Source organism: Patiriisocius hiemis (genome assembly GCF_031846325.1).
Lineage (GTDB): Bacteria > Bacteroidota > Bacteroidia > Flavobacteriales > Flavobacteriaceae > Patiriisocius_A > Patiriisocius_A hiemis.
In genome coordinates this window covers 57,672-115,342 of sequence record NZ_JAVRHZ010000009.1, presented here as the reverse complement: position 1 = coordinate 115,342, position 57,671 = coordinate 57,672, and the positions used below count along the sequence as shown (strand labels likewise).

Genomic DNA, 57,671 nt, shown 5'->3' with positions numbered 1-57,671 from the left:
CTTGTTGCAGCGAATTGAAGCTTATTCAGAAAATAAAATAAGTATTCCTTCAAAACGGCTAGTGGAATTTAAAGAGGCATTAATCTTTGGACTATTAGGTGTTTTAAAACTTAGGGGGGAAGTAAACTGTTTGGCAAGTGTAACAGGTGCGTCAAAAGACCATAGTAGCGGTATAATTTTTAATTGATAGTATGAGGTTTTTAATACTAATTACCCTTATTTTTTCTTCTTGTACTACATTGCAATGGCGAGAAACAGATAAAGAAATTTATGCTACTCATATTGAAAAAGGAATACCTACTAAAATAAGTTATTACCCTGTAGACTCTCTTGACCTAAAAATTAGAGTTCAAGAAATAACACAACCTGATAATTCTATAACACTTTTTTTTATTCATGGTGCACCAAGCTCATTAGCCTCTTGGAATAAATATTTGCAAAACGATTCGCTTAACAAAAAGGTAAATCTAGTTGCTATAGATAGACCGGGATACGGATACTCTAACTTTGGTAATGAGATGCCATCAATTAAGAAGCAATCAAAACTGCTTAGTGACTTAATTACCAGTTATAACTTAAAAAACACCATTGTTATTGGTTCTTCTTACGGAGGACCTATTGCAGCTCAAATTGCAACACAAAATAAAAATGTAAAAGGTGTTATTATGGTTTCACCAGCAATAGACCCTCTTAATGAAAAAGAATTCTGGGTGTCAAGGTTAACTCAATGGTGGATAACGAGATGGATGGTGCCAACTGGGTATAGAGTTGCAGGAGATGAAAAAACTATCCATGCACTTGAATTAACAGCTTTAGAAAAAGGATGGAAGAAAGTAACTATTCCGGTAGTGCATATTCATGGTGATGCAGACAAGATTGTACCATACATTAATATTGAATACACCCCGAAACATTTTAGAAACCACAAGGTCGTCACAATACCTAATACAGGTCATGAAATTGCTTGGGCAAATCCAGAGTTGATACTTCCACATATTTATAACTTAATTGAAGAAATAGAGAAAGATTAAAAGTTGTTATTCTGGGAACCTAACTAGTTTAGGTAATTTTTAACACCTTTAATAGCGGTAAACTTATGTTTCAAGTATTATTTTTGTGAAAATTATGAAGAAGGAAAAACCAGACCAAGTTGTTTTTAATGAAGACTCACAAGAATACGAAGCGAATATTACTCCGTACGCTACAAATGTAGGTGCACCTTCTATACAAAAAGAAGATGTTACTACATGGAAAAACGCTAATATAACTAAGGTAAACCATCAATTTAAGACCCAATTTGATTCCTTAAAAAAGGAATATCAAGTGATGATGGAAAAGTTTGAGTATAATAACCTTATTTATTCTTCTAAGTTTAGTTTTGAACCGGTAGTTGGAGAAACATATCATCTTTATGAATCAGAAAAATCAACTGCTTTTTTATCATTAATTGCTCCAAGAGAATGTAGCTTTATTCATTTAGGCACTTTTAAATTAAATGCAGATAAAATGTGGGAGAAAATTGATTAAAATTTACCTAAAATAAACACAAACCCTTTTTCAATTTTTTATATTTGTTGCAATACTCTCTTGAAAAGAGTTTTAACTTACCAACTACATGAAAGAACTTCTTAAAAAGTACGAAGACAAGGAACCCGAAATAGTTTTTCATTGGAATGATCCAGAAACCGAAGCCGAAGGCTGGACAGTCATAAACTCGCTAAGAGGAGGCGCTGCCGGAGGAGGTACCCGCATGCGTGTAGGGCTTAATGAAAATGAAGTACTTTCACTTGCCAAAACTATGGAGGTGAAGTTTACCGTTTCTGGCCCTGCAATTGGAGGTGCTAAGTCAGGTATTAATTTTGATCCAAGTGACCCAAGAAAAAAAGGTGTGTTAGAACGCTGGTATAAAGCAGTATCTCCATTATTAAAATCTTATTATGGTACTGGAGGAGATTTAAATGTGGATGAGATTCATGAGGTAATCCCAATTACAGAACAAAGTGGAGTATGGCATCCACAAGAAGGTGTTTTTAATGGCCATTTTACTCCTACTGAAGCCGATAAGATAAATCGAATTGGCCAACTACGTCAGGGAGTGATTAAAGTGTTAGAAAACGACACTTATTCTCCAGATGTTTCTAGAAAATATACTGTTGCAGATATGATTACCGGCTATGGAGTAGCCGAAGCAGTCCGTCATTATTATACTATTTATGGAGGTGATGTAAAAGGAAAAAGAGCCGTTGTACAGGGCTTTGGAAATGTAGGAGCAGCTGCAGCCTATTATCTATCTCAAATGGGAGCAAAAGTAGTAGGAATTATAGATAGAGTAGGTGGTATTGTGAATAAAGATGGCTTTTCTTTTGAAGAAATAAAACAACTTTTCCTTCAGAAAGATGGTAATACATTAGTGGCAAACAACATGATTTCCTTTGAGGAAATAAATAAGCAAATTTGGAATTTAGAGTGTGAAATATTTGCACCATGCGCAGCATCAAGACTTATTACTAAGGAACAAATATCTAGTATGATAGATACTGGTCTTGAGGTGATTAGCTGCGGAGCAAACGTGCCTTTTGCAGATAAAGAAATTTTCTTTGGTTCAATAATGGAATTTACAGACGAGCGTGTAAGCTTGATACCAGATTTTATATCAAATTGTGGTATGGCAAGAGTGTTTGCCTACTTTATGGAGCGTAAAGTACAAATGACAGATGAAGCTATCTTTAACGATACTTCTATGACTATTAAAAATGCAATAAAAAATACTTTTGATAATAACAGTACCAAAACAAACATAAGCAAAACAGCTTTTGAGATTGCATTAAAACAATTATTATAATTATAAAACCTTATAACTTCAGATTACACTATGGAATCAATCATTATTTTAGTTTTTGTTATTGGATATCTTTCAATTACCTTAGAACATCCACTACGATTAGATAAAACAGTTCCTGCATTAATAATGGCAGCGCTTATATGGGCACTACTTGCTATAGGTTTTCATGCAGGCTGGTTTGATGTGATTGATACCTACGAAAACTCTTTTAACTTTTTAACCGGAGGAGAGGAGGCCGAACATGGCTTTGAGAACACCTTACTTCACCATTTAGGAAAAACAGCCGAAATACTCATCTTCCTTATCGGAGCAATGACTATAGTAGAGATTATAGATTTGCATAGAGGTTTCGAAATTTTAAAAGGAGCTGTAAAAACAAAAAGTAAAAGAAAGCTATTGTGGATTATAGGGGTTTTAGCTTTTATTCTATCGGCAATTATAGATAACCTAACAGCTACTATTGTATTAGTAACCTTATTGCGTAAGCTTATTGTTAATAGAAATGAACGTCTTTGGTACGCTTCTATGGTTGTAATTGCTGCAAACGCTGGTGGTGCTTGGTCACCTATTGGCGATGTAACAACAACTATGCTGTGGATTGCTAAAAATGTAACAGCTCTAGGATTAATCGAGTATGTAGTAATACCTTCAATAGTATGTTTTGTAATCCCATTTGTTATAGCAATGTATTTGCCTGCTTTTAAGGGTGAAATAATAACACAAGAGCTTCCTGATGATGAAGAGTCTGGACGATTATTAAGTAGTAAAACAATGTTGTTCTTAGGGTTAGGAATGATTGTTTCTGTACCTGTATTTAAAACCATCACGCACCTACCTCCTTATATAGGGATGATGTTAGCATTAGGTGTGGTATGGTTGGTTTCTGAATATATCCATCCAGAAGAGGACTTCAGTAAAGAAAGGAGACATTTGTACTCTGCTCATAAAGCATTATCAAGAATTGAAATCTCAAGTATTTTATTTTTCTTAGGAATTTTAATGGCAGTAGCAGGACTAGAAAGTTTGGTGTATGGTGTGGCCGAAAATGGCGACCCTGTAGGAACCTTGCGTTATCTAGCCGAAGTATTACAAGCCACCATTCCTAATCAAGATGTTGTAGTAATTTTATTAGGTGTATTCTCTGCAATTATAGATAATGTTCCTTTAGTAGCAGCCTCTATGGGTATGTACGATTCACCAACAGATTCTGTTTTGTGGCACTTTATTGCCTATTCTGCTGGAACAGGTGGAAGTATGCTTATTATTGGTTCTGCAGCGGGTGTTGCAGCTATGGGTATGGAGCGTATAGATTTTATCTGGTACTTAAAAAAGATAGCTTGGTTAGCTGCTATAGGCTTCTTAGCTGGAGCAGGTGTGTTTTTACTTATCGAGCGAGTACTATTTGCGCACTAACAACAATTTCTTATAACGATTCTCGTTACTATTAAAAATCAATAACACTATGATAAACCTCTTTATGCAAGATGGTGCACAGGACGTTGATCCTTTATTGGAAGATGAACCTGTAGAAAAAACACTTTCAATTATAGACCTTTTAATGAATGGAGGTCTTGCGGGACAAATTATAATTCTAGTACTTTTTGTACTCCTATTTATTGCTGTCTATATTTATTTTGAAAGACTTTTTGCTGTAAAAGCAGCTTCAAAAATGGATGGTAATTTTATGAACCAGATTAGAGACAATGTCTCTTCTGGTAATGTACAAGCTGCAAAAGCATTATGTATTCAGCAAAATAGCCCAGTTTCTAGGTTAACTGAAAAAGGGATTTCACGTATTGGTAGCCCACTAGAGGATATTAATACAGCTATTGAAAACGCAGGACGACTAGAAGTATATAAACTTGAAAAAAACGTAAGTGTACTAGCAACCATTGCAGGTGCTGCACCAATGATTGGTTTCTTAGGAACAGTAATTGGTATGGTATTAGCATTTCACCAATTAGCCACAAGTAGTGGTCAAGCAGAAATGGGAACGCTTGCAGAAGGTATTTATACAGCTATGACTACAACTGTTGCTGGGCTTATTGTTGGTATTATAGCTTATATGGGGTATAACCATATTGTAGTAAAGACAGATAAAGTGGTACACCAGATGGAAGCTACTGCGGTAGACTTCTTAGATATCTTAAACGAACCAGCTTAATATGAATCTAAGAGGTAGAAATAAAGTAAGCGCAGAGTTTAGTATGAGCTCTATGACAGATATAGTTTTTCTGTTGTTAGTTTTTTTCTTACTTACATCACCTGCAATTACGCCAGATGCTTTAGATTTAATCTTACCGAAGGCAAAAGGCAAAAGCACAAATATTCAAAAAGCATCTGTGAGTATTACTAAAGGCGGTGCCTACTATGTAAATAAAGAGCGTGTAAGTGAGTTTGGTATAGAAAAAGAATTGCAAAATGTACTAGCTGGACAAGAAGAGCCTACTATTATATTAAGAGCAGAAGAAGGTGTTCCTATTGAAGATGCCGTATTGGTAATGGATATAGCAAATAAAAATAATTTTAAAGTAGTACTAGCGGTACGACCTAATTAATAATTTAACTGTTACTGTTTATTTAAAACTAAAGCGTGAGCGTTCTAGATACAAAACATAAAAAAAAGAGTATGGCGATTACGGTAATTCTACATGTAATTATTCTGCTATTGTTGTTTTATTTTGGGTTCACTTATTTAGATCCACCACCAGAAAATGGTATTGCTGTTAATTTTGGTACTACAGATACGGGGCGTGGAAATATTCAACCTACCGAGAAAATACAATCGGCACCCAAACAAAACAATCCAGAACCTGTAAAACAACCTAAATCTGAGATTAAAGAAGAAGTTGTCACTCAAGATACAGAAGATGCTCCTGTGATAAAGAAAGAAGAAACCAAAAAAGAGCAAAAAGAAACTCCTAAAAAAGTAGAGCCAAAAAAACAACCTCCCAAAAAGCCAGACCCAAAGCCAGATAAATCTACAAGTGATGCGTTATCTAGCTTAATTAATGGGCCAAAAAGTGATGGGACAGCTCAAGGTGGAGAAGGTAATGATGATACTCCGGGTGACAAAGGAAACCCTAATGGAGACCCTAATGCGAGTAGTTATTACGGAACAGGAAAAGGGTTAGATGGTGATGGTAATTACCTCTTGGGAGGTCGTAAAGCACTTAATAAGGTTAAATATACTCAAGATTGTAATGAAAGTGGTAAAGTAGTAATAAAGATAACAGTTGATAGAAAAGGAAATGTTATTCAAGCTAGTCTAGGAAGAGGCTCTGAAACTAACCCTTGTTTATTCAATCCAGCAAAGCGAGCAGCACTAGAAACAAAATTTAATCCAGATCCTAATGCTCCAGCAAAACAAATAGGAAAGATTATTTACAATTTTAAACTGTCTGAATAGATTACTTTCTTTAATTTACTTTCACTTTTTATAGTATCTTCACTTTAAAATTTTAAAAAATTAATTACAACAAAACCATAACGTGGCTTTTTGAGCAGTTACCCATGTATCAACGCGTAGGTAAAACTGCGTATAAAGCAGATCTTTCTAATACTATTAAACTTGTTAATTATCTTAAAAACCCAGAAAAAAAGTTTAAAAGTATACACGTTGCTGGTACCAATGGTAAGGGTTCTACAAGCCATATGTTGGCATCTATTTTACAAGAAGCAGGATATAAAGTTGGGTTATATACTTCACCACATTTAAAAGACTTTAGAGAACGAATTAAGATTAATGGTGAAATGATACCTAAAAGAACCGTTTCGTCATTTGTAACAAAGAATCAATCGTTTTTTGAAGCACATAAATTTTCTTTTTTTGAAATGACTGTAGGTCTTGCTTTTGATTATTTTTCAAAAGAAAAAGTGGATATAGCTGTAATTGAAGTAGGCATGGGAGGTCGTTTAGATAGTACCAATGTAATTACTCCAGAAGTTTCAGTAATTACTAATATTGGTTTAGACCATACGCAGTTTTTAGGAGATACTATAGCGCAGATAGCTTCAGAAAAGGCTGGAATTATAAAAAAAGGAATTCCTGTTGTTATAGGAGAATTTCAAAAAGAAACCGAAGATGTGTTCAGAATTATTTCAGAAAAGAAAAATGCGCCTTTGTATTGGGCTTCAGATTTTGATGCACTCCAAATACCTTCAGATTTAAAAGGAGAATATCAAATAAAGAATAACAGAACAGCACAAATGGTTGTTGATGTGCTCCAAGAAAAAGGATACGCTATAGGAATTCAGCATGTCGCAAAAGGACTAGGAAATGTGGTAAATAATACTGGATTGCTAGGACGATGGCAATTATTAAAAGAAACACCAAAAGTAATTTGTGATACTGCGCATAATAAAGAAGGGTTGCAATTGGTAATGAAGCAATTAAAAAAAGAAAAGTATGGCAAACTACATTTTGTATTAGGTGTGGTTAACGATAAAGATATAGACGCTGTTTTATCATTATTTCCAAAGGGTGCTTTATATTACTTCTGTAAACCAGATGTACCTCGGGGTCTTGACGCTTTAGTATTACAAAAACAAGCTAATGTTTTTGGGTTAAAAGGCGATAAGTATTCTTCTGTAACAAAAGCCTACAAGGCTGCTTTAAAAAATGCAAATAGTGATGATCTTGTCTATGTTGGCGGAAGTACTTTTGTTGTAGCAGAAGTTGTCTAATTTTTATAAAACATTTTTACGATAATTGTTTGTGAGAAATAAAAACTAACTTATATTTGCATCCGCTAACAAAGCAAGGGCGCGTAGCTCAGTTGGTTCAGAGCACTTGGTTTACACCCAAGGGGTCAGGGGTTCGAATCCCTTCGCGCCCACAAAAAGACTTCCATTATGGAGGTCTTTTTTTGTTTATGGGTTACCTTTCTTTAATTGTATTTGGGTAAATAATAGTATAAGAAGCGTTGCTTTTTAAGTTTTTTATGATAACTACTTCTCCGTTACTCCATTTAATAATAGCATCTGTTTTCTGGTCTTGCCCTAAACCAAAATGTTGTTCTTTAGGATGGACAGATAGATATCCAGTTGTGCTATGTATTTCCCTCCATAAATTTTTGTGAGTGTCACTATTGAGTATTATGGAGCTTCCAATGGCATCTCTGTTTATTTTTTGTCTTGGATCTCCAATTAATTTTATTTTAATCCAGTTATTGTTGGATTTATTTATGTTTTCAAGAAAAACCGCTTTTTCGTGATAGTTATTTATTAAAATATCTAAGTCTCCATCACTATCAAAATCAAAATAACTAGCGCTTCTAGCATTACTATTTAAATCTAGATTATATTCTTTTGCTTTATTTAATAATTTCCCGTTTTCATTTACAAAGAATACATTTTTTTCACGATTACTCTCTGCATATATAATAGCATTTGATGCTGTGCTTCTCTCAAAATAGAATGGATTTTCAGTAGAATAAACACTAAAATCATTCATTCCATTTAAGCAATATAGATCTTCATCTCCATCGTTATCAAAATCAAAAAAATCTGCATCCCAAGACCAACCAGTAGCAGAGTATCCATCACCTATATTGGTAGAAAGTTCGTAGTTTTTAAGTAAATCATTCTCGGCATTAGAAATAAATAAATCGTTTGCCTCAACAGTCCTTATGTTTACCATTTTCTTAGGGTCAAATTTCATAGTAGTTTCTGCATTTGGGCTCACATATTTTTCGTCTTTTTGCATTACCACAATGTTAGAGATATAAAAATCTGGGTACAAATCTTTATTAAGGTCTGCAATACCAACATTCATTGTGTAGGATGGTTTATCTGTTCCTAATTCGCTTGAAACTTCTTTAAAAACACCTTCCTTAGAATTTAGATAATATTTATTTACACCAAAGTCGTTGCCAACAATTATATCTTGTAATCCATCTTGATTAATATCTGAATGTCCTAAGGCTTGTGTCCAGCCAGAATTTGTTGCAATAGTTCCCGAGAGTTGTACTTCTTCAAAGATAAAATCACCTTTGTTTTTAAAAAGTCTATTAATAGAACCATTTTGACTGTCCCTACTTAAATTGGGTAAATCTCCTTTAATATAGTTTCCGAAATATCCTATGTATATATCTAAAAGCCCATCGTTATTATAATCAAAAGCAGTAGCAGGTCCTCCCACATATCCTTTACCACCAAGATTTGCTTGAATAGTAACATCCTTGAAATTATCCCCATCAATATTTTGAAGTATTTTATGAGAATCGTTTACGTAACTTATAAATATATCTTGAAGACCATCATTATTAAAGTCTGCTATGATAGGTTGTCTAGGTTCGCCGTAAGATTGTAAAGTATCATTCCAAATGTTTAGTATTTCATTATTAGGACTAAGGGTAAAACTTCGTTTTTTATTTCCATAGAATAATTTGTTGCCAAATCCACTTAATAATAAAATATCAATTATGCCGTCGTTATTTATATCTTCACAAGCTACTCCAGACCCTCCAAATGCTGGAGGAATAGCTAATTTTATTTTCCCTTCGTTTGTAGCTACAGTATAACTTCTTATGTGCCTGTTTAGCCAGTCTGATGACTTATGCTCAAAAAGGACATTTGTATTTTTAGTAATATCTCTAAATGAGTTTTTTGTTGTTTTTAATGAAATTGCTGAAGATATTTCTGTAGTTGAGGTTTTTGCTGAAAAGCTTCCATAACTATCAATAAGGCTTTGTATTTCCTTAAACCCTGCAGTTATATCTTCTTTATCTAATTTGCTTTTTTCTAAATGATGTGAATTTTTCCCAGCTAAACGTAAAACTAAGACTCCCATCTGGGCTATACCTTCTACAAGTAGTTCGGCTGCGTTTGGGTCTATACTATTAATGCTCTTTTTTGATAAGTCGTCTAATGAGTATCCTAAAATACGCCAATGAAAACCACTATCTCTAAAGGCATCTAGATCATAAGATTCTATTGTTATTTTTTTTGAAGCGTTATTTGGAAAAAAAGTTACATCTTCAAAATTATTTGTAGTGGCAGGTAAAAGTTTATATAGACTTTTTTCTACATCAGGATTTCTAATAATTAATTGGTTTCTTTTTTTTGCTTCTTTATTAGATTCTTCAATTAATGTTGAAGTAAAGCTTATTAAAGACTCAAGGTAGTAACTTCTTAGTTCATTAGATACTGTATGGTCTGTAGGCCATTTTTGCCTTGCAAAATACACCTGTAGGTTCCTAAGAAATACACTTTCAGTAAGTTTATTGTACTTTTTGTATGAAGCTATTTTTTGGTTTATAATATCTTTAAGCACTTTGTTTTTTTCTGAAACTATTAGCGCTTTTTTAGGTTCTAAAACATACTTTTTGTTTTTAATAGTTTCAATATTTTCCGACTCAGATAATATAAGTACCCAGCTATCTCTTAGTAGGTCTTTTGTGATTTTTGATTGATTTGTTTTTCTGGCTTTTAGGTCAGAAACCTTTAAAACAACCAGCGTAAGAAGGTTTGTAAACTCATTAGCTTTTTTAAGAGCGTCTTTATTAAAGTCTAAGAGGTTATTTTCAGGAATATAAAGCAAATCTTGCTCAACAGATAATAGTGAACGAAAGCCATAAGATACAGAGCTGTATTGTGCAAAATCCTTTTTAGTGATTCTTACATTTCCTGTAGTTAAATGATAGTTGTAATTTCCATATGAGTCTATTGAAAATGAAGCTATTTTGTTTAAAACCTCTGTTAGTTGTGAAGCTTTAATAGAGCTACTTCCTTCTTTTCTGGCAATTTTGGAAGCCTCATTTTTTAAATAAAAAATAAGCTCTTTTTGGATATCTATTTTTGCATTTCTAGCCTCATCAGTAAGAGGAATACCGTACATAAAGTCTTCTAGCCTATTTGCTGTAGCATAACATTTAGGGTCTTTGTCTTTTTCTAAATTGTATATTTCTTGAATAATCGATGTTACTGCCTTGTTTTCTTGTGCTTTAGCATTAAAAATACAAATGCAGATACAAAAAAGGGAAACTGTATTTAATTTAAAAGAAATTAGTTTTTGATACATATTGCTAAAATACCTAAAATATATATGATGTAAATATTAGTATTAATTAACAGGCTGTTGTAGTTTATAAATAGGGTTTTAGGGTTTTAATCGGTTTTAGGGTTTTAATCGGTTTTACAGTCTATTTAAACTAGAAGTCAATTAACATAATCACTATTCCAAAATAATTATGTAGCTTTATAGAACTAATTAAACTAACCAATCATGAAAAAAATTACACTACTCACCCTTTTGGGGTTATTGTCTTTTGTGTTCAATACAAGTGCCCAAAACGTTTTTACACAAATACAACAAAGTAACTCCTATCAAGAAGTTATAGATATGGATATGTCCTCACGTACCATTATATCTACAGTTAATTCGGAAATTCAAGGATCTTTATGTGTTGGAATTGATTGTATAGATTCTGAAAATTATGGCTTTGATACGTTTAGGTTAAAAGAAAATAACTTACGTATTCATTTTGAAGACACAAGTACCTCTGCTGGTTTTCCAAGTAACGACTGGAGAATAACTATTAATGATAGTGGTACTGGTGGAGATTCTTATTTTGGGATAGACGATGCTACTGGTAACGTTCGCCCTTTTAGAATTAATGCTGGTGCCCCCAATAATGCTTTTAAGATTGACGCTCAAGGTGATGTAGGTATTGGTTTATCAGGGAATGCAGATGCTGTTGTAGAGTTGCATGTTGCAGATGGTGACACACCAGCATTACGTCTAGAGCAAAATGGGACCTCTGGATTTACACCTCAATCTTGGGATGTCGCTGGAAACGAAACTAATTTTTTTGTGAGAGATGTTACCAATAGTAGTGCTTTACCTTTTAAAATTATCCCTGGCGCCTCTAATGATGCACTTGTTATAAGAGGTAATGCAATTGGTGTAGGTGGTGCTGGTAATGGAGTTAATGCTAATGCCTCAATAGATTTAAAATCCAGTACTGAAGGGCTTTTGCTTAATAGAATGACCAATGCTCAGCGAACTACTTTTGAAGCAAGTTTAACTGCTACAGAGAAAGGAATTCTTGTATACGATACAGATGACAACCAGCTATATTCTTGGGATGGAACACAATGGCAATCTGGTGGTGCAGATACAGACGATCAAGGCGTAGACGTATTTCAGTTAAACGGTAGTAATGAGCTAGAACTATCTTTAGATAACGATGGTGTTGCTACACAAACCGTAGATTTGTCAAGTTTCTTGGATAATACAGACGACCAAGGAGCAGATATTTTTCAGTTAAATGGTAGCAATGAGTTAGAGTTGTCATTAGAAGATGATGGTGTTGCTACACAGACAGTAGATTTATCAGGTTTCTTGGATAATACAGATGACCAAGGAGCAGATGTTTTTCAGTTAAATGGCAGCAATGAATTAGAGTTGTCATTAGAAGATGATGGAGTTGCTACGCAGACAGTAGATTTATCAAGTCTCTTGGATAATACAGATGACCAACAATTATCTTTAAACACTAATTCATTAGACTTGGAAGATGGTGGAAGTGTTGATTTGTCTGGATACCTTGATAATACAGATGATCAAAATATTTCTGGATCTGGACTTTCTGGAACTACACTTACCATAGGTATTGAAGGTGGAACTTCAGAAACTGTTGATTTATCTTCATTGGATGATTCTGGAACAGACGACCAAACAATAGATGCATTCTTACTTAATGGAAATGATTTAACTTTATCTCTTGAAAATGATAATACACCTGCTAGTACAGTAAACTTGTCTGGATATTTAGATAATACAGATAATCAAAATATTTCTGGTTCCGGACTTACTGGAAATACACTAACTATAGGTATTGAAGGTGGTGCATCAGAAACGGTTGATTTATCACCATTAAATAATTCTGGTTCAGATGACCAACAACTTTCATTACTAGGAAACTCATTAAACCTTGAAGATGGAGGAAGTGTAGATTTAACGGCATACCTAGACAATACAGATAACCAAACACTAGCAAATTTTATTTTAGGGAGTAATATTCTTGGAATTTCAATTGCCGGAGGAAATACTGTACAAGTAAACCTCACACCTTTAATAGACCCTCTTGAAGCAGACTTAGCTGCTGCCGAAGCACAAATCCAAGATTTACAAGACCAATTGGTTAGTGTATTAGAAAGACTAGATGCTATTGAAGAATGTGCTTGCGATGGTACTTTAGGCGTTGCAGATTATACAGTACAACCAGATAAAGCCTTTTTATATCAAAATTTACCAAATCCATTTGATAATACTACTTTGATTAAATACTTTGTGCCGTTGAGCTATTCAAACGCAAACATTGTTATTAGCGCAACTTCAGGAAGAATTCTGGATAATAGGTCTAATTTAAGATTAGGGGAGGGGAGTATCACCGTTAACAAGAATAGGATGCAAGCAGGTGTGTATTTTTATACCTTATTTGTTGATGGAAAGCGAGTAGATACTAAAAGAATGATTGTTGAATAGATAAAATATTGAAAACAAATATGAGCCCCAGTAGATTTATCTACTGGGGCTTTATTTTTATAATAATTCAACAATTCTTTCTAAAGCCATACCTCTTGAAGCTTTAATAAGTATAGTACATTTTTTTAATTGAAGATTAGCTATAAATTCCTTTAAGTCTTCAAAGGTTTTAAATAAATTTACGTGTGCTGCTTCTGTACTAGTTTTAAAGAAGTTGGTCCCAATAAGGTATGTATTTCCTATTTTATTTTTAGAGAGATAATCTGTAACAATTTGGTGCTCTTCTTTAGCAGTATCTCCTAGTTCAAACATATCCCCTAAAAATAAAACCTTATTAATTCCTTCAGATTGTTCAAAGTTTTTAATAGCGGCCATCATGCTTGTAGGATTTGCATTATAGGCGTCTAGAATTATATTATGCCCCTTTTTCTCAATACGCTGTGATCTATTATTGGTTGGAATATAATCTTCAATAGCTTCTTTAATTTTGTTTTCTGAAACTTTAAAAAAAACTCCTATAGCTATTGCAGCAGCTATATTATTAAAATTATAAAGCCCGATAAGGTTACTTGTAATATCTACGTTGTTATATTTAACTTTCACAACATTTGAAGCGTCTAGGAGTTCGATAGTATAGTCGCTATTACCTGAACCAAATGTAACCTTATCCAAATTAGTACTCTCTATGACTTGGCGCTCATCATTAGTATTTATAAAAGCTATTTTATTTTCTTCTTTTAAGTACTTATATAATTCGGTTTTTCCTTTCACAACTCCTTCAAGACTCCCAAATCCTTCTATATGTGCTTTTCCGAAGTTGGTTATATATCCATAATCTGGCAGACTAATCTTACTAAGTAGTTCTATTTCTTTAAGGTGATTTGCGCCCATTTCTACAATACCTATCTCAGTATCTGAGCTCATAGAGAGCAATGTTAATGGCACACCAATATGGTTGTTTAAATTACCTTGTGTAGCTGTAGTGTTATATTTTTTAGATAATACTGCATTTATAAGTTCTTTAGTAGTTGTTTTTCCATTACTACCAGTAAGACTAATGATGGGGATATTAAGTTGTTCACGGTGATGCGTAGCTAAAGACTGTAATGTTTTAAGTACATCTTGTACTAAAATCATAGAATCTTTTAATGTATAAAAGGATTCATCGTCTATAACTGAAAGTAGCGCTCCATTATTAATTGCTTCTTCGGCAAATGAATTTCCATTAAAATTATCACCTTTTAAAGCAAAGAAAATACATCCTTTTGTAACTTTTCTAGTATCTGTGCATATTGGTGCTCCTTGTATAAATTTTGAGTAAATAGATGTTATTTTCATAAAATAAAGCTACAAAAAAAGCCCTGAATTTTCAGGGCTTTATAAAATATCTTATTTGCGTTTCCAAGATTAATTTCTTGGACGTTTTCCTTTTTTAGATTTGCTACCAACACGTGACATTGCACATCTAAATCCAATGTAATCTGTAGCCATATCTTGAGGGAAATATCTTCTTTGTGCTGGATCTAACCAGTAGTCTCTATCTCTCCATGAACCACCTTTGTATACTCTTACTTCGTTATCAATAAGTGTAGTTCTATTTCTAGATTGATCAAATTGTCTATCAAGACCTCCAGTACTATCTGCAGCTACTCTATGTTTTGGAGAGTTATACATTCTTTTAGAATCATCTTCGGTTTCTTCCTCACCAAAGGCATCTCCTCCAAAAGATTGGTAGTATCTAGTAGAGCGCTTGTCTCCATCACGATAATCTCTATTATCACTCTTAGAGAACTGAGTTCTTAGGTATGTTTCATTTTCGTCAACAGGTACTTGTAAAATTTCTCCTGGTAAGTTTCTTGCGATAATCTTACCATTTGCTAAAGTATCATAAACAATAGAGTCTGCTGTTACAACTTTTACCTTACCATCTTCTCCAATTGCATCTTTTGTATAGACGTTACCACGATAGTAGTTAAAGTCATTAAATTCATCATCAACAATTGGTCTGTAAACATCTGCAACCCATTCAGCCACATTACCAGCCATATCGTATAAACCATAGTCATTAGCTTCATATGATTTTACTTCGGCAGTAATATCTGCACCATCATCACTCCATCCGGCAATACCACCATAGTCACCATCACCTTGCTTAAAGTTTGCTAATTGGTCACCACGACTTCTTCTGTTTCCAGAACGTGTGTATTGTCCTTCCCATGGATATTTCTTTCTACCTCTATATACGTTGTAGTTTCTAAGTCCTACTAGGCCTAAAGCAGCATATTCCCATTCAGCCTCTGTTGGAAGTCTGTAAGATGGTAATAATAGTCCGTCTTTACGCTGTACATATAAATTTGTAGAATCTTCATTTCTTTTAAGGAGAGACTCTGATCTTTTACCACCTCTTGTAATAGAGTCTTTACCACCATACGTTAAAGTTGGGCTATTTAAGTAAGTGTCTGTGCTAAAAGTAGATCCAGAATCTACATCATATCTAGCTCCTCTTGCTGTAAAACCTTCTTCTTCTAAGATAAGCTCGTTAACGCGGTCTGTTCTCCAGTTGCTAAATTCTACTGCCTGTATCCAACTCACACCAACTACTGGGTAATTTGCATAGGCTGGGTGGCGTAAGTAGTTTTCTGTCATTGTTTCGTTAAACCCTAAACGGTTTCTCCAAACAAGCGTATCTGGTAATGCACCTTCGTATATTTTTCTGTAATTATCATCACTTGGAGGAAAAACTTGCTTTAACCAATCTAAATATTCAAGATACATTAGGTTGGTTACCTCAGTTTCATCCATGTAGAATGATTGAACATGTTGTTGGTTAGGACTGTTGTTCCAATCATGCATTGGATCATCCTGTACTTTACCCATAGTGAAAGTTCCACCTTCTACAAAAACAAGTCCTGGACCTGTTTCTTGTTCTTTAGCTTCGGGATTGTACTGGAAACCGCCTTCTTTGGCGTTCATTTTCCAACCTGTTGCTCTAGAGCTATCTTTGTAGTCTCTAGACTTGTTGCAACTAACTATTAATAAGGATGTTACGGCTACTATAGATAACCGTAAAACTAGGTTTTTGTTTAAGTTCATAGTTTCAATTATGAAAAAATTGGGTTCGCAATATAGTAATTAACGTTATAAATTCAATATTATTTTAAGATAATTGCTTGTTAGGATTGACTTCTTATAACAACCAATGAAATAGCAAACGATTTTTTTAGTGCTATAGTATGTATAATTTAATTAATTCTTTATAGTTCTATTTTATCCATACTAACTGTATATTTGAAACGTTACAATTATGATGAAAAAATTATTAGTCTTTTTTTGTGCTTTATTCCTAAGCTTAGCTGCATATTCACAGTCTAGAGTTATCGAAATTGCTTGGGAAAGTAATTCTTCTACAAACAATAAAGAAACTTTTAAAAAAAATACCAAAAATTCATATTCTCCTTTTAAGCTTCAGTTAAGAGAAGATAAAATTCAATTCTCAGATCAATGGGAGGACAACGGATTTGCAGAGCCGTCAAGTTTACAAGTTTCAAATATTCGTTACGGAGATGTGTCAAGACAAGAGTTGGCAAAAATTAATACAGACCTCATACCAAATCAATTTTCGGCTAGAATACATAGCTCAAAAGCTAGGGAGATTATTTATACAGCAATTGATGCAACGCCAATTGTAAAGCAAAATGGCATAACTAAAAAAGTACTTTCATTTACAATTAATTATACTAAGGGTAGGCTTAATAATGCTACAAGAATGCCAATTACAAATTCAGTTTTAGCTACGGGTGAGTGGTTTAAATTTAGAATAGATAAAACAGGGGTTTATAGGTTGTCGAAAAGTTTTTTAGATGATTTAGGTATGAATACCAATAATATTGACCCTAGAAATTTAAAGATATACGGTCACGGGGGGAAGCCTTTGCCACTATTAAGCTCTCAAAATCAATATTTTGATTTGCCTCAAAACGCAATTCAAGTTGTTGGAGAAGAGGATGGTTCTTTTGATGCCAATGATGCTATATTATTTTATGGGATAGGTGTTGAAGGTTGGGACGAAGAAAATGACACAAATTTAAACCCATATAGTGATGAAGCTTATTACTATGTAACTGCCTCAGGTGGAAATGGTGCAGGCCTAAGGGTGCAACCTATGATAGAGCCTAGTGGCACTCCTAATCAAACAATTACTACGTATGATAATTATCAGTTTTTTGAACAAGACGAAGAGTCCCCAGCAAAGGTTGGTAGAAGATGGGTAGGAAATCGTTTTGATATTGAAAACGAGCAAACTTTTGAGTTTAATTTTCCAAATATTGCTTCTGGTGAAGACATGCGAGTTAGAACCAGAGTAGTTAGTACAGCAGAAGCAGCAACTTCTTTTGCTTTTTCTATAAATGGAACTTCTTTAGACCCTCTTACATTATCACCTGCTGGAGGAGCAAATCTGTTAAGAGTTATTCGGCCTATTTTCGATGAAGAAATACCAGCTTCTTCAGAGGATGTAACAGTAAACCTAACTTATAACAATGGAGGTAACCCTTCCAATAATGCATACTTAGATTATATCACTATCTGGGCTAAATGTCGTTTACAGGGTTTAGATGCGCAAATACCTTTTTTTAATTTTGATACAGCAAATAGTTCTGGTATAGCAGAATATCAAATTTCAAATGCATCTGGAATAACTGCTGTTTGGGATGTTACAGATTTTACTTCAATACGTAGTAAAGAAAACCCCGAGGGGGCTAGTGATTTTTCTTTTAAGGCAAATCTGGGAGAAATAAGAAATTATGTTGCAATAGACCCAGACGATTTTTTCTCACCAATTTCAATACCCCAACCAAGAGTTCAAAATCAAGATTTAAAAGGAACTATTTTTAATAACCCTTCTGGAGCTTTTGAAGATATAGATTATGTTATTGTTACTGCTCCTTTTATGATACAACCTGCTTTAAAGTTGGCAAATCATCATAAAAATTTGAATGGATATAATGTTAAAGTAGTTACTACAGATAGAATTTATGAAGAGTTCAGCTCTGGAAAACAAGACATTAGTGCTATAAGAAACTTTATGCGCTACATCTATGAAAATGCATCAACTCCTTCAGAACGTGTAAAATATCTACTTCTTTTTGGTGATACTTCTGTAGATTATAAGAATAGACTTCCCAATAACAATAATATTGTACCAACTTTCCACACTTTATGGAGCGGTAATACCACTAACTGTTTTATGAGTGATGATTTTTTTGGCAGTCTAGATCCTAATGAGGGAACTATTGGGCTAGAAGATGATGATGTTACAGGAAATGGAACAGATGATGATTTATTAGATGTTGCAGTAGGTAGAATAGTTGCAGATAATATTGTTACTGCTAATGCAATGGTAGAGAAAGTTATTAATTATAGTGCTAAAGAGTCTTATGGAAATTGGAGAAATAACTTTGTTTTAATTTCTGATGATGTAGATGAGTTTTTTGAATATGAAGCATTAGAAGTAGCCTTAGATAATATTGGAGATGAAATTGAGGCAGAAAAGCCCTTTGTGAATGTTAAAAAAATACATAGCGATGCTTTTCAACAACAAACATCTGCAGGAGGTGATAGATACCCAGACGTGACCGATGCCTATAAAAATGTTATTGATGTTGGAGCTTTAATCATCACTTATTTTGGTCATGGAGGGGAAGATGGCTTAGCAAAGGAATTTATTTTTACCCGAGATGACGGTATTAATTTGCAGAATACCAAATTACCCCTAATAGTAACAGTTACCTGTGAATATACTAAGTTTGATGATCCACAGAGAGTTACAGCTGGTGAGTTTATTTACACAAATTTAAGATCTGGCGCTATTGGACTTATAACTACTACTAGATCTATTACAGTTACACTTGGAGGTCAATTTAATATAGAATTAGCAGGGGATTTATTTGGGTATGGCACTACAGATTATAATACCCCAGCCGAAGCTTTAAGAATATCAAAAAACACTTTATCTGGAGACGATTTAAGAAGAGTGGTGTTTTTTATCGGTGATCCCGCTATGGATTTAGCTTTTCCACAACCACAAGTAAGACTTACTGAATTAAACGGTGTTCCAATTGCTCAATCTACAGATGTGTTGCAAGCATTAAGCAAAGTAACAATTGCGGGTGAAGTGGTAGATGAAAATGGCAACTTACAAGCAGATTATAATGGAGTCTTAGAGGCTAAAATTTTTGACAAAAAAGTAAATAGACAAACATTAGGTAATGATGGTGTTAGAGACAATGGAACAGATCCTGATGGAGATGGAGACCCTAACAATATTTTACTATTAAATTTTACTACCCTAGGGGAAGGTGTGTTTAACGGGCAAGCTACGGTAACTAATGGGCAGTTTGAGTTTGAGTTTGTAGTTCCTAGAGATATACAAATCCCACTAGGGCAGGCAAGGGCAAGCTTGTATGCTCAGAGAAATAATGAATTAGAAGACCAAACGGGAGTTAGTTTCGATTTACAGATTGGAGGGCTTAATGAAAACGCCCCAGAAGATAATCAAGGACCGCTTATTAGTCTTTTTATGAATGACGAAAGTTTTGTCTCTGGTGGTATTACAAACGATTCACCCATTTTAATTGCCAAAATGGAAGATGAGAATGGTTTAAATACTGCGAGTGGTATAGGACATGATATGGTTGCAATTTTAGATGGTGATGAGACTAATCCTTTTGTTTTAAATGAATATTATCAAGGAGATGTAGATGATTTTACAAAAGGAATGCTAGACTTTCGTTTTAGAGATTTAGAGCCTGGTTTACATACGCTCACATTTAAAGCTTGGGATGTATATAATAATTCATCTACCGCAGAACTACAATTTATAGTAGCTGGTGATGATGAACTAAAAATTACAAGAGTTCTTAATTATCCTAACCCTTTTATAGATTATACAGAGTTCTGGTTTAACCATAACCGCCCTTTTGAGCCACTAGAAGTTCAAGTGCAAATATTTACTGTTACAGGAAAAGTTGTTTGGACAAAAAACCAAATAGTTACCACAGATGGATTCTTATCCAGAGATATTACGTGGGATGGACGTGATGACTTTGGCGATAAAATAGGAAAAGGAACCTATGTATATAAGATTACCGTAAAATCTACGTTAACCAATAAGCGAGTTGAAAAATTTGAGAAACTCGTTATCCTTTAAAAATATAAAATTATATTTGTCAAAATTTTAACCTCATGAAGAAAATATTTATCCCTATTTTAGTTGGGTTGTTTACCATTAATGCAATAGCTCAAGAAGATTCTAATGTCGATAACAGGGTAATCACAACAGGTGTTCCATTTGTGGCTATAGCAGCCGATGCACGTTCAGCAGGGATGGGAGATATAGGAGTTGCTACCTCTGCAGATGCCTTTTCTCAACAATGGAATCCAGCAAAATATGCATTTGCAATTTCAAAACAAGGAGTAGGTATTACATATACACCTTACTTAAGTCAATTGGTAAATGACATATTTCTAGGGAATTTAACATACTATAACAGAATTAATGAGCGTAGCGCAGTAGCTTCTAGTTTACGTTATTTCAGCTTAGGAGATATTGAACTAAGAGATACAGCAGAACAAGAGCCATTAATTCAAAGTCCTAATGAATTAACTTTTGATGTTTCTTATGCTTTACGATTAAGCGACCGATTCTCAATGGCAATTACAGGTAGATATTTACGTTCAGACCTAAGAATTCAAGCTTCACAAGAAGATGCTTCTGCAGCAAGTACTTTTGGTGTGGATATTTCAGGATACTATCAAAGTGAAGAAGTAGCATATAATGATTTTGATGGTCGTTGGAGAGCAGGTTTTAATATCTCTAACATTGGACCAAAATTTAAGTATGACGACGCTGGACAGGAGAATAACTTACCAACTAACCTTGGTTTGGGTGGTGGTTTTGATTTTATCTTAGATCAATACAATAAAGTTGGTGTTTTTGCTGAAGTTAATAAACTGCTTGTGCCAACTCCAAGCGATTCTAATGGAGATGGGACTATTAACCAAGAAGACGATTTTGCTAACGAAAGTTTCTTTAGTGGAATTTTCTCTTCTTTTAATGATGCGCCAGATGGTTTTAGTGAAGAACTTAAAGAATTTACATGGGCATTAGGAGCAGAGTATTGGTATAATGATGCATTTGCACTACGTACAGGTTATTTTAATGAAAGCGAAGAAAAAGGATCTAGAAAGTTTTTATCACTTGGAGCTGGATTTAAATATACCTCTATTAACATAGACATTTCATACTTGTTCTCAACTTCAAGAGTAAGAAGTCCGTTGGAAGGAACACTTCGTTTTGGACTTACGTTTAACTTTGGAGACGAGTACGACGAATACTAGAAATTTGAAAAAAGTTACCCTAGAGACACATCTGGAAGTTTTTGATTCTGTTTTAGAACTTTCAGAACATATACAAAATTTAATGAATAAGGCGCAGCAAGCAAGAGAAAATGCTTATGCGCCTTATTCGCATTTTAAAGTGGGAGCTGCTTTATATCTAGAAAATGGAGAAATTGTTTTAGGAAACAATCAAGAAAATGCGGCATTCCCTTCTGGGCTTTGTGCCGAAAGAGTTGCTGTTTTCCATGCAGGTGCAAACTACCCATCTATTGCTATTAAAGAAATTGCGCTAACGGTAAAATCTTTAAAATATACAGTAAAAACACCAACACCCCCCTGTGGTGCTTGCCGCCAAGCTTTGGTAGAATATGAAGTTAACCAAAAAACACCCATAGAAATTTATTTTATGGGAGAGACAGGCAAAGTAGTAAAAGTTGGTTCAGTTAAAGAGTTACTTCCCTTGGTTTTTGATAGCTCTTTTCTATAGAGATTTCTAATTTATAAGTTTTTAGACTTTAAATAGTTTTTTTAGATTTCAACTTCATCTTCAAAACGTTTCTGTATAATTTATTAATATGCTATTTTTGTTATAGCGATGTTTTTCTTTTTTCTTGAAATACAGAGCAAGTATTTATTCTGAAAACACAATTCAGTAAAACATGAAGAAATTTACAAAACAGGTATACCTTGATTGGTATGAAAACATGCTTTTTTGGCGAAAGTTTGAAGACAAATTAGCACAAGTATATATCAAACAAAAAGTGAGAGGTTTTCTACACTTGTATAACGGGCAAGAAGCTGTTTTAGCAGGAGCTTTACATGCTATGGACCTGTCTAAAGATAAAATGATTACTGCTTATAGAAATCACGTACAGCCTATTGGTATGGGTGTAGACCCTAAAAAAGTAATGGCAGAATTATACGGTAAAGGAACTGGAACTTCACAAGGTTTAGGTGGTTCTATGCATATTTTTGCACCAGAAAATGGATTTTATGGAGGTCATGGTATTGTTGGGGGGCAAATTCCGTTAGGAGCTGGATTAGCATTTGCAGATAAATATAAAGGTAATGACGCTGTTACACTCACATATATGGGAGATGGAGCAACACGTCAAGGGTCTCTTCATGAAACCTTTAACCTAGCTATGCTATGGAAGTTACCTGTTGTTTTTTGTGTTGAAAATAATGGATACGCTATGGGAACTTCGGTAGCACGTACAGCAAATCATACAGATATCTATAAGTTAGGATTAGGGTATGAGATGCCATGTAAAGCTGTAGATGGTATGAAACCTGAGGTTGTTGCTAAAGAAATGGATGAAGCAATACAAAGAGCAAGAAAAGGAGAAGGGCCTACCTTCTTAGAGATTAGAACATATCGTTATCGTGGACACTCTATGAGTGATGCACAGCATTATAGAACAAAAGATGAGGTAAAGAAAAAACAAGAAGAAGATCCTATTTTGTATGTGTTAAACCATATTTATGATAAGAAGTGGGCTACAGAAGAAGAAATAAAGAAAATAGATAAACGCGTAAAAGATAAGGTTGCTGAATGTGAGAAATTTGCTGAAGAATCTCCATACCCAGAAAAGAATGTTATGTATGATACCGTTTACGAGCAAGAAGATTATCCTTTTTTACCGCATAAATTATAAGAAATGGCAGAAGTAATTAACATGCCGCGTTTGAGCGACACAATGGAAGAAGGAACTGTGGCAACATGGTTAAAGAAAGTTGGAGACAAAGTTGAAGAAGGAGATATCCTAGCTGAAATTGAAACCGATAAAGCAACAATGGAGTTTGAGTCTTTTTCTGAAGGAGTTTTGCTACATATTGGTATAGAGGAAGGTGAAACAGCTCCTGTAGATAAACTTTTAGCTATAATTGGAGAAGAAGGAGAAGATATTTCTGGATTAATAAATGGTGATGATAATTCTAGTGATAGCAAAGAAGAAGACGATAAAGAGTCTTCAAAAAATTCAGATAAAGAAAGTGATAGTTCTTCAGAGAAAAACGAAAGTGAAGAAAATGAAACAGCTAGTGAAGACTCATCAAGTAACCTTCCTGAAGGGGTAGAAATAATTAGCATGCCTCGTCTTAGTGATACTATGGAAGAAGGAACAGTTGCAACTTGGCTTAAAAAAGAAGGTGATGCGGTAGAAGAAGGGGATATTTTAGCCGAAATTGAAACTGACAAGGCTACAATGGAGTTTGAGAGTTTCTACTCTGGAACATTATTAAAAATAGGGATTGCTGAAGGAGAAACAGCAAAAGTAGATGCACTACTTGCTATTATAGGTCCAGAAGGAACAGATGTTTCAAATATTAATACAGTATCAAAACCAAAAACTTCAGCCAAAAAAGAAAAAGCTGAAGATAAAAATGAAGAACCTGTAAAAGAAGAAAAAAAGAATGAAAGTTCTACTAAAACAAAAGAAACTTCTTCATCTAGTTCAAATTCAGGTTCAACTTCAAAACGAATCTTTGCTTCTCCACTTGCTAAAAAACTAGCAGAAGAAAAAGGAATTAACCTTAATCATGTTTCTGGAAGTGGAGATAATGGACGCATTGTAAAGAGCGATATAGAAAATTACCAACCTGCTGCAAGTGGTGGACAGGCGTATACTCCTGTGGGTCAAGAAGTATGGGAGGAAGTTAAAAACTCTCAGATGCGTAAGACTATTGCAAAACGTTTAGGAGAATCAAAGTTTACGGCACCACATTATTACTTGACTATTGAGTTAGACATGGATGCAGCTATCGAGTCTAGAAAAGCAATAAATGCAGACCCAGATGTAAAAATATCTTTTAATGATATGATTGTAAAAGCCTGTGCGATGGCTTTACGTAAGCATCCGCAAGTAAATAGTCAATGGACAGGTGATAGTATAAAAATTGCAAAACATATACACGTTGGCGTTGCTGTTGCTGTAGATGAAGGTCTTCTTGTTCCTGTATTAAAATATACAGACCAAATGACATTCTCTCAAATTGGAGCACAAGTAAAAGAGCTAGCTGGAAAAGCAAGAAATAAAAAAATTACACCAGATGAAATGCAAGGGAGCACTTTTACAGTTTCTAACTTGGGTATGTTTGGGATTAAAGAATTTACTTCTATTATCAATGCTCCAAATTCGGCAATTTTATCGGTAGGAGCGATTATTCAAAAACCTGTAGTTAAAAATGGGGCCATTGCTATTGGAAATACAATGACAGTAACCTTAGCATGTGATCACCGTACTGTAGATGGTGCAACTGGAGCACAATTTTTACAAACATTACGGAGTTACATAGAGCAACCAGTTACAATGTTTGTATAATCAAAATAGAATTTTGAACAACGTCTCCACTCTTGAAACTTATGTAGAATGAAGAAAAAAAATGTAATTATTACAGGTACAAGTCGTGGGATTGGTTATGAACTTGTACAACTCTTTGCTGATGCTGGACACAATGTTTTGGCACTTTCAAGAGACGCTGCACCGGTTTCTGGATTAGATATTGATAGTTGCGTGTGTTTTTCTTGTGATATTACAGACGCAAAAGATGTCGCAAAAGTTGGAGATTTTGTAAAAGAGCGTTGGGGACATGTAGATATTGTAATTAACAACTCAGGGTATTTAGTAAATAAGCCTTTTGGTAAACTTAAGCTTCAAGACTTTGAGCAATCCTATGATGTAAATGTATTTGGTGTTGTTAGATTGGTTCAACAAGTTCTACCGTATTTAAAAAAAGGAAGCCATGTGGTTAATGTAAGTAGCATGGGTGGGATTCAAGGAAGTTTAAAATTTTCAGGTTTAGCAGCCTATAGTAGTAGTAAAGGAGCCTTAATAACACTTACTGAGGTTTTAGCAGAAGAGTATAAGGATCAAAATATAAGCTTTAATGTACTTGCTTTAGGTGCTGTACAAACTGAAATGTTAGAAGAAGCTTTTCCAGGCTATAAAGCACCATTAACTGCTGAAGAAATGGGGCGATACATTTTAGACTTTGCCTTAACCGGCAACAGGTACTATAATGGTAAAATCTTACAAGTATCAAGCAGTACTCCCTAAATTATGGAAGCTACTTTATCTAAATACATACCTCAAGCTTCCGTAACTCCAGTTCTCGAATTAATTAAATCTAATAATGTTCATTTAAAAATTGTAAACGAACGAAAAACACGTCATGGCGATTACAGAAAATTACCTGGTGGACAACATCAAATTACTGTTAATTCTAGCCTTAATAAATATAGGTTTTTAATTACACTAGTTCATGAAATTGCTCATTTGGTAGCTTTTCATAAATTTGGACGAAACATCAAACCTCATGGTAAAGAATGGAAGTATACTTTTCAAGCACTAATGCTGCCATTTATTAGACCAGAGGTATTTCCATCTAATTTGTTACCGCTATTGGCAGCTCATTTTAAAAACCCAAAAGCGACTAGTGATACAGATGCTAGATTGTCTTTAGCATTAAAACAATATGACCCAGAGAACGATAAAAACTATATCTTTGAGATACCCTTGGGTGCTACTTTTAGACTTTATAACGGTAAAATATTTAAAAGAGGAAACAAGCGAGTAAAGCGATTTGAATGTCTTGAAGTTTCAACAGGAAGGGTATATTTATTTAACCCAAACGCAGAAGTGGAATTACTAAATTCTTAAATCTGTTAGGTGTTTCCAAAACCTCTCAGATTTTAAATATAATATAATGAACAAAAACTATTACGCAGTAATAATGGCTGGAGGCATTGGTTCTCGTTTTTGGCCAGTAAGTACAAAAGAGTTTCCTAAACAGTTTCATGATATGTTGGGTACTGGAGAAACACTACTTCAAAAAACGTTTTCTAGACTTAACAATATAATACCAGCTCAAAATATTTACATTTTGACAAATGACAGGTATTTAGATATTACATTAGAACAACTCCCACAAATTACAAAGAAACAGGTAGTCCTTGAGCCTGCAATGCGTAATACAGCCCCTTGTATTTTAATGGCAGCATTAAAAATTGAAAAAGAAAATCCAAATGCGCTTATGCTTGTAGCTCCAAGTGATCATTGGATTGAGGATGAAGAAGCTTTTTGTAGTGATGTACAAGTTTGTTTTGATGCATGCCAGCGAGAAGATTTATTAATGACCTTAGGCATAATACCGACTTTCCCAAACACAGGATATGGCTATATTGAAGCTACTAATAATGAAAAATCGCCCATTAAAAAGGTAGCCCAATTTAGAGAGAAACCAGATTATGAGACAGCAAAAAAGTTTGTAAAAGCAGGTAATTTTGTATGGAATGCCGGTATATTTCTTTGGAGTGTTAAAAGCATAACCAACTCTTTTAAGAAGAATATGCCAACTATGTACAATTTATTTGCTGAAGGAAAAACAGTATACAATACAGATAAAGAAGCATTGTTTGTCGAAAAAAATTATAAAAAAGCCGAAAACACATCTATTGACTATGGTATTATGGAAAAGGCCAATAATGTATTTGTAAAAAAAGCTACATTTGATTGGAATGATTTGGGAACATGGGGAGCTCTACATGATAAAATGACACAAGAAGACTCTCAGAATGCAGTTGTAAGGGCAATTCCCTATATGATTAATTCAAAAGGGAATATGGTATATAGTGCTACAAAAAAACTAATTGTAGTAGATAGTGTTGATGATTATATTATAGTAGATAAAGAAAATGTACTGCTTATTTACCCTAAAGAGAAACAACAAAATATTAAGAATCTCTTAACTGAAATATCGCATAAATTTGGAGAAAATTATACTTAGATGAATCCTGAAGAAAATATTGAAAAGAAAAAGGAAGCTGTTAAAAAAGATGCCCAAGGCCTATGGCAGAGTGTAAAAACTTTTCTAGTAGAGTTATTAGCATTTAGAGAGGATACCGACAGAGATGCTACTATCGAGGCTATAAAAAATGATATTCCTTTTAAAGGAGCCACAGCTTGGATTTTAATTTGCTCAATATTTGTGGCTTCAGTTGGTCTTAATGCTAACTCTACGGCAGTAGTAATAGGGGCCATGTTAATATCTCCACTTATGGGGCCTATTCTTGGAGTAGGTATGTCTATAGCTGTTAATGATATTGATGTTCTTAAAAAGTCATTAATAAACTTAGCAGTAATGATTGTTTTAAGTTTATTAACGGCTTTTCTCTTCTTTAAGTTTTTCCCTCTTGGTAGCCAGGAAACTTCGGAATTATTGGGAAGAACACAACCTGATATTCGGGATGTGTTAATTGCTTTTTTTGGTGGTTTAGCACTTATTATTGCCAGAACTAAAAGAGGTACTATTGCAAGTGTAATTTTTGGTGTGGCAATTGCAACAGCTTTAATGCCACCATTATGTACAGCTGGATATGGACTAGCAAATGGGAACATTCCCTACTTTTTAGGAGCAATGAATTTGTTTACCATTAACACTATATTTATTGCCTTAGCTACTTTTTTAGTAGCAAAAATATTACGTTTCCCATTGGTGCGATATGCCAACTCCAAAAGAAGAAAACGTATCTCTCAATTAGCATCATTAGCAGCAATCATTGTAATGATATATCCTACAATTACATTTATAAGAGTATTAAAGGATAGTGGCTTTGAAAACGACTACAATACTTTTGTAAAGCAAGAAATAGAGCCTAATAATGAGTTGTGGTTTCAAAAAGGACTTCTTAATCCTGAAGAAGAAAGAATTACACTTTTCTTTAATGGTGAAATTAATGAAGCCACAGAATCTGATTTAAGAAACGAACTAAAAAGCTATAAAAATATTCGTGATTTTGAATTAATTATAAGTGGGAATAAAAACCGAAGTTTTGATAAAATTTCTGATGCCTATGATAGAGCTATTGAGGATCTTGATGAACGAGACAATATTATTTCTGGGCTACAAAAAGAAATTGAAACCCTAAGAGAAGAAATAGACTTAATTAATCAAAAAAATAATAGCTTCTCATTTTCTAGTATAGCAAAGGATGCCAAAATTAGATTTAATGACCTAGAATATTTTGGGTATTCGAAAATGTTAACTTCAAAAGATTTTATTAAAATAGATACTATTAATGTTGTTTCTGCAAACTGGAAAAAATCTTTAAATGATAGTGTTGTTAAAGCCAGAGATAAACAACTTTTAGAGTGGTTAAAAACTCAAATAAAATTAGACTCTATAGTTTTAAAAAGACAATAAGTGAATTATCCTTCTTTTTGCTGTACTACTCTTATTTTTTTAAACAAATCTGAAGAATAGACAAAGTCTGTAACATCTTGGTTGTCTGTTTTAAAAATTTCATTGTTAGTTCCTTGCCAAACTAGAAGCCCGTTTTTTAAAAACACAATATTTTCTCCAATCTCCATAACAGAGTTCATGTCATGAGAAACTACAACAGTAGTTATGTCATATTCATGAGTAATTTCTTGTATTAAATTATCTATTACAGTAGCAGTTTTTGGGTCGAGACCAGAATTAGGTTCATCACAAAAAAGGTACTTAGGTTTATTTACAATAGCCCTAGCAATAGATACTCTTTTTTGCATTCCCCCTGAAATCTCAGCAGGATACTTTTTGTTTACTCCATCTAGTTTTACTCTGGATAATACCTCATTAACACGAGCTAGCATGTCTTCCTTTTTATTATTGGTAAACATTCTAAGGGGGAACATTACATTTTCTTCAATTGTCATAGAATCAAATAATGCACCTCCTTGAAAAAGCATTCCTATGTCTTCTCTAAGGTCACGTTGTTCTTCCTCATCCATTTCTTGGATAGGCTTATCTTCATAAAAAATCCTTCCTTCTTCAGGAGAAAAAAGACCTAGAAGGCATTTTAGCATAACAGTTTTCCCACTACCACTTTGTCCAATGATAAGGTTGGTTTTTCCTTTTTCAAAAGTGGTAGAAATTCCTTTTAAAATTTCCTCTTCACCAAATCGTTTATGTATGTTTTCAATACGTATCATTAACTTAAAAGTAATTGGGTTATAATAAAGTTTGTAAATATGATAAGTACACTAGTCCATACAAATGAGTTGGTGCTTGCTTTACCTACTTCTAATGCACCACCTTTCATGTAATACCCTTGCCAAGAAGGTACCGTAGCTAAAATAAATGCAAAAACAAATGTTTTAATGAAAGCATACGTTAAGTGAAAAGGAATAAAATCTTCTTGTAAACCTGTTATAAAGTCTGTTGAGGTTGTAAAGCCACCATACACCCCGGCAACCCATCCACCAAGGATACCTAAAAACATGGATAGACCAATTATAAAAGGATATACTAACATGGCAATAATCTTTGGAAAAACTAGATAGTTAAGCGAGTTTATCCCCATTACTTCTAATGCATCAATTTGTTCGGTAACTCGCATAGAACCAATACTTGATGTAATAAAAGAGCCTACTTTACCAGCCATAATAATAGAAATAAATGTAGGAGCAAATTCTAATATAATGGATTGTCTAGTAGCATAGCCTACTAGATATGCTGGGATTAGGGGATTGTCAATATTTAAAGCAGTTTGTATAGCGATAACACCCCCTACAAAAAAGGAGATAAAAGCGACAATCCCCAAAGAACCAAAGATAAGGTCGTCTATCTCCTTAAAAATAAGTTCTTTGAGCACACTTCTCTTGGTAAAGCTTGAAAATACTCGCTTTATCATGATAAAATAAGAGCCTATGTGCTGAAAATATTTCATGAAATCTTGCCTACTGCTAAAGTAACAAAAATACCCTAGGGATTATGGTAAGTAGCTTTATTATTGCTCAAATAAAGAAATCATCTTGTTGAATAATGATGTATTTTCATAGATACCACCAAAATCTTCTTCGGAAGGGCCATAAGAAAATACTGGCACCATAGTGGCAGAATGACCTCCTGTTGAGAAAGAAGGTTTAATGCTATTATAATTATCATCTTCTGCGGCTAGTGTAAATCCACCTGTTTCATGATCTGCTGTAACAATAACTAGAGTATTGCCGTTGCGTTTTGCAAAATCTAAAGCCACTCCAATAGTTTTGTCAAAATCTAGTTGCTCGCTTATTAAGTATTCGGCATCGTTGGCATGGCCACCCCAATCTATTTGTGAGCCTTCTACCATTAAAAAGAAACCATCTTCATTTTTAGACAATTGCTCTATTGCAAGTTTAGTTGCATCTGGTAAAAAATCACCTCTTCCTTCAAGCATTTTTGGCATTGCATCATCAGCAAGCAAGATGGCTTGTTTTTTTGATGAGGTTGAAGTTGGTAAAGAAGTTGTTGATACTTCAAAACCATTTAACTTTAAATCTTCTAGTAGGTTTTTTTTGTCTTTTCTCTTATTGAAAAATTGTGAACCACCTCCTGCAAAAAAGTCAATGTCTGAGGTAGGTAAAAAAGCGGCTATATCCTCATACATTCTTCGTTGTTTTACATGTGCATAAAAACTTGCTGGTGTTGCGTGAACAATAGAAGAGGTAGAAATAATACCAGTTGCAATATTTTGTTTTGATACTTTTTCGACGATAGTTTCTACCGAAATAGTGTCGTTATTTACTGCAATAGCGCCGTTATATGTTTTTTCTCCAGTAGCATATGCGGTTGCACTCGCTGCAGAGTCTGTTATTAAATCACTAGATGCTGAGGTTTTAATAAGGCCAACGGTATTAAATTTTTCAAAATTTGATGAGTTTTCTCCGTAAAAAAAGCTTGCTGAAACTTGACTTAAACCCATCCCATCACCAATAAGTAAAATAATGTTCTTTGGTTTATTTTTAATAGGACTTGCTTCAATTTTATTTTCCGAAACATTTACTGCTACACATGAAGAAAGTAGTAGCGCTGCTACTACAAAAAAGATCTTGCTCATATTGTTAAATTATAATTTCAAAAGTAATTGAAAAAAGACTTTTTGAAGGTTATGGAATTGTTATAATAATTTCTTTTTGATGTTTTTCCAGCGATATTTTCTAATAAAAGCACCTTCTTCTTCAGTAACAATAAAAGTGGCTTTCTCTTTTTTTGCTTTATAGAAACCTCTTAAACAATCAAAATAATAACCAAATTGTTTCTTTTTTAAGGCTAATTTTAAAGAGGCTAGTTGAGTAAGTTTATAACCATAGCGCATTTTATAAAAAGCCTCACCTTGCTTGTACTTAGCTTTTTTTGAGTAAGTACCTCCAGTTGGCTTGAGGTGTTTTACCAGCAAAGAGGTGTCGGTAACTACTTCCCAACCATGATACTTTGCTAACAGCTCATCTACTGTGTCCCAGCCCATGCTTTCTTTAAGACCCCCTATGGTTTTAAAGCAATCTTTTCTATATGCTTTTAATGCGCCTCTAATGTGATCTGGGTTTGTTAGGTTTTCTATTACCCAAGAACCCTCCTTTTTGATAGCACAAAAACCTCCAGCCATTCCACATTTTTGGTTTCTTTCAAAGTAATTAGATATTGTTTCTAAGTAGTTTGTTGGAAAAATTAAATCTGCATCAAACTTGCAAATTATATCATAATCATGGTCTAGTTTTTTAAAACCTTGTTTAAATGCATGTACAACTTTACTACCTGGTTCATGGTTAGAAACTGTGTTTATTTTTTCAGAAAATATAAAATCATATTTTGTTGCAAACTCTGAGATAATATCAGGAGTTTTGTCGGTTGAATTATCATCTACTACAACTATTTTTTTTGGAGGTTTAGTTTGAGATACTAAAGATTGAAGCGTCTTTTTAATATGAGCTTCTTCGTTGTAAGCTGGTATAATGATGTAAATATCCATCTAAGCTCGTTCTGCATAAACTAAGTAATAGCGTGGGGTAAACCTTCTTAAAATAGGTCTAATTCCAACCTTTCTTACTGGATTGGTGAACTTTTCTCGATCCTTTATAACCCATCCAGACTTTTCTAGTAACCAGTCAAATTGCCAGTCTTCAAATTCGTGGTAATGTCTATCTCTTTCATCAGTTTTACTTTTATATGCTGAAGCAAACCATAGTTTTAGAGGTACAGAAGCTACGAGTTTTTTTGAAGTACTATCCTGAAGTACATTAAATGGTGAAACTAGATGTTCAAAAATTTCAAAAGCTGTAATTACATCATAATCTTTATTCTTTACAGCAGAGGTGTCTATGTCCAAATCTTCACCTTCTGTATTTATAACTTGAAACCCTTCATTCTTTAAAATTTCAGAAAAGGGATTAACAACACCAAGATCTATAATTGTTTCGGAAGTGGAAATGTGCTTTTTTAAAAAAGCTAAGGTGTGCTTATATCTTTTTTGTACTGTTTTGCTTTTATACATAACAGATTAAACTCTATAAGTAATTGCATTTATATTCATACCGGCTCCTACACTTGCAAACATAATGATATCACCCTTGTTTACTCGATGATTGTCTAGTTGCTTTTTAACAACCATATCATATAAAGTAGGAACTGTTGCGACACTAGAGTTACCTAGCTTATTAATACTCATAGGCATTACATGTTCTGGAGCTTCTTTATTATATAGTTTATAGAAACGTTTAATAATTGCCTCATCCATCTTCTCATTTGCTTGGTGAATAAAGACTTTTTTTAAATCATTAATAGTAGCACCGCTTTCATCAAGACAGTTTTTCATAGCCTCTGGAACATTACTTAGAGCAAAGTTGTAGATTTTGCGGCCATACATTTTTATGTAACGTCTTGCGTCTGTGATTTCTTGGTTATTAGACTCTCCAAAGTAGATAAAATGAGCTTCATCATAGGCAAAAGTAGCCGACTTATGACTCAATATTCCAGAATCTTTACTAGTGTTTTCAACAATAGTAGCACCCGCACCATCACTATAAATCATGGAGTCTCTGTCGTGTTGGTCTACTACCCTTGAAAGTGCTTCGGCTCCAATAACTAGACACCGTTTTGCTATTCCAGATTTTATAAATGCATTAGCCTGAATCATTCCTTCTACCCATCCTGGGCATCCAAATAAAACATCGTAACCTACACAGTAAGGATTTTTAATTTTTAGCATGTGTTTTACTCTGGAAGCAATGCTAGGAACTGTATCACTTTGTTGAGAACCATATTTTACATCGCCATAGTTATGAGCTACAATTATATAATCTAGAGTTTCTCTATCAAGTTTAGCATCTTCTATGGCTTTTTCAGCTGCATAAAAAGCAATATCTGAAGTAGTAATTTTATCTTTTATATAGCGTCTTTCAGATATACCTGTAATAGCTTTAAATTTTTCAATAATCACTTCGTTATTGTGCTGAAACTCGCTCCCATCTTCATTTAAAAAATGATGATTCTCAAAAGTCTTATTAGGGGCAACTCCTTCTGGTATGTAACTTCCTATTCCTGTGATTGCTATACCCATGGATAAAATATTTTTGACTAAAATAGTTAAAACAAACTAGCTAACCGCTTTAATTGCTGGTTAATTATCTTCCATATATGCTTCTATAGGCTCACAAGTACAGATTAGATTCCTGTCCCCATAAGCATCATCTACACGGCGAACAGAAGGCCAAAATTTATTGTCAGCTATGTAAGGCAACGGAAAAGCAGCTTCTTGTCTTGTATATGGTAAGTGCCAAGAGTCTGATGTTAACATTGCCTGTGTATGCGGTGCATTTTTAAGTACGTTGTTTTTGTTTTCTTTTGTTACTGAATCAATTTCTTTTCTAATGGATATCATTGCATCACAAAAGCGATTCAGTTCTTGTAAACTTTCACTCTCTGTAGGTTCTATCATCATTGTTCCTGCTACTGGGAAAGAAACAGTAGGTGCATGAAATCCATAATCCATTAAACGCTTTGCAATATCTGTAACCTCAATGCCATTTTCTTTAAAAGGACGGCAATCTATAATCATCTCGTGTGCAGCTCTTCCTTTTTCACCAGTATATAAAACTTCATAATGCCCATTTAAACGCTCTTTAATGTAATTAGCATTTAAAATCGCAAATTGGGTTGCTTTTTTGAGTCCATTCTGTCCTAACATACATATGTAGGCATACGAAATTAAACACGCAAGTGAACTCCCCCATGGAGCGGCAGAAATTGCAGAAATTGCTTTTTCCCCTCCTGTTTCTATAATAGGGTTGCTTGGTAAAAAAGGTACTAGCTGTTCGGCTACACAAATAGGTCCTACACCAGGTCCGCCGCCTCCGTGGGGAATGGCAAACGTTTTATGAAGGTTTAAGTGACAAACATCTGCACCTATAGCACCTGGGTTTGTTAAGCCTACTTGTGCATTCATATTAGCACCATCCATATATACTTGACCTCCATTTTTATGAATAATGCTTGTAATTTCTTTAATAGCAGACTCATACACTCCATGTGTAGAAGGGTATGTAACCATTAGAGCTGCAAGGTTATCTTTATGTTCTTCGGCTTTAGAACGTAAATCTTCAACGTCAATATTGCCGTCTTCACTAGCTTTAGTGACAACTACTTTCATACCTGCCATTACAGCACTTGCAGGGTTTGTTCCATGTGCAGAAGAAGGAATTAAACAAATATTACGCTGCTCATCTCCTCTAGAGTTGTGATAAGCGCGAATTACCATAAGTCCAGCATACTCTCCTTGTGCTCCAGAGTTGGGTTGTAAAGAAGTACCTGCAAAACCAGTAATTTCTGTAAGTTGTTCTTCTAATTTTTTAAGCATAAATTGATATCCGCCTGCTTGTTCGATAGGAACAAAAGGATGAATGTTACCCCACATTGGGTCACTTAGCGGAAGCATTTCGGCAGCAGCATTTAGCTTCATAGTACAAGACCCTAATGAAATCATAGAGTGATTTAGAGCTAGGTCTTTTCGCTCTAATTTCTTTATATATCGCATTAATTCAGTCTCACTATGATAACTGTTAAATACTTCGTTTTCTAGAAAAGGTGTCTTTCTTGCCACATTTTTTGGAATGGCATTACCTTCAATAAGTTCATTTATATAAAAACGGTCTTTACTTATTGCTTCTGCAAAAACACCAATAATTTTATTGAGGTCATTTATGGTAGTTGTCTCATTTATTGAGATAGAAACAGTCTCGTCATCTGGGTAATAAAAGTTAATACCTTCAAGTTCAGCTCTAAAGTTAATTTTTGAGATATCTGCTTTTATAGCAATAGTATCAAAATAGGTTTCGTTGGCTTGGTAATATCCTAGTTTTTCTAAAGCATTAGCTAAGGTTGCAGTACTATTATGTACTTTTTTTGCGATATACTCTAGTCCTTTTGGCCCATGATATACTGCGTACATCCCTGCCATTACAGCTAATAATACTTGTGCTGTACAAATATTTGAAGTAGCCTTGTCTCTTTTAATATGTTGTTCTCTAGTTTGTAATGCCATGCGCAAAGCACGATTATCATCTAGGTCTTTTGTAACCCCAATTATACGCCCTGGAATGTTTCTTTTATAGGCTTCCTTTGTTGCAAAATAAGCTGCGTGAGGACCTCCATATCCTAGTGGAATACCAAATCGTTGAGTAGTTCCTACTACAACATCAACACCAAAGTTTCCTGGCGACTCTAATACTACTAGACTTAAAATATCGGCAGCTACTGCTACTTTAATTTGTGCCTCTTTTGCTTGCGCAATAAAACTACTAAAGTCATATACTTTTCCAGTTCTACCAGGGTATTGTAGCAATATCCCGAAATATTCATCAGAGAAGTCAAATGTTTCATGGTCGCCTATTACAAGTTCAATCCCAACAGGAGTTGCTCTTGTTTGTAACAATGAAAGTGTTTGCGGAAGAATTTCTTCAGAAACAAAAAACTTATTTATTCCTTTTTTCTTTTGTTCGCGCTCTCTAACAGCAAATAATAGTGTCATGGCTTCTGCAGCCGCGGTACTTTCATCTAAAAGCGATGCGTTGGCCAATTCCATACCGGTTAGATCTGTAACCATTGTCTGGAAATTAAGAAGTGCCTCTAGACGTCCTTGTGCTATTTCTGCTTGATATGGAGTGTAAGCTGTATACCAACCTGGGTTCTCTAAAATGTTTCTTTGAATAACTGGAGGTGTAATAGCTTGATGATACCCTAATCCTATATAACTTTTAAAAACACTATTGTAAGAAGATAAATCTGTGATATGTTCTAAATACTCTTGCTCACTCATTGCTGTGTCAAGTTGCAAGTTCTTAGGAAGTCTTATATCGTTTGGGATGGTTTCAGAAATAAGTTGCTCCATGCTTTCTGCTCCAACCGTTTTTAACATGTCTGCTAGCTCCTCTTTTCTGGGGCCTATATGTCGTATTGCAAAAGAATCTGTGTTCATAATCGTAAAAGATTCACTAAAAGATTAAGTGTTTATTAAAGTTATAAATTGTATTGTTTATTAATATGAAAAATAAACTAAACAAGTTGTGCAAAATTACAATATAAAAAAAGGAAAACAATGAAGTTTTAAGCACTAGGTAATAGAACTTTTCAACTAAACATAAAGGTTACTAACAGTTTAGCTATTTTTACTTTGTGAAGTATTTACGTAGCTTTTTTAATTTTTATATAGATAGTAGTGTTCATGTTGCATTATCTGTAGTTTCACTAGTATTGATTACTATTTTTCAGTTTAAAATAGCATATGATATTTATTTACTCCTCTTTATTTTTTTTGGAACTATCACGGGTTACAATTTTGTAAAATATGCAAAGATTGCTGGACTACACCACAGAAGTCTTGCAAAGAATTTACGAGCGATACAATTATTTTCTTTTTTCTGCTTTGGAGGACTTGTTTTTTTGGCTACTAAAATTTCTATAGATGTTCTTAAACTAGCTTTGCTTTTAGGTTTATTAACGTTGTTTTATGCAATTCCGCTTTTAAAACATAAAAACTTACGAAGTATTGCGGGCTTAAAAATTTTGGTAGTAGCAATAGTTTGGGCTGGTGTTACTGTATTATTACCATTAGTAACTAGTGAAGTGCCATTTAATACAGATGTGTGGCTTACTTTTTTACAGCGTATGTTTATAGTTATGACCCTTACGCTACCCTTTGAAATAAGAGATTTAAGATTTGATGACAAACTATTAAAAACAATACCTCAAGTGTTGGGTATTCGTAAAGCCAAAGTATTAGGAGTGTTTTTTTTAATGTTAGTGTTGCTTACTGAAGGCTTAAAAACAGCAGTTGAACATAATGAACTTTTAGTACTGTTAGTAATATTAACTTTAATGGGAGTTTTTTTGTTGGGGTCTAAAAGAAAACAATCTAAATATTTCGCCTCATTTTTTGTAGAAAGCATCCCAATTGTTTGGATGTTACTTTGGTGCTTATTAATTAGCTAGTTCTTTAGCTAACCTTTCTTTCATGGCAGCTTTTTGATCTTGAGGCATTGTTTTAACCTTAGATTTTTTAATTGCTGATGTCAACTTAGCATTTCTAGCACTATACTTTCTCGTTGCACTACAGTAGAGCATGCGAATGTTAAGTTTAATTTTTTCCCATATAGAAGCCTCGTTATATTGTGTTTTGTCACAAATCTGTGTGGCTTCTTCATATTTAATAAAAAATTTCATAGTTTATTATAACCAATTAGATTCTAGGCAATTTGCCATAGCAGTTCTTGCTCTATGGATAATTACCCAAAGGTTAGACGGAGTAATATTAAATTCATTACAGATAGCTTCAGTATCAAAATTATCTATCGTTTTCATTTTAAAAATTCTCGCTTGTTTTTCGTTTAGTGTGTCTAAACAATCAAAGATTGCCATACCCAATTCGGAGTTTTCCATGACATCTTCTGCGGTTTTGTCAAAGGGGTCACTTACGCGTTCTTCTAGCCAGTCTCCTTCTGCATCATCATCATTGTACGTCATTCTAATTTCAGCTTTACCTTTTTTAGAATTTTTTTTGCGGTAGTGGTCTATTATTTTTCTTTTTAAAATTGCAATGAGCCAAGTTCGCTCACTTGCTTCTCCTTTAAAATTATCTTTAGACTTTAGACCTGCAAAAAATGTTTCAGATATTAAATCCTGAGCTACTTCATGATCATTTACGCGCACAATAGTGTAATTGTATAGATAGTCTGAATAACGATCTACCCAATTGTTCGGTTCTAATATGTTTTTTGGCATTTTTAATCACCTAATAGTGAGGCTTCAAAAATAGCAAAGTTTCATTAACTAACAGCCTCTAGTGTGTTTTTTATTGCACTATTTCTCTGTTTTAAAAATGTTTCTAAGTGCTTTTTTAAAAAGAATTTATTAAAAAACTTACCAATAATTCCGTAGGGTACTTTATACCTTACAACATCTTCCATATGTGTTTCATTATCAATTTCTTTAAAAAAATGTTGATGTGCAAAATATGTAAAATGTCCTTTTATCATAATATCTGTAAAGAAATTAGGTGCTTCAAACTGAATAATTTTACTCGTATGCTTTAGGTAAAATCCAAAGTGCTTACCTTTCCAAGTAACAGTTTCGTTCAAACCAATTTTTCCCTTCATTTTACCGGCAATAGCTTTTTCATTAGTTTGCGAAGCACTTTTGGTATGAAAATCAATATCCCTTGACAAATTGAATGCCTCTTCACAAGATGTATTTATTATTGTATGTAGCTTAATTGTTGTCATTATTTTATTGCTGTGATGATATAATATCCAAAATCTTTCATGTGCAATCCAGAAATTAAGGCGTAAAAAGACGCTTTCATATTATTCCAGCTTTGTGGTTTTAAGGGATTTTTAAGGAGTATATTTTTTAAAATAAAACCGCCAATAGCAAAAGGAACATGTAATACAGAAGGCGCTACTCTAAACGAAATATCTTCTACTTTTACTTTTTTAAAACCAACTTTTTTTAAGCTATTCTCAACTTCATCTATAACCCCTAATCCATCAAGACTCCAGCCTTTGCAGAGTTTGCGATAGCTATAACTACTACCTAAACACAGATTTTTAGGGTCTTTTTTTAAAAAGGCATCTGCTATTACAAGGTTAGTCCCTGGCTTGAGTATCCTGTATGCTTCTCTCAATGCTTCTTCACTATGACCAGAATGACAAAAACCTTCTATTGCGATTGCCCCTTCCATACTGCTACTAGTAAGACTCGTGTTGCAATAGTTTTCTTGTAAAATTAGACCCTTTTTATCTTTTAGTAATTTGTTTCCTTCTTCAACTTGGAAAGGAGATAGCGTAACACCTATCATAGATAGGTTGTTTTGCTTTTTAAGCATATATCGCATAGTTCCGCCCATGCCACATCCTAAATCTGCAATATTTTTTGTGGTTTTTGAGAGGTTTAATCTATTATAAATTTGATTATTCATTTCATTCCCCATGCTGTCTCTTTTCAATGGGTTGGTTTTTCCAAAGATAAAATACCCAAAATGCATGTTGAGGTCTCTGCTCCAAAAACTATAATCCTCGGTCGCTTCATTATAAAAGTCAATGATTGCTTCTCTTGAAGTGTTTTTTTTCTTTCTTGTAACATCTTGAACGTTGGGTAGTTTGGTCGTTTTCATGAGTACAGTTGTTTTATTTTAAATAAATATCTCATCTTAGAAGATATTTTGAATGACTAGCAAAGTATATACTACTGCAAACAATACAAATAGAAAGTTCATCCCATAACCTCCCCATTTAAAGAGTTGCTTCTTGGGTATATCATACATAGGGTAGTAGGCTATTTGTGTAGCTACTTTTCCAACCCAATAGGCAGCAATTAATCCTGTAATTGCTATTGCAAGGTTTGTCCCATTTTTTAAGTCTGAAGGAATTAAAATAGCAATAAGTCCAAAAGAGAAGTTTAACCCTTGAATATACCTTCCATATGTTTTTGCAATTTCTTGATTAAGGGGTTTTAATTGTTTTACATCATTATACCAATCAAAAACTTTATGTCTTATGTATGGATACACAAGTGCCGTAAAGATTTGTCCAGCACCTCCTAAGATAATAAGCCAATTTGGAATGTTAATTTTCATATCATTAATTTCAAACTTTCAATAAATATTGAAATATATTTTGCAATTTTAAGGGAGTATTTGCTCCCTTACTTTTCTTTACTTTAAAAATTTCACCAATGTCTTGGTAATCCAGTTTTGTTCTTGATTAACAATTCTATTCATCATAGTGTCTGCAGTATCTGCTAATTCATGCATTGCTTTAGTTTGTTTTATAAGCTCTTTTGTTTTTTCAGAACCATCATCTTTAATAGATGATACTTCTTTTAAAACTTTAATGGTAGGTTGTAATTCTCTGCGGCTTCTTTCTTTTGCTATTTGCCTTGAAAGCTCTGTCACATCTTTCTCGCTAGAAAAAAATTCTTTGCGTTCCCCAGGAATATTTACTTTGTATACAATGCCCCAGTCCATTAACCCTCTTAAGTTCATGCTTGTATTTCCACGAGAGATTTCTAATTCTTCCATAATGTCTTCCATGGATAGAGGGTTTGGAGAAATAAATAATAAGGCATGTATTTGAGCCATTGCTTTATTAATGCCCCATAACGATCCTAAGGCTCCCCAAGTACCTATAAATTTGTCTTTTGCTTCTTTATATTCCATAATTCAAATATACTAAAACTTTTAAAATTTCAAAAATAATTGAAAATTTATAAATCTTGACTGTTTTTGTTTTATAAGAAGTAGAGAAGCATTTACTTCAACAATCCAGCCCGTTTTAACAAGGCATCGGGATTTGGTTTTTTGCCTCTAAACTTAATATACAATTCCATTGGGTCTTGCGTCCCACCCTGCGAAAGCACAAAATCCTTAAATTTGGCAGCTACTTTTTTATTAAAAATACCTTCTTCTTTAAAATAAGCAAAGGCATCTGCATCTAAAACTTCTGCCCATTTATAACTATAATACCCAGCAGAATATCCGCCTTGAAAGATATGACTAAACGAGGTGCTCATACACGTTTCTGGGGTAGGTGGGAATAGGTTTGTGTTTTTAAAAGCAGTAGTTTCAAATTCTTTTACTGAAGTAATTTGTTTAGGTGATTCTCCAGCATGCCAAGCCATGTCTAACATACCAAAACTCAATTGTCGTAAGGTTTGCATGCCTTCATGAAAGGTAGCAGATTCTTTAATTTTCTCAACGTACTCCATTGGGATGACTTCACCCGTTTCATAATGTGTTGCAAAAAGTTCTAACGTTTCTTTTTGATAACACCAGTTTTCTAAAATCTGACTTGGTAATTCAACAAAATCCCAATACACGTTTGTGCCACTTAAACTAGAATAGGTAGTATTTGCAAGCATTCCGTGGAGTGCATGACCAAACTCATGGAAAAGTGTGGTTACTTCATTAAATGTAAGTAGCGAGGGCTTACTTGCTGTAGGTTTTGTAAAATTACAAACGATGGAAACATGGGGCCTGTCGTTTTCTCCATCTTTAATTTGCTGTGACTTATAACTTGTCATCCAAGCACCTCCTCTTTTTCCAGGTCTTGGGTGGAAATCTGCATAAAAGATAGAAACAAAAACACCTTCGGCATCAAGCACACTATAAACCTTTACGTCTTTATGATAAACATCAACTTCTGTATTTAATACAAACTGAAGACCAAATAACTTATTAGCAACTGTAAATACTCCATCAATTACATTTTCTAACTTAAAGTAAGGTTTTAGTTTTTCATCATCGAGATTAAATAACTTTTGTTTTAGTTTTTCTGCATAATAAGCACTATCCCATTTTTCAAGTTGCTCAATACCGTCTAGTTCTTTTGCAAATGCTGAAAGTTCCTCAAATTCTCTTTTTGCGGCTGGCTTTGCTTTTTCAAGTAGCTCATTTAAAAACGATTGCACCTTTGTGGGTGTTTCAGCCATTCGTTCTTCTAATACAAAATCTGCATGGGTAGAGTACCCCAATAGATTTGCTCTTTGGTTCCTTAGGGTTACAATCTGTAAAACCACTTCTTCATTGTTATGCTCATTGTTTTTAAAAGCTCTGCTTCCAAAAGCAAGTGACAACTCTTTACGTAAAGCTCTATTAGAAGCATACTTCATAAAAGGAATGTAACTAGGATAATCTAGAGTAATGTGCCAACCTTTTTTTCCTTTTTCTTTAGCAGTTTGAGCAGCAGCTTCTTTTGCACCTTCAGGAAGTCCGTTGAGGTCCTCTTCATTTGTAAGATGCATCTCATATTTATTAGTTTCAGCAAGTACATTTTCACCAAATGTGAGACTTAGTTTAGAGAGGTCTGCATCTAATTTTCGTAGTGTTTTTTTATCTTTTTCTGAAAGATTTGCTCCGTTTCTAGAAAAGCCTTTGTATTGCTTTTCTAGTAACATTTGTTGCTCTGGAGTTAAATTTAAAGTGCCTTTAGAATCATAAACCTCTTTTACACGCTTAAACAATGCTTCATTAAGTAGTAAATCGTTTTTGAAAGCAGAAAGCAAAGGTGAAAGTTTCTGTGCTATTTTCTGAATTTCTTCATTTGTTTCTGCACTATTTAAATTAAAAAAGATACTTGTAACTCTATTTAACTGCTCTCCAGTATTCTCTAACGCCTCAATAGTATTTTGAAAAGTTGGGGTAGTAGTGGCATTGGCTATGTGTTCAATTTCGCTTTTGGTTTGTGATATAAGTTCTTTGATTGCAGGGAGGTAGTGCTCGTTTTTTATTTTAGAAAATGGAGCTGTATCAAAGGGTTGTAATAAAGGGTTATTCATAAATTGAGTTATGAGTTATGAGTTATGAGTGGTGAGTTATGAGTGGTGAGCCTAGTATTTACTGCGAACTTCTTCTGCTCCTTTTTCTACTTTAAACTTAAGCCCTTCTTTATAGGCAATTACTTTGTCAAGCACGCATTTGTCTGCTGCGCCAATAATTTGAGCCGCTAGAATACCAGCATTTTTAGCTCCGTTAAGTGCAACTGTAGCTACAGGAACACCACCTGGCATTTGTAGAATAGACAAAACTGAATCCCATCCATCAATAGAGTTGCTAGATTTTACGGGAACTCCAATAACAGGTAACGGTGATAAAGAAGCAACCATTCCTGGTAAATGCGCCGCACCTCCAGCACCAGCAATAATTACAGCGATACCTCTTGTATGTGCATTTTTACTATAATCAAATAGTTTGTCTGGAGTTCTATGGGCAGAAACAATATCTACTTCTATTTCAATATCAAATCCTTTTAAAATATCTATAGCGTCTTGCATAACCGGCATATCGCTAGTGCTTCCCATAATGATTCCTACTTTCATATATTGTTATTTACTTATTACTTCAATTGTTTTCTTTACCTTTTCAGCTATTTGCCTAGCTTTTGCAATATCCTTATTTACAATGGTAACATGTCCCATTTTTCTAAAAGGTCTTGTTTGTTTTTTTCCGTAGATATGGGGTGTAACACCTTCTAATTTAAGGATGTTTTCGATGTTCTTATAATCAACATTTCCTGTATGTCCCTCAGCACCTACTAAGTTAACCATAATTCCACCAACTTTGCTATCTGTATTCCCTAACGGAAGGTCTAAAATAGCCCTTAGGTGTTGTTCAAATTGATTGGTATAGCTTGCTTCAATACTATAATGTCCACTATTATGTGGTCTTGGCGCAACTTCATTTACTAGAATTTCATCATCTTTAGTTTGAAATAACTCTACTGCCAATAGCCCCACATGTTCAAAGGCATTAGAGACTTTCTTTGCTACTTCTCTAGCCTTTTCTGAAACATTTTCATCAATTCTAGCTGGGCAAATTACATATTCTACCTGATTGGCCTCTGGATGAAATTCCATTTCTACTACAGGATATGTAGCTACTTCTCCCGAAACATTTCTAGCTACAATAACAGCTAGTTCATTTTTAAAAGGAATTAATTTTTCAGCAATACAGGCACCGCTAGGTAATGGTATAATGGCTTCTGCATCTTTAATGATACTTACGCCTTTACCGTCATAACCACCAGTACAGCTTTTCCATACAAATGGATACTCTATTTCTTTGCGAACAATAGCTTCATTAAGTTCGTTTTTTGATTCAAAAACTCTAAAAGGAGATGTTGGAATTTTATGTGCTTTGTAAAACTGTTTCTGAACGCCTTTATCTTGTATGTTTTGTAGTGTTTTTGAGGATGGATATACTTTTTTCCCCTCAGCCTCTAGAGCTGCAAGCGCATCAACATTTACACTTTCAATCTCAAATGTGAGGACATCTACTTGTTGACCAAAGTTGTATACAGTATCATAATCCATTAAGTCTCCTTGCTCAAAATAATTACATGCTATTTTTGAAGGAGCTTCAGCACTTGGGTCGAGAACATGTGTAGCAATGTCAAATTTTCTAGTTTCGTACAAAAGCATTTTGCCTAACTGCCCTCCGCCAAGGATTCCTAACTTGAAATCTGAAGAAAAATAATTTGCCATAGCACAAAGGTACGATGTTTGAAGACGAAATCGAAAGCGAAACTAAAAATTGAAGCTGGTAAATCAAAATCAATTGAAAGTAAGACTACGTAATGTGCTTCAGAAGAAAAAAAGTATCTTTGCACCCTCAATAGAGACAAACAAAAATTAGTAGTACTTTTTATGTGGAATTGGTTTAAAAATTTCTTCGGAAAAAATAATAACACTAAAGAAGTTAAACTTAAAAATGCTCCGCTTTCGCGGACAATAAATATGAAAAATATAGTATTATTTGGCCCTCCGGGTGCAGGAAAAGGAACACAAGCAGAAATATTAAAAGAAAAGTATGCATTAGTGCATATCTCTACAGGTGATGTATTTCGATATAACATTAAGAACGAAACAGAGCTTGGGAATTTAGCAAAGAGCTATATGGATAAAGGACACTTGGTTCCTGATGAGGTAACGATAAATATGTTAAATGCAGAGGTAGAAAAAAATGAAGGTGCTAACGGATTTATTTTTGATGGTTTCCCTAGAACTGAAGCGCAAGCAACTGCATTAGCAAAGTTGATGAAAGAAAAAGACTCACAAATAAATGCGATGGTAGCTTTAGAAGTAGATGATGAAGTTTTAGTAGGGCGCCTACTTGAAAGAGGAAAATCTAGTGGTAGAGCAGATGATGCGAATGAAGAAGTAATAAGAGAAAGAATAGCAGAATACTACCGTAAAACAGATATTTTAAAAGAATATTACCAGAAAGAAGATAAATACTTTGGGGTTGACGGTGTAGGAAGTATCGAAGAAATTACAGACCGTTTAAGTGCTGTAATAGACAAACTTTAAAACATTCCTGCTTTAGCAGGAAATAAACCATGACAGAAGGCAATTTTGTAGATTATGTTAAGATTCACGTTACTTCCGGAAAAGGAGGTAAGGGGAGTGCGCACCTAAGACGTGAAAAATATATTCCTAAAGGAGGACCTGACGGTGGTGATGGTGGTCGCGGAGGACATGTAATTCTTAAAGCAAATGAGAATATGTGGACGCTATACCATTTAAAATTTAAGCGTCACTTTAAAGCAGGTCATGGAGGAGCTGGAGGAAAACAAACTAGTACAGGTGCAGATGGTGAGGATGTATATATAGAGGTGCCTTTAGGAACTGTAGTGAAAAACACAGATACTGGAGAAACATTAAAAGAATTACTTGAAGATGGGGAAGAGTTAATTCTCGCCAAAGGAGGAAAAGGAGGACGAGGAAATAATCATTTTAAATCTTCTACAAACCAGACACCACGATATGCACAGCCTGGATTAGATGGTGAAGAAGGTAATTTTACACTAGAAATGAAGGTGCTTGCAGATGTTGGTTTGGTGGGTTTCCCAAATGCAGGAAAGTCAACGTTACTTTCGGTTATTACAGCTGCAAAACCTAAAATTGCCAATTATGAGTTTACTACGTTAAAACCAAACTTAGGAATTGTAGAATACCGTGATTATAAAACTTTTGTCATGGCAGATATCCCTGGGATTATTGAAGGTGCGGCAGAAGGCAGAGGGCTAGGACATTATTTTTTAAGACACATAGAACGTAACTCTACACTATTATTTTTAATACCTGCAGATGCAGATGATATTAAAAAACAATATGATATTCTTCTAGACGAATTACGCAGGTATAACCCAGAGCTTATTGACAAAGATAAACTTGTAGCTATCTCAAAAAGTGATATGCTAGACGAGGAGCTTAAAAGTGAAATGAAAACCGAATTAGATATTCAATTTAAAGGAATTCCATATCTATTTTTCTCATCTGTAGCACAACAAGGCCTTATGGAATTGAAAGACACGTTGTGGGGGATGTTAAATGAGAAAGTGAGAGGTTAATTGTTAAAGAATAACAAAACCAAAATCTCTTGGCGTACTTTTTGCGTAGATTTATAATGTAATTGACAACATTATGAAATTTATATATACTGTTTTGGTCTGTGCATTGTTGGCTTCTTGTGGAGCAACAGTAGCTGTAGACTATGAGAAGCAGACAGATTTTTCGGTTTATAAAACCTACAATTATTATCCAAGCATAAATTCTGGACTTAGTGAACTAGACAATAAACGTATCATAAAGAGTACAGATAGTTTATTACAAACCAGAGGTTTTAAAAAGTCAAGCAGTCCACAGTTTTACATCAATTTTTTTGCTAAAGAACAACTATCAAACTCTCGAAGTAGTATAGGTGTTGGAGTAGGAAGTGGGGGACGCAATGGAGGATTTGGTATAAGTGGTGGTATTCCAATTGGAGGTAAATCTGTAAACCAACAATTTACAATAGACTTTATAGATGTACAAAAAGATGATTTGTTTTGGCAAGCTATTGTAGATGGTAATTATAAAGAAAAAGCTTCACCACTTCAAAAAGAAAAATATTACTTCACAATTATTGAAAAGGCGTTAAAAAAGTACCCGCCTAAAGCAGAATAGATTTATGTTAAGTTATATTAGAGTAATTTTAATTATTAGTTCTTTTATAGTTTTATTAGGTTGTAAAGCCTCGATTTATACTATGAAAGAAGACGTTGATTACTCACAGTATAAAACATACAACTTCTATCCAACACTTAAAACTGGTTTAACAGAAGAAGAAAGTAAGCTTATTGTACAAATAATAGAAATTAATATGCTTAAAGCAAAGTATAAAAAGTCTAAAAACCCAGACTTGTATATTAATTTTTTTGCTGAGGAGTTAAATTATATAGGAAACTCTAATAATTTTATACCTATTGGGTCTATTAATGATGATGTAGATAAAAGTATTCCAATTAAGAATGTGAAAGTAAATCAAAATTTAATAGTTGATTTTATTGATGTAGATAGTGATAAGTTAATATGGAGTTCTAATATTGATGGAATCTATGAAAAAACAATTACCCCAAAAGAGAAATTTAAATACTATAAAAACTACTTAGAGAAAACAGTAGAAAAGTTTACAGCAAGTAGTAAATAACACTAACATTTTATGTTGAATAGATTTGTATTAATTTTTATTATCAGCCCTTTTATTTTAGTTGCTCAAAACTCCTATGAGCAAGCCAAAACTCACTTTAATCAAGAACGTTTTAACAAAGCAAAACCTCTTTTTGAACAGTTTTTAGAGCAAAACCCAAACCATAAAAAAACAAGAGAATACCTTGGTGATATAGCAGGTTATGCTAAAGACTGGGATACAGCAATAGAGTATTATGAATCTCTTGCAGAAGAAGAAGATACTAATGCCAATTACCACTTTAAGTATGGTGGAGCTTTAGGGATGAAAGCACTTTCAATAAGTAGAATTCGTGCTGCTACATATATTGGGGATATTAGAAGAGAGTTTGAAAAAGCAGCAAAATTAGACCCCAATCACATAGAAGTACGTTGGGCTTTGGTTGAGTTTTATATACAGCTGCCAGGAATTATAGGCGGTAGTGAGCGCAAGGCTATTAAGTATGCTAATGAGTTAGGTAAAATTTCAACCGTAGATGGTTACTTGGCCAATGGATATATTGCAGAATATAGTGATAGACCAAATGATGCAGAAAAGTTTTATAAAAAAGCAATTGAGGTAGGCGGTTCACCGCACACATATGATAAATTAGCAGAGCATTACGAGAAAAACAACAAGCCAAAAGAAGCCATGGAAACGGCTTCACAATCACTTAAAATTCATAAAAGAAATCAGCTAAACTATCAGATTGGTAAAATTGCTGCACAATACAATCTAGATGCAGAGCTTGGCATTAATTGTTTGCAAGCCTATATTGCAAATCACTCTGCAAAAGACGGAGTTCCTAAGGATTGGGCATATTATCGTATGGCTCAGATTTATAAAAACCAAGGTAAAAAACAGACAGCGCTAGTCTGGATTAATAAGGCCTTAAAAGAACGCCCTAGTTTTAAAGAAGCCAAAAAAGAAAAAGAAATTATACAAGCATTATAGTCTAAAAGAGCTTTTAGCTGCAGTTCTACAGGCAAAACGTGTTTCTGCGGTCCTTATTTCTAAAATTTTTAAAGGCTTTCAAATTAGTATCTTTACAAGAATTTATAAAAACAAAATACATATACTCAAATATGAGAGTACACTTTACAGCTATTGGCGGGAGTGCGATGCACAACTTAGCTTTAGCATTGCACTTTAAAGGAGATACCGTCACAGGTAGCGATGATACCATTTTTGACCCCTCAAAAAGTAGGTTAAAAGCACAAGGTTTACTACCAGAAACTTATGGTTGGTTTCCTGAAAAAATTAATACCTCCTTAGATGCAGTTATCCTTGGGATGCATGCCAAAGAAGACAATCCAGAGTTGCTAAAAGCCAAAGAGTTAGGGCTCAAAATATATAGTTATCCAGAGTTTTTGTATGAGCAGTCTAAAGATAAAACAAGAGTAGTAATTGGTGGCTCTCACGGAAAAACAACTATTACTTCTATGATTTTGCATGTTATGCATTATCATGATAAAGAAGTAGATTATATGGTTGGCGCACAACTGGAAGGTTTTGATGTGATGGTAAAACTTACTAATGAAAATGACTTTATTCTGCTTGAAGGAGATGAGTATTTATCGTCACCTATAGATCGAAGACCTAAATTTCACTTATATAAACCTAACATTGCTTTGTTAAGCGGAATTGCTTGGGACCATGTTAATGTATTCCCTACGTATAAAAATTATGTTGAGCAGTTTTCTATTTTTCTAAATCAAATCACTAATGGAGGTGCTATAATTTATAATGAAGAAGACCCAGAGGTAAAAAACGTTGTAGAGAATTCAGAAAGTCTTATTAAGAAGTACCCATATCAAACACCAAACTATGCGGTTGAAGATAGTGTTACCTTACTAGAAACCCCTGAAGGTCCTATGCCTATTGAAATTTTTGGGAAGCATAACCTTAACAACTTAGAAGGGGCTCGATGGATTTGCCAGTTAATGGGGATAGATGCAGATGACTTCTATGAAGCTATAGCCACTTTTAAAGGAGCAAGTAAACGTCTAGAAAAACTAGCCGAAAGTAATACAGCAGTTGCATTTAAAGATTTTGCACACTCACCAAGTAAGGTAAAAGCGACAAGTAACGCTGTAAAAAATCAATATCCAGAAAGAAAGCTAGTAGCTTGTCTAGAACTACATACCTATAGTAGTCTTACTCCTGCATTTTTAAAAGAATACAAAGGAGCATTGGATGCAGCAGATACTGCAATTGTTTTTTATTCTCCTCATGCAGTCGAAATTAAAAGGCTAGCTCCAATTACAAAAGAACAAATTGCAGAAGCCTTTCAAAGAGACGATTTACTTATTTACACAGACCCAACTGCTTTTAAGGACTTCTTGTTTTCGCAACAGCTAGATACTACTTCTTTATTGCTTATGAGTAGCGGTAATTATGGTGGACTAGACTTTGAAGAGGTGAAGAAGTTATTGTAAGTTTTATGTATAAATTCCCTCAATAAATCCAGCAATATTCTTGTTGGATTTTTTTATGAGTTCCTGTTTAGCAGCTTCAAAATCTGCAGGGTTTTTGTCTTGCGAAAGTTTAAATTTTGCTTCCCAATGTGTCGGAGTCACTTCAAAAGCTTGTATATAGTTTATTAACCTATCCATGCGGTTATCATCCATTTTAAGCGTGAAATTAGGATGTTGTCCTTCAAGAAAAGCGGTCATGGCTACCATTGTTTCTTTAACTGCTTCTGGAGCGTTAATTTGAGTAATGTTGCCTTGTACGTGAACTATCATATAGTTCCAAGTAGGAAGTTGTTTTGTGGTATAAATACTTGGAGAAATATAGGTGTCTGGACCTTTAAAAACTAACGTTGCGCTACTGCCATTTTTAAGCGTTTCTATTTGAGGGTTATTTTTATCTATATGTGCTACTAGTTTTTTTGAAACCTCATTATAAATAACTGGGATATGTGTAACAAACGGAGTATTATTAATTGCAGTAATAAGCGTCGCGAATGGAAATTGCTTAATTAAGGCAATCATCTTAGTTTTATCTTGCGATTGATGATGCGGCGGTGGATACATTTTATAAAATTCTAAGAGTAACTAACAGCTCATTATAACTTAAACTCCAAACTGTCTTAAATGATGGTCTAAATGTTTGTATTGCATTTTGCCCCATTGTTCTTTAGTTAGTTTACCAAAAGCTGGATGAGGTTTCCAGTCATCCCTATCTCTTTGAGAATCAAATTCATTAAGTAACTCTATGAGTTTAGCTTTTTCTGTTACAAAATCTCGTTTTTCAGTTTCTTTTAGCTTAGGTGCAGTAGGTAAATTTTTTCGCCAAGGTTTATCACTATACATAGATTTTTTAAATAATAAATTTATTAACCAATTAGGCTTAAAACCATAGTCTTTTTTCTCAAGTATTATGTTGAGAGGTCCTTGGCAATGATGTGCCATTTGTCCGTGGGTCATTTTACCCCACTCGCGTTGAGAATCTTCAGATAGATTATCAAGTCTATTTTTAATTTCAGTAAAAGCTTCGGTTTCAAAAAGAGATTGCATCACAAATAATTGTTATGTTAATTTTCAGATTAAAGATACTTAATTATCTTTAAGCAAATTCAATATTTTGGAAGAATACAATACTTCTTTTTCAATAAAAAATTGGAGTGAGGACGATAGACCTCGCGAAAAACTACTTAATAAAGGACGTATGGCATTAAGTGATGCAGAACTTATTGCTATATTGATTGGTAGTGGAAGTAAAAATGAAAGCGCCGTAGCATTAAGCAAACGTATTCTAGCTTCAGTAGAAAATAACCTTAATGAGCTTGGAAAGCTAGATACTAATGAGCTTATGGCGTTTAAAGGTATTGGCGAAGCTAAAGCTGTTACTATTGCTGCTGCATTAGAACTAGGGAGACGAAGAAGAATGGAAGATGCCTTAGTGAGAAAAAAAATAACCTCAAGCTCTGATGCCTTTGCATTATTACAACCTCTTATTGGAGAACTCGCTCATGAAGAATTTTGGATAGTGTACCTAAACAATTCAAATAAGGTATTACAAACTTCACAATTAAGTAAGGGAGGTATAACAGGAACTATAGTGGATGTGAGATTGGTATATAAAACAGCAATACAGTTAGGGGCTGTAGGCATTATCCTAGCACATAATCATCCAAGTGGAACTTTAAAGCCAAGTCAATCTGATTTAGACTTAACTTCAAAATTAAAAACAGCAGGGAATAGTTTGGATATAAAAGTTCTTGACCACATTATCGTAACTCAAAAAGCGTATTTTAGCTTTGCAGATAATGGAACCTTATAACCCTTATGCTTTTAATTTACACTCAAAAAGTAACTCCGAGAATTCAATATGTTTTTAAGCATATTATGACACGTATTTTGGGTATTAAGGTCGAATTTACCTCTACAATAGAAAACTTTATTTCTCATGCAGGCCCTAAAATTTCTTATGGAAAAAAACCAATGGGTAACGAGTTTTATATCTATGCAAATGGACTGCTTACCCAGCAAGGTTTTGAAACTATAGATATTACCGTAAAAGAATGGGAAGAAACAAAGTGTTTTTTTTCGGCAACAGAGAGAAGCGCAATTCCGTTTGATATTTTTTCGGCTTCATTTTACTTACTAAGCAGGTATGAAGAGTACTTACCACATGTAAAAGACGAGTTTGGGAGATATCCAGTAACAGAAAGTTTGGGGTATAAAGCATCTTTTTTACACCAACCTGTTGTAGATATTTGGGCATATAAACTAAAGAGAATTTTAGTTTCTCATTTTCCAAAACTTATTTTTAAAAAAAGAAATTTTATTGTACATCATTTAGTGTCTTCTCCACAACCATATAAATACATTCAAAAAGGAATAGTACGTTCTATAATTGGTGGGACAGGAGAGCTTGTTAGGTTTAAACTAAAAAGTCTTTACAATCGCATAAAAGTACTTACCCTAGGTAAAGACCCTAACGATACTTTTTCTTGGGTTATTACTACTATTAAAAATAGACCTGAAAAGTTTACGTTTTTTTTTATGCTTGGTGAGTCTATAGACTATAATGAAAGTATTACAACCTACCGTAAGCGTTTTAAAGCGTTAGTAAAATTTGTTTCAGATTATAAAGAAGTTGGTTTGTTGTTCTCTAATGATGGATTAGAGGATTACCAAATTAAAAAGAAAGAGAAACAACAACTTGAAGCAGTTACTAATAGAGCTGTAAAAAGTACAATGAATATACAACTTAGGGTAAACCTTCCAGATTTCTATAGAGATTTGGTTGAGCTAGAAGTTGAAAAAGATTTTACTATGGTTTATCAAAATACACCCGGATACCGAGCTGGAACGTGTACTCCTTTTTTATTCTACGATTTAGATTATGAAATCCGGACCCCGTTAACCATTCATCCTATTGCATTTACTACTGAATCTTTAAAAACAAAACACCATTCTCAAGTTGAAAATTTAATAAATGAGTTTAGGTCTCAAGTACTACAAGTTCAAGGCACTTTTTCTATCCTATTTACAAATACAGATTTTATAGATATACCAGAAAATAAATCTTGGCGATTGTTTTTTACTGAAAATAGTTAATATGAAGTTTACCAATATAACAGATGTTTTTTTTGACCTAGACCATACTCTTTGGGATTTTGATAAAAACTCGAGGCTAGCTTTCCAAAGGTTATTCAATAAAAACAAGGTTACACTTCCTTATGAAGATTTTATTACTGAATATGAGCCTATTAACTTTAACTATTGGAAACTATTTAGAGAAGAAAAAGTGTCAAAGCAAGAGCTAAGAAGAGGAAGGCTTGTAGATACTTTTAAGAGGTTTAATATAGTTTATCCAGTTTCCTTTATCGATTTACTTTCTGAAGGCTACATAGAAGAATTGCCACATGACAATTTTTTATTAGAAGGAGCAATTGATATTTTAGATTATTTAAAACCAAACTACAAACTACATATCATTACAAATGGTTTTTCTGAAGTTCAGCAATTAAAACTTGTAAAGAGTAAGATAGTACATTACTTTGATACTGTTACAAGCTCAGAAGAAGTAGGTGTAAAAAAACCAAATCCTTTAGTTTTTGAAAAGGCACTATCCAAAGCAAATGCATTAGCAAAAAATAGTATCATGATTGGAGATACTTTTGAGGCAGATGTTCTAGGTGCAGAAAATGTAGGAATGGCAACAATATTCTATAATTACAGAAGAGAGGAACGCATAAAAAACTATGTTTTTGTCAATACTTTACTAGCTATTAAAAAGTACCTTTAGCTATAATATTTGCAGATAAACGACGTTATTTGTAAAATGCCCCTAAATTATGAAAAAAAACCTAGTTATTCCATTTTTTGGAGTTCTTGCTTTATTCTTGTTTTTTTCCTGTGTTAAAGACACAGACTTTGATCAAGCAGAAGAAATAACCTTAACTCCTGTTGTAGAACTTGACCTTATTTTTTTTAATCTTGAGGCGGGTGATTTTTATGACGAAACAACCAACACCGAAATTTTAACTGTAAGAGATACCACCGAAATAAGATTTCTAGACGATACAGAAATCCAAGAAAGCTTAGTACAGGCCGATTTCTTTTTTAGGTTCACTAATAGTATTCCAAGAACGTTTGATGTAGATTTTGAGTTTTTAAATGAAGAAAACCAGCTTACTTATTTTACATCAACATCTGTAAACCAAGGAGCGTCATCAAATCCAATTGTTACAGAGTTTGAGCAAACAGTCGCAGGAGAAGACATTACTAGATTAACAATGGCAGATAGAGTAGTAGTTTCAGTAACTATTCCATCTTCAGATGCTTCCTTAGAGGGTTTATTAAACCTCAAGTCTAAAACAACATATTTTTTAGAAATCACCGATAGGGAATAATTACTATGAAAAATGTAGTTTTTTATATACTTGCCCTTTGGGGGTTAACATCAATTGCACAAAATAAGCAAGTGCTCTATGGTCTAGAAGAAGTGCCACAGTCTTTACTTTTAAATCCGGGGGTAACCGTTCCTCAAAAGGCGCACTTTGGTATACCATTTTTATCTCAACTTCATGTTAACGGAGGTGCTTCTGGGGTATCTACTTTTGATATTTTTGGTGATACAGGAGAGAATATTAATACGAAAATCCGTAATAAGATTTTTGAAATGAAAAATACCGATTTCTTTACAGCAACACAGCAATTAGAAATTATAAACTTTGGCTGGCGATCAAAAAAGGAAATCTATTTTTCTGGGGGGATCTATCAAGAGTTTGACTTTATATCTTATTTTCCTAGAGATTTAGCAATTTTAGCATGGGAAGGAAATCGAGACTATATTGATTATGAATTTGATTTAGGAGAAATTAGTACAACAGGGGATTTAACTGTAGTATATCACTTTGGCGTTAATAAAAAGATAAATGACAAATTAACAGCAGGAGTTAGAGCAAAACTGTATTCTAGCATGTTAAGTTACAGAAGCACAAATAATAAAGGTAGTTTTATAACGCGATTTGGAGATGTAGATAGCCCAAATATATACGAACACACAGTTCAGAATGCAGAAATTACTGTAGAAACTTCTGGAATAGCCTCACTATCAGACTTAGATGGGGCATCACAAGTTACAAGTGAAGTTTTGGGGAGAGCTTTTTTTGGAGGAAACATAGGAATTGGCTTTGATATAGGGGGTACTTATGAAATTACAAATAGATTAGAAGCTTCTGCAAGTGCCTTAGATATAGGTGCAATTTTTCATAGCAATGATGTAGAAACATATCAAGTTACAGGTGATTATACGTTAAATGGTATTGAACTCATTTTTCCACCATTGATAAATGGAGAAGGAACCTTACCTTATTATGATGATCTAGAAGATGAAATTGAAAGAGAGATTCCTGTAGATACAATCGTAAAAAAATATACCCAGTTTAGACCTTTAAAGTTAAACGGGAGTTTAAAATATAGTTTTGGTAGAGTAGTAGGTGGATCTGGAGAATGTGATTGTATGAATATGGGCGGTGGTTTAGACAGAAATCAAGCAGTAGGTGTTCAGGTATATAGTATTTTTAGGCCCAAAGGCCCACAAACAGCCGCAACATTATTTTATTACAGAAGATTATGGGACTTCTTATCTGCTAAGGCAACTTATACTGCAGATTCTTATTCTTTTTCTAATGTTGGGCTAGGTATTGTTGGAGATTTTGGGAAGTTTAACTTTTACGTAGCTGCAGACAATGTCATTAAATATGGAAATATTGCAAAAGCAAAAAGTGTATCTTTACAGCTAGGGATTAATATTAAAATTGCCGAACAATGAAGCAACAGTTCACTCTATTAGCATTACTTTTTATTATTACATTTTCAAGTGCGCAAAAATCACTTAGTGACTATAGTTTTGTAGTAGTTCCAGATCAATTTGAATTCTTAAAAGAAAAAAATCAGTATCGGTTAAATGAGATGGCTCATTTTTATTTAGATAAATATGGCTTTAATGCTTATAGAATAAACGAACTTCCTGCTGTTGATAAATGTGAGGGATTATATGTAAATCTTGAAAAGAACAATAAGCTTTTAAAATTAGGACTTGAATTGATTTTTAAAGATTGTAACGGGAATGAAGTTTATAGATCGGCTAGAGGCATAACAAGCTTTAAAGAATGGGAGAGAGCCTATCCAGATGCATTAAGAAACGCATTTAAGAGTTTTGAAGATGTAGATATAAATCAAATTATGGTAAGTGGGATAAATAATAACTCCACTAAAGTAATTGCCAATACAACTAATACAGAAATTATAAAGCCTAGAGAAGAAATTGAGGTTGAAAAAGAACTCCCAATTGTAACAGAAAAAGAAGTGCCAAGTGCCAAATTTATAAGATACACTTCTAATTCAAATACTTTTTTACTTAGAAAAACAGCTGCTGGTTTTTCGTTATATCAAGATAATTCAACAAGTGGAGAAGGACTTGTATTAAAAGGAACAATTAGTAGCAATTCTTCTAGTATGACCTTTAAAACGGAAGATGGAAAACTATATGATGCTTATTTTGATGCTTCAAATAATCTAACAATTTTTAAAGGTGATACCCCAGTTTTTTACAAAAAAATGAATTAGCACCTATTGGCTATAGTTTAGAAGTTATATTTATCTTTCCAAAGATTGGTAAGGTATTTTTTTAAGTTGTTCTCCTTGGGGTTATTACCTGGTATGTATAAGTTAGTTCCTTTAATTTCATCAGGTAAAAATTCGTGAGCCACAAAATTACCTTCATAATTGTGCGCGTATTGATATTCTTTACCATACCCCAGCTCTTTCATAAGCTTTGTAGGAGCATTTCTAATTGATAAAGGTACAGATAGGTCTCCAGTTTGTTTTACGAGCTGTTGAGCTTTTTTAATAGCTTCATAAGAGGCATTGCTTTTAGGAGAAGTAGCAAGGTAGATAGTACATTGACTTAATATAATACGGGCTTCAGGGTACCCTATAGTATTTACAGCCTGAAACGTATTGTTTGCTAGTACCATGGCTGTTGGATTTGCATTTCCAATATCTTCAGAAGCTAGAATAAGCAGCCTCCGGGCAATAAACTTTACATCCTCTCCTCCTTCAATCATTCTAGCCAACCAGTATACTGCT

Annotated in this window: 53 protein-coding genes, 1 tRNA gene and 1 pseudogene (2 of these 55 cut by a window edge); 33 read left to right on the top strand and 22 right to left on the bottom strand. The window is 33.9% G+C overall.

Annotation, left to right across the window (positions count from 1 at the left end):
• The 10 genes from RM538_RS13065 to RM538_RS13020 all read left to right on the top strand — a co-directional run.
• A protein-coding gene (locus RM538_RS13065) for an anhydro-N-acetylmuramic acid kinase (RefSeq protein ID WP_311333886.1) crosses the window boundary here: on the top strand, positions 1-187 show its final stretch. The gene continues 872 nt to the left of window position 1, outside the view; the window shows 187 of its 1,059 coding nt (coding positions 873-1,059); the start codon falls outside the window, past its left edge; its stop codon occupies positions 185-187.
• 4 nt (positions 188-191) lie between these two features.
• Positions 192-1,031 carry an alpha/beta fold hydrolase gene (locus RM538_RS13060; RefSeq protein ID WP_311333885.1) on the top strand — a complete coding sequence of 280 codons (840 nt, stop codon included), beginning with the start codon at positions 192-194 and terminating at the stop codon, positions 1,029-1,031.
• Positions 1,032-1,125: 94 nt separating this feature from the next.
• On the top strand, positions 1,126-1,527 hold the full coding sequence (locus RM538_RS13055) for a DUF2452 domain-containing protein (protein ID WP_311333884.1): 402 nt from the start codon (positions 1,126-1,128) through the stop codon (positions 1,525-1,527).
• Positions 1,528-1,615: 88 nt separating this feature from the next.
• Positions 1,616-2,842, top strand: a complete 1,227-nt coding sequence (locus RM538_RS13050) for a Glu/Leu/Phe/Val dehydrogenase dimerization domain-containing protein (protein ID WP_311333883.1) — start codon at positions 1,616-1,618, stop codon at positions 2,840-2,842.
• A gap of 30 nt (positions 2,843-2,872) precedes the next feature.
• Positions 2,873-4,255, top strand: coding sequence for a sodium:proton antiporter NhaD (gene nhaD / locus RM538_RS13045; RefSeq protein WP_311333882.1), 1,383 nt, complete (start codon positions 2,873-2,875; stop codon positions 4,253-4,255).
• Between the two features lie 49 nt (positions 4,256-4,304).
• On the top strand, positions 4,305-5,006 hold the full coding sequence (locus tag RM538_RS13040) for a MotA/TolQ/ExbB proton channel family protein (RefSeq protein ID WP_311333881.1): 702 nt from the start codon (positions 4,305-4,307) through the stop codon (positions 5,004-5,006).
• A gap of 1 nt (position 5,007) precedes the next feature.
• Positions 5,008-5,400, top strand: coding sequence for an ExbD/TolR family protein (locus tag RM538_RS13035; protein ID WP_311333880.1), 393 nt, complete (start codon positions 5,008-5,010; stop codon positions 5,398-5,400).
• A gap of 71 nt (positions 5,401-5,471) precedes the next feature.
• Positions 5,472-6,251, top strand: a complete 780-nt coding sequence (locus RM538_RS13030; RefSeq protein ID WP_311333879.1) for an energy transducer TonB — start codon at positions 5,472-5,474, stop codon at positions 6,249-6,251.
• 59 nt (positions 6,252-6,310) lie between these two features.
• Positions 6,311-7,528, top strand: coding sequence for a bifunctional folylpolyglutamate synthase/dihydrofolate synthase (locus RM538_RS13025; protein WP_311333891.1), 1,218 nt, complete (start codon positions 6,311-6,313; stop codon positions 7,526-7,528).
• A gap of 77 nt (positions 7,529-7,605) precedes the next feature.
• A tRNA-Val gene (locus RM538_RS13020) sits at positions 7,606-7,680 on the top strand.
• A 41-nt stretch (positions 7,681-7,721) separates the two neighbouring features.
• On the opposite strand, the gene RM538_RS13015 is transcribed toward RM538_RS13020, so the two are convergent.
• Entirely contained in the window at positions 7,722-10,865 is a 3,144-nt protein-coding gene (locus RM538_RS13015; protein WP_311333878.1) for a CRTAC1 family protein, read from the bottom strand.
• 204 nt (positions 10,866-11,069) lie between these two features.
• Here RM538_RS13015 and RM538_RS13010 point away from each other — a divergent pair, with 204 nt between their 5' ends.
• Positions 11,070-13,334: a T9SS type A sorting domain-containing protein gene (locus tag RM538_RS13010; RefSeq protein WP_311333877.1), complete on the top strand. Its 2,265-nt coding sequence runs from the start codon at positions 11,070-11,072 to the stop codon at positions 13,332-13,334.
• Between the two features lie 57 nt (positions 13,335-13,391).
• Here the strand turns inward: RM538_RS13010 and RM538_RS13005 are convergent, their stop codons facing one another.
• Together RM538_RS13005 and gldJ are read right to left on the bottom strand one after the other, a co-directional pair.
• On the bottom strand, positions 13,392-14,672 hold the full coding sequence (locus RM538_RS13005) for a UDP-N-acetylmuramoyl-tripeptide--D-alanyl-D-alanine ligase (RefSeq protein WP_311333876.1): 1,281 nt from the start codon (positions 14,670-14,672) through the stop codon (positions 13,392-13,394).
• A 69-nt stretch (positions 14,673-14,741) separates the two neighbouring features.
• Positions 14,742-16,427 carry a gliding motility lipoprotein GldJ gene (gldJ, locus tag RM538_RS13000; RefSeq protein ID WP_311333875.1) on the bottom strand — a complete coding sequence of 562 codons (1,686 nt, stop codon included), beginning with the start codon at positions 16,425-16,427 and terminating at the stop codon, positions 14,742-14,744.
• A gap of 211 nt (positions 16,428-16,638) precedes the next feature.
• Here gldJ and porU point away from each other — a divergent pair, with 211 nt between their 5' ends.
• The 9 genes from porU (at position 16,639) to RM538_RS12955 (ending at position 28,934) form a co-directional block, all read left to right on the top strand.
• Positions 16,639-20,541, top strand: coding sequence for a type IX secretion system sortase PorU (gene porU / locus RM538_RS12995; protein ID WP_311333874.1), 3,903 nt, complete (start codon positions 16,639-16,641; stop codon positions 20,539-20,541).
• Between the two features lie 35 nt (positions 20,542-20,576).
• The gene (gene porV, locus RM538_RS12990) at positions 20,577-21,731 is read left to right on the top strand and encodes a type IX secretion system outer membrane channel protein PorV (protein WP_311333873.1); all 1,155 of its coding nucleotides are present in this window, start codon (positions 20,577-20,579) and stop codon (positions 21,729-21,731) included.
• Between the two features lie 4 nt (positions 21,732-21,735).
• Positions 21,736-22,218 (top strand): cytidine deaminase, encoded by a 483-nt coding sequence (gene cdd, locus RM538_RS12985; protein WP_311333872.1) that lies wholly within the window; start codon positions 21,736-21,738, stop codon positions 22,216-22,218.
• Positions 22,219-22,390: 172 nt separating this feature from the next.
• Complete coding sequence (gene pdhA, locus RM538_RS12980; RefSeq protein ID WP_311333871.1) at positions 22,391-23,389, top strand: pyruvate dehydrogenase (acetyl-transferring) E1 component subunit alpha; 999 nt, start codon at positions 22,391-22,393, stop codon at positions 23,387-23,389.
• 3 nt (positions 23,390-23,392) lie between these two features.
• Positions 23,393-25,054, top strand: a complete 1,662-nt coding sequence (locus tag RM538_RS12975) for a pyruvate dehydrogenase complex dihydrolipoamide acetyltransferase (RefSeq protein ID WP_311333870.1) — start codon at positions 23,393-23,395, stop codon at positions 25,052-25,054.
• Between the two features lie 48 nt (positions 25,055-25,102).
• Positions 25,103-25,789: an SDR family NAD(P)-dependent oxidoreductase gene (locus RM538_RS12970; protein WP_311333869.1), complete on the top strand. Its 687-nt coding sequence runs from the start codon at positions 25,103-25,105 to the stop codon at positions 25,787-25,789.
• A 3-nt stretch (positions 25,790-25,792) separates the two neighbouring features.
• Positions 25,793-26,392 (top strand): SprT-like domain-containing protein, encoded by a 600-nt coding sequence (locus RM538_RS12965; protein WP_311333868.1) that lies wholly within the window; start codon positions 25,793-25,795, stop codon positions 26,390-26,392.
• A 46-nt stretch (positions 26,393-26,438) separates the two neighbouring features.
• Positions 26,439-27,518 carry a mannose-1-phosphate guanylyltransferase gene (locus RM538_RS12960; RefSeq protein ID WP_311333867.1) on the top strand — a complete coding sequence of 360 codons (1,080 nt, stop codon included), beginning with the start codon at positions 26,439-26,441 and terminating at the stop codon, positions 27,516-27,518.
• Positions 27,519-28,934 (top strand): DUF389 domain-containing protein, encoded by a 1,416-nt coding sequence (locus tag RM538_RS12955; RefSeq protein ID WP_311333866.1) that lies wholly within the window; start codon positions 27,519-27,521, stop codon positions 28,932-28,934.
• A 5-nt stretch (positions 28,935-28,939) separates the two neighbouring features.
• On the opposite strand, the gene RM538_RS12950 is transcribed toward RM538_RS12955, so the two are convergent.
• From RM538_RS12950 to gcvP, 7 genes are read right to left on the bottom strand one after another with little or no spacing between them, the layout of a single operon-like run.
• Positions 28,940-29,704, bottom strand: coding sequence for an ABC transporter ATP-binding protein (locus RM538_RS12950; RefSeq protein ID WP_311333865.1), 765 nt, complete (start codon positions 29,702-29,704; stop codon positions 28,940-28,942).
• Complete coding sequence (locus RM538_RS12945) at positions 29,704-30,441, bottom strand: MlaE family ABC transporter permease (RefSeq protein WP_311333864.1); 738 nt, start codon at positions 30,439-30,441, stop codon at positions 29,704-29,706. Before RM538_RS12945 ends, RM538_RS12950 begins: the two co-directional genes overlap by 1 nt.
• Positions 30,442-30,501: 60 nt before the next feature.
• Positions 30,502-31,590 (bottom strand): alkaline phosphatase, encoded by a 1,089-nt coding sequence (locus RM538_RS12940; protein WP_311333863.1) that lies wholly within the window; start codon positions 31,588-31,590, stop codon positions 30,502-30,504.
• A 60-nt stretch (positions 31,591-31,650) separates the two neighbouring features.
• Positions 31,651-32,499 carry a glycosyltransferase family 2 protein gene (locus RM538_RS12935; protein ID WP_311333862.1) on the bottom strand — a complete coding sequence of 283 codons (849 nt, stop codon included), beginning with the start codon at positions 32,497-32,499 and terminating at the stop codon, positions 31,651-31,653.
• Complete coding sequence (locus RM538_RS12930) at positions 32,500-33,021, bottom strand: class I SAM-dependent methyltransferase (protein WP_311333861.1); 522 nt, start codon at positions 33,019-33,021, stop codon at positions 32,500-32,502.
• Positions 33,022-33,027: 6 nt separating this feature from the next.
• Entirely contained in the window at positions 33,028-34,086 is a 1,059-nt protein-coding gene (locus RM538_RS12925) for a 3-oxoacyl-ACP synthase III family protein (RefSeq protein WP_311333860.1), read from the bottom strand.
• 60 nt (positions 34,087-34,146) lie between these two features.
• On the bottom strand, positions 34,147-36,999 hold the full coding sequence (gene gcvP / locus RM538_RS12920) for an aminomethyl-transferring glycine dehydrogenase (protein ID WP_311333859.1): 2,853 nt from the start codon (positions 36,997-36,999) through the stop codon (positions 34,147-34,149).
• Between the two features lie 197 nt (positions 37,000-37,196).
• On the opposite strand from gcvP, the gene RM538_RS12915 reads away from it, so the two are divergent.
• Positions 37,197-38,012, top strand: coding sequence for a UbiA prenyltransferase family protein (locus tag RM538_RS12915; RefSeq protein ID WP_311333858.1), 816 nt, complete (start codon positions 37,197-37,199; stop codon positions 38,010-38,012).
• Here RM538_RS12915 and RM538_RS12910 read toward each other — a convergent pair.
• The 9 genes from RM538_RS12910 to RM538_RS12870 all read right to left on the bottom strand — a co-directional run bounded on the left by RM538_RS12910 (position 38,001) and on the right by RM538_RS12870 (position 45,056).
• Positions 38,001-38,243, bottom strand: coding sequence for a hypothetical protein (locus RM538_RS12910; RefSeq protein ID WP_311333857.1), 243 nt, complete (start codon positions 38,241-38,243; stop codon positions 38,001-38,003). The two genes, RM538_RS12915 and RM538_RS12910, sit on opposite strands and share 12 nt — an antisense overlap.
• A 6-nt stretch (positions 38,244-38,249) precedes the next feature.
• Positions 38,250-38,801: a sigma-70 family RNA polymerase sigma factor gene (locus RM538_RS12905; RefSeq protein ID WP_311333856.1), complete on the bottom strand. Its 552-nt coding sequence runs from the start codon at positions 38,799-38,801 to the stop codon at positions 38,250-38,252.
• 44 nt (positions 38,802-38,845) lie between these two features.
• Positions 38,846-39,301, bottom strand: coding sequence for an SRPBCC family protein (locus tag RM538_RS12900; protein WP_311333855.1), 456 nt, complete (start codon positions 39,299-39,301; stop codon positions 38,846-38,848).
• Entirely contained in the window at positions 39,301-40,191 is an 891-nt protein-coding gene (locus tag RM538_RS12895) for an SAM-dependent methyltransferase (RefSeq protein ID WP_311333854.1), read from the bottom strand. The genes RM538_RS12900 and RM538_RS12895 overlap by 1 nt, the downstream gene beginning before the upstream one ends.
• A gap of 36 nt (positions 40,192-40,227) precedes the next feature.
• Positions 40,228-40,653, bottom strand: a complete 426-nt coding sequence (locus RM538_RS12890) for a hypothetical protein (protein ID WP_311333853.1) — start codon at positions 40,651-40,653, stop codon at positions 40,228-40,230.
• A gap of 78 nt (positions 40,654-40,731) precedes the next feature.
• Entirely contained in the window at positions 40,732-41,235 is a 504-nt protein-coding gene (locus tag RM538_RS12885) for a GbsR/MarR family transcriptional regulator (protein WP_311333852.1), read from the bottom strand.
• A 92-nt stretch (positions 41,236-41,327) separates the two neighbouring features.
• Positions 41,328-43,352 (bottom strand): M3 family metallopeptidase, encoded by a 2,025-nt coding sequence (locus RM538_RS12880; RefSeq protein WP_311333851.1) that lies wholly within the window; start codon positions 43,350-43,352, stop codon positions 41,328-41,330.
• A 51-nt stretch (positions 43,353-43,403) separates the two neighbouring features.
• On the bottom strand, positions 43,404-43,892 hold the full coding sequence (purE, locus tag RM538_RS12875; protein ID WP_311333850.1) for a 5-(carboxyamino)imidazole ribonucleotide mutase: 489 nt from the start codon (positions 43,890-43,892) through the stop codon (positions 43,404-43,406).
• Between the two features lie 6 nt (positions 43,893-43,898).
• Complete coding sequence (locus RM538_RS12870; protein ID WP_311333849.1) at positions 43,899-45,056, bottom strand: 5-(carboxyamino)imidazole ribonucleotide synthase; 1,158 nt, start codon at positions 45,054-45,056, stop codon at positions 43,899-43,901.
• A 249-nt stretch (positions 45,057-45,305) separates the two neighbouring features.
• Between RM538_RS12870 and RM538_RS12865 the strand changes: the two are divergent.
• From RM538_RS12865 to RM538_RS12840, 6 genes and pseudogenes are all read left to right on the top strand, one after another.
• Positions 45,306-45,881 (top strand): annotated as a pseudogene (locus RM538_RS12865) (adenylate kinase); the annotation flags it as partial.
• Positions 45,882-45,910: 29 nt separating this feature from the next.
• On the top strand, positions 45,911-46,924 hold the full coding sequence (gene obgE / locus RM538_RS12860) for a GTPase ObgE (protein ID WP_311333848.1): 1,014 nt from the start codon (positions 45,911-45,913) through the stop codon (positions 46,922-46,924).
• Between the two features lie 73 nt (positions 46,925-46,997).
• A complete protein-coding gene (locus RM538_RS12855; protein WP_311333847.1) occupies positions 46,998-47,519 on the top strand; it encodes a DUF4136 domain-containing protein in 522 nt (173 codons plus the stop codon).
• Positions 47,520-47,601: 82 nt separating this feature from the next.
• Complete coding sequence (locus RM538_RS12850; protein ID WP_311333846.1) at positions 47,602-48,042, top strand: DUF4136 domain-containing protein; 441 nt, start codon at positions 47,602-47,604, stop codon at positions 48,040-48,042.
• 12 nt (positions 48,043-48,054) lie between these two features.
• A complete protein-coding gene (locus RM538_RS12845) occupies positions 48,055-49,014 on the top strand; it encodes a tetratricopeptide repeat protein (protein WP_311333845.1) in 960 nt (319 codons plus the stop codon).
• Positions 49,015-49,145: 131 nt separating this feature from the next.
• Positions 49,146-50,498 carry a UDP-N-acetylmuramate--L-alanine ligase gene (locus RM538_RS12840; RefSeq protein WP_311333844.1) on the top strand — a complete coding sequence of 451 codons (1,353 nt, stop codon included), beginning with the start codon at positions 49,146-49,148 and terminating at the stop codon, positions 50,496-50,498.
• Between the two features lie 3 nt (positions 50,499-50,501).
• Here RM538_RS12840 and RM538_RS12835 read toward each other — a convergent pair whose 3' ends face one another.
• Both RM538_RS12835 and RM538_RS12830 read right to left on the bottom strand, forming a co-directional pair.
• Positions 50,502-51,098: an FMN-binding negative transcriptional regulator gene (locus RM538_RS12835; protein ID WP_311333843.1), complete on the bottom strand. Its 597-nt coding sequence runs from the start codon at positions 51,096-51,098 to the stop codon at positions 50,502-50,504.
• 39 nt (positions 51,099-51,137) lie between these two features.
• Positions 51,138-51,581: a DUF1569 domain-containing protein gene (locus RM538_RS12830; RefSeq protein WP_311333842.1), complete on the bottom strand. Its 444-nt coding sequence runs from the start codon at positions 51,579-51,581 to the stop codon at positions 51,138-51,140.
• Positions 51,582-51,648: 67 nt separating this feature from the next.
• Here RM538_RS12830 and radC point away from each other — a divergent pair, with 67 nt between their 5' ends.
• Genes radC through RM538_RS12800 form a run of 6 tightly spaced genes read left to right on the top strand, consistent with a single transcriptional unit; the run spans position 51,649 to position 57,149 of the window.
• On the top strand, positions 51,649-52,347 hold the full coding sequence (gene radC / locus RM538_RS12825; RefSeq protein WP_311333841.1) for a RadC family protein: 699 nt from the start codon (positions 51,649-51,651) through the stop codon (positions 52,345-52,347).
• 5 nt (positions 52,348-52,352) lie between these two features.
• Positions 52,353-53,630 (top strand): DUF7033 domain-containing protein, encoded by a 1,278-nt coding sequence (locus RM538_RS12820; RefSeq protein WP_489753170.1) that lies wholly within the window; start codon positions 52,353-52,355, stop codon positions 53,628-53,630.
• 1 nt (position 53,631) lies between these two features.
• A complete protein-coding gene (locus tag RM538_RS12815; protein WP_311333839.1) occupies positions 53,632-54,321 on the top strand; it encodes a YjjG family noncanonical pyrimidine nucleotidase in 690 nt (229 codons plus the stop codon).
• A 49-nt stretch (positions 54,322-54,370) separates the two neighbouring features.
• Positions 54,371-54,928, top strand: a complete 558-nt coding sequence (locus RM538_RS12810) for a hypothetical protein (RefSeq protein ID WP_311333838.1) — start codon at positions 54,371-54,373, stop codon at positions 54,926-54,928.
• 5 nt (positions 54,929-54,933) lie between these two features.
• Positions 54,934-56,352, top strand: a complete 1,419-nt coding sequence (locus RM538_RS12805) for a DUF5723 family protein (protein ID WP_311333837.1) — start codon at positions 54,934-54,936, stop codon at positions 56,350-56,352.
• Positions 56,349-57,149 (top strand): hypothetical protein, encoded by an 801-nt coding sequence (locus RM538_RS12800; RefSeq protein WP_311333836.1) that lies wholly within the window; start codon positions 56,349-56,351, stop codon positions 57,147-57,149. The genes RM538_RS12805 and RM538_RS12800 overlap by 4 nt, the downstream gene beginning before the upstream one ends.
• Positions 57,150-57,166: 17 nt before the next feature.
• Here the strand turns inward: RM538_RS12800 and RM538_RS12795 are convergent, their stop codons facing one another.
• Positions 57,167-57,671, bottom strand: partial view of a replication-associated recombination protein A gene (locus RM538_RS12795; RefSeq protein WP_311333835.1) — the 3' end only. 773 nt of this gene lie beyond the right edge of the window; the window shows 505 of its 1,278 coding nt (coding positions 774-1,278); its start codon lies off the right edge, out of view; the stop codon is at positions 57,167-57,169.

Coding starts and splice junctions, on each gene's coding strand:
- RM538_RS13060 (WP_311333885.1), top strand. CDS start 192: ATGAGGTTTTTAATACTAATTACCCTTATTTTTTCTTCTTGTACTACA.
- RM538_RS13055 (WP_311333884.1), top strand. CDS start 1,126: ATGAAGAAGGAAAAACCAGACCAAGTTGTTTTTAATGAAGACTCACAA.
- RM538_RS13050 (WP_311333883.1), top strand. CDS start 1,616: ATGAAAGAACTTCTTAAAAAGTACGAAGACAAGGAACCCGAAATAGTT.
- nhaD (WP_311333882.1), top strand. CDS start 2,873: ATGGAATCAATCATTATTTTAGTTTTTGTTATTGGATATCTTTCAATT.
- RM538_RS13040 (WP_311333881.1), top strand. CDS start 4,305: ATGATAAACCTCTTTATGCAAGATGGTGCACAGGACGTTGATCCTTTA.
- RM538_RS13035 (WP_311333880.1), top strand. CDS start 5,008: ATGAATCTAAGAGGTAGAAATAAAGTAAGCGCAGAGTTTAGTATGAGC.
- RM538_RS13030 (WP_311333879.1), top strand. CDS start 5,472: ATGGCGATTACGGTAATTCTACATGTAATTATTCTGCTATTGTTGTTT.
- RM538_RS13015 (WP_311333878.1), bottom strand. CDS start 10,865: ATGTATCAAAAACTAATTTCTTTTAAATTAAATACAGTTTCCCTTTTT.
- RM538_RS13010 (WP_311333877.1), top strand. CDS start 11,070: ATGAAAAAAATTACACTACTCACCCTTTTGGGGTTATTGTCTTTTGTG.
- RM538_RS13005 (WP_311333876.1), bottom strand. CDS start 14,672: ATGAAAATAACATCTATTTACTCAAAATTTATACAAGGAGCACCAATA.
- gldJ (WP_311333875.1), bottom strand. CDS start 16,427: ATGAACTTAAACAAAAACCTAGTTTTACGGTTATCTATAGTAGCCGTA.
- porU (WP_311333874.1), top strand. CDS start 16,639: ATGATGAAAAAATTATTAGTCTTTTTTTGTGCTTTATTCCTAAGCTTA.
- porV (WP_311333873.1), top strand. CDS start 20,577: ATGAAGAAAATATTTATCCCTATTTTAGTTGGGTTGTTTACCATTAAT.
- pdhA (WP_311333871.1), top strand. CDS start 22,391: ATGAAGAAATTTACAAAACAGGTATACCTTGATTGGTATGAAAACATG.
- RM538_RS12975 (WP_311333870.1), top strand. CDS start 23,393: ATGGCAGAAGTAATTAACATGCCGCGTTTGAGCGACACAATGGAAGAA.
- RM538_RS12970 (WP_311333869.1), top strand. CDS start 25,103: ATGAAGAAAAAAAATGTAATTATTACAGGTACAAGTCGTGGGATTGGT.
- RM538_RS12965 (WP_311333868.1), top strand. CDS start 25,793: ATGGAAGCTACTTTATCTAAATACATACCTCAAGCTTCCGTAACTCCA.
- RM538_RS12960 (WP_311333867.1), top strand. CDS start 26,439: ATGAACAAAAACTATTACGCAGTAATAATGGCTGGAGGCATTGGTTCT.
- RM538_RS12955 (WP_311333866.1), top strand. CDS start 27,519: ATGAATCCTGAAGAAAATATTGAAAAGAAAAAGGAAGCTGTTAAAAAA.
- RM538_RS12950 (WP_311333865.1), bottom strand. CDS start 29,704: ATGATACGTATTGAAAACATACATAAACGATTTGGTGAAGAGGAAATT.
- RM538_RS12945 (WP_311333864.1), bottom strand. CDS start 30,441: ATGAAATATTTTCAGCACATAGGCTCTTATTTTATCATGATAAAGCGA.
- RM538_RS12940 (WP_311333863.1), bottom strand. CDS start 31,590: ATGAGCAAGATCTTTTTTGTAGTAGCAGCGCTACTACTTTCTTCATGT.
- RM538_RS12935 (WP_311333862.1), bottom strand. CDS start 32,499: ATGGATATTTACATCATTATACCAGCTTACAACGAAGAAGCTCATATT.
- RM538_RS12930 (WP_311333861.1), bottom strand. CDS start 33,021: ATGTATAAAAGCAAAACAGTACAAAAAAGATATAAGCACACCTTAGCT.
- RM538_RS12925 (WP_311333860.1), bottom strand. CDS start 34,086: ATGGGTATAGCAATCACAGGAATAGGAAGTTACATACCAGAAGGAGTT.
- gcvP (WP_311333859.1), bottom strand. CDS start 36,999: ATGAACACAGATTCTTTTGCAATACGACATATAGGCCCCAGAAAAGAG.
- RM538_RS12910 (WP_311333857.1), bottom strand. CDS start 38,243: ATGAAATTTTTTATTAAATATGAAGAAGCCACACAGATTTGTGACAAA.
- RM538_RS12905 (WP_311333856.1), bottom strand. CDS start 38,801: ATGCCAAAAAACATATTAGAACCGAACAATTGGGTAGATCGTTATTCA.
- RM538_RS12900 (WP_311333855.1), bottom strand. CDS start 39,301: ATGACAACAATTAAGCTACATACAATAATAAATACATCTTGTGAAGAG.
- RM538_RS12895 (WP_311333854.1), bottom strand. CDS start 40,191: ATGAAAACGACCAAACTACCCAACGTTCAAGATGTTACAAGAAAGAAA.
- RM538_RS12890 (WP_311333853.1), bottom strand. CDS start 40,653: ATGAAAATTAACATTCCAAATTGGCTTATTATCTTAGGAGGTGCTGGA.
- RM538_RS12885 (WP_311333852.1), bottom strand. CDS start 41,235: ATGGAATATAAAGAAGCAAAAGACAAATTTATAGGTACTTGGGGAGCC.
- RM538_RS12880 (WP_311333851.1), bottom strand. CDS start 43,352: ATGAATAACCCTTTATTACAACCCTTTGATACAGCTCCATTTTCTAAA.
- purE (WP_311333850.1), bottom strand. CDS start 43,892: ATGAAAGTAGGAATCATTATGGGAAGCACTAGCGATATGCCGGTTATG.
- RM538_RS12870 (WP_311333849.1), bottom strand. CDS start 45,056: ATGGCAAATTATTTTTCTTCAGATTTCAAGTTAGGAATCCTTGGCGGA.
- obgE (WP_311333848.1), top strand. CDS start 45,911: ATGACAGAAGGCAATTTTGTAGATTATGTTAAGATTCACGTTACTTCC.
- RM538_RS12855 (WP_311333847.1), top strand. CDS start 46,998: ATGAAATTTATATATACTGTTTTGGTCTGTGCATTGTTGGCTTCTTGT.
- RM538_RS12850 (WP_311333846.1), top strand. CDS start 47,602: ATGAAAGAAGACGTTGATTACTCACAGTATAAAACATACAACTTCTAT.
- RM538_RS12845 (WP_311333845.1), top strand. CDS start 48,055: ATGTTGAATAGATTTGTATTAATTTTTATTATCAGCCCTTTTATTTTA.
- RM538_RS12840 (WP_311333844.1), top strand. CDS start 49,146: ATGAGAGTACACTTTACAGCTATTGGCGGGAGTGCGATGCACAACTTA.
- RM538_RS12835 (WP_311333843.1), bottom strand. CDS start 51,098: ATGTATCCACCGCCGCATCATCAATCGCAAGATAAAACTAAGATGATT.
- RM538_RS12830 (WP_311333842.1), bottom strand. CDS start 51,581: ATGCAATCTCTTTTTGAAACCGAAGCTTTTACTGAAATTAAAAATAGA.
- RM538_RS12820 (WP_489753170.1), top strand. CDS start 52,353: ATGCTTTTAATTTACACTCAAAAAGTAACTCCGAGAATTCAATATGTT.
- RM538_RS12815 (WP_311333839.1), top strand. CDS start 53,632: ATGAAGTTTACCAATATAACAGATGTTTTTTTTGACCTAGACCATACT.
- RM538_RS12810 (WP_311333838.1), top strand. CDS start 54,371: ATGAAAAAAAACCTAGTTATTCCATTTTTTGGAGTTCTTGCTTTATTC.
- RM538_RS12805 (WP_311333837.1), top strand. CDS start 54,934: ATGAAAAATGTAGTTTTTTATATACTTGCCCTTTGGGGGTTAACATCA.
- RM538_RS12800 (WP_311333836.1), top strand. CDS start 56,349: ATGAAGCAACAGTTCACTCTATTAGCATTACTTTTTATTATTACATTT.